This is a genomic window from Aureimonas sp. AU4 (genome assembly GCF_001463765.1).
Lineage (GTDB): Bacteria > Pseudomonadota > Alphaproteobacteria > Rhizobiales > Rhizobiaceae > Aureimonas.
Genome location: NZ_BBWK01000034.1, coordinates 1 through 55595, shown reverse-complemented (window position 1 = coordinate 55595; position 55595 = coordinate 1). Strand labels below are relative to the sequence as shown.

General features: G+C 69.8%; 51 protein-coding genes (1 of these 51 running past the window's edge). 25 read left to right on the top strand and 26 right to left on the bottom strand.

What is annotated here, in order from left to right:
* Positions 1-938: the 5' portion of a glycosyltransferase family 1 protein gene (locus AUL35_RS11280; protein ID WP_062014824.1), read on the bottom strand. Its footprint begins 115 nt before the window's first position; the window shows 938 of its 1053 coding nt (coding positions 1-938); it begins with the start codon at positions 936-938; its stop codon lies beyond the left edge, outside the window.
* Between the two features lie 200 nt (positions 939-1138).
* Here AUL35_RS11280 and AUL35_RS11275 point away from each other — a divergent pair, with 200 nt between their 5' ends.
* Both AUL35_RS11275 and AUL35_RS11270 read left to right on the top strand, forming a co-directional pair.
* A complete protein-coding gene (locus tag AUL35_RS11275; protein WP_062014822.1) occupies positions 1139-2317 on the top strand; it encodes an NAD-dependent epimerase/dehydratase family protein in 1179 nt (392 codons plus the stop codon).
* Positions 2318-2324: 7 nt separating this feature from the next.
* Positions 2325-3170, top strand: a complete 846-nt coding sequence (locus AUL35_RS11270; RefSeq protein ID WP_062014820.1) for an MOSC domain-containing protein — start codon at positions 2325-2327, stop codon at positions 3168-3170.
* Positions 3171-3190: 20 nt separating this feature from the next.
* On the opposite strand, the gene AUL35_RS11265 is transcribed toward AUL35_RS11270, so the two are convergent.
* Positions 3191-4207: an LLM class flavin-dependent oxidoreductase gene (locus tag AUL35_RS11265; RefSeq protein ID WP_062014819.1), complete on the bottom strand. Its 1017-nt coding sequence runs from the start codon at positions 4205-4207 to the stop codon at positions 3191-3193.
* A gap of 100 nt (positions 4208-4307) precedes the next feature.
* Here AUL35_RS11265 and AUL35_RS11260 point away from each other — a divergent pair, with 100 nt between their 5' ends.
* Complete coding sequence (locus tag AUL35_RS11260) at positions 4308-4748, top strand: helix-turn-helix domain-containing protein (RefSeq protein ID WP_062014817.1); 441 nt, start codon at positions 4308-4310, stop codon at positions 4746-4748.
* Between the two features lie 4 nt (positions 4749-4752).
* On the opposite strand, the gene AUL35_RS11255 is transcribed toward AUL35_RS11260, so the two are convergent.
* Positions 4753-5082, bottom strand: coding sequence for an antibiotic biosynthesis monooxygenase (locus tag AUL35_RS11255; protein ID WP_062014858.1), 330 nt, complete (start codon positions 5080-5082; stop codon positions 4753-4755).
* 281 nt (positions 5083-5363) lie between these two features.
* Between AUL35_RS11255 and AUL35_RS11250 the strand changes: the two genes are divergently transcribed.
* The 6 genes from AUL35_RS11250 to AUL35_RS11225 all read left to right on the top strand — a co-directional run bounded on the left by AUL35_RS11250 (position 5364) and on the right by AUL35_RS11225 (position 12196).
* Positions 5364-6176 (top strand): lytic transglycosylase domain-containing protein, encoded by an 813-nt coding sequence (locus AUL35_RS11250; RefSeq protein ID WP_062014815.1) that lies wholly within the window; start codon positions 5364-5366, stop codon positions 6174-6176.
* Positions 6177-6442: 266 nt separating this feature from the next.
* Positions 6443-8029 carry a peptide ABC transporter substrate-binding protein gene (locus tag AUL35_RS11245; RefSeq protein ID WP_062014813.1) on the top strand — a complete coding sequence of 529 codons (1587 nt, stop codon included), beginning with the start codon at positions 6443-6445 and terminating at the stop codon, positions 8027-8029.
* Between the two features lie 248 nt (positions 8030-8277).
* Positions 8278-9201 (top strand): ABC transporter permease subunit, encoded by a 924-nt coding sequence (locus tag AUL35_RS11240; RefSeq protein ID WP_062014812.1) that lies wholly within the window; start codon positions 8278-8280, stop codon positions 9199-9201.
* A complete protein-coding gene (locus tag AUL35_RS11235; protein ID WP_062014810.1) occupies positions 9198-10118 on the top strand; it encodes an ABC transporter permease in 921 nt (306 codons plus the stop codon). Before AUL35_RS11240 ends, AUL35_RS11235 begins: the two co-directional genes overlap by 4 nt.
* Positions 10119-10122: 4 nt before the next feature.
* Entirely contained in the window at positions 10123-11157 is a 1035-nt protein-coding gene (locus AUL35_RS11230; protein WP_062014808.1) for an ABC transporter ATP-binding protein, read from the top strand.
* Entirely contained in the window at positions 11150-12196 is a 1047-nt protein-coding gene (locus AUL35_RS11225; RefSeq protein WP_062014806.1) for an ABC transporter ATP-binding protein, read from the top strand. The genes AUL35_RS11230 and AUL35_RS11225 overlap by 8 nt, the downstream gene beginning before the upstream one ends.
* Before the next feature lie 54 nt (positions 12197-12250).
* Here the strand turns inward: AUL35_RS11225 and AUL35_RS11220 are convergent, their stop codons facing one another.
* The 3 genes from AUL35_RS11220 to AUL35_RS11210 all read right to left on the bottom strand — a co-directional run bounded on the left by AUL35_RS11220 (position 12251) and on the right by AUL35_RS11210 (position 15369).
* Positions 12251-13042 (bottom strand): ATP-binding cassette domain-containing protein, encoded by a 792-nt coding sequence (locus tag AUL35_RS11220; RefSeq protein WP_062014804.1) that lies wholly within the window; start codon positions 13040-13042, stop codon positions 12251-12253.
* Positions 13042-14115, bottom strand: coding sequence for an ABC transporter permease (locus AUL35_RS11215; protein WP_062014802.1), 1074 nt, complete (start codon positions 14113-14115; stop codon positions 13042-13044). The genes AUL35_RS11220 and AUL35_RS11215 overlap by 1 nt, the downstream gene beginning before the upstream one ends.
* Before the next feature lie 222 nt (positions 14116-14337).
* A complete protein-coding gene (locus AUL35_RS11210; protein ID WP_082666269.1) occupies positions 14338-15369 on the bottom strand; it encodes a sugar ABC transporter substrate-binding protein in 1032 nt (343 codons plus the stop codon).
* 222 nt (positions 15370-15591) lie between these two features.
* On the opposite strand from AUL35_RS11210, the gene AUL35_RS11205 reads away from it, so the two are divergent.
* Entirely contained in the window at positions 15592-16836 is a 1245-nt protein-coding gene (locus AUL35_RS11205; RefSeq protein ID WP_244493744.1) for an ROK family transcriptional regulator, read from the top strand.
* A 65-nt stretch (positions 16837-16901) separates the two neighbouring features.
* Here the strand turns inward: AUL35_RS11205 and AUL35_RS11200 are convergent, their stop codons facing one another.
* The 3 genes from AUL35_RS11200 to AUL35_RS11190 form a co-directional block, all read right to left on the bottom strand.
* On the bottom strand, positions 16902-17363 hold the full coding sequence (locus AUL35_RS11200; protein ID WP_062014799.1) for an NfeD family protein: 462 nt from the start codon (positions 17361-17363) through the stop codon (positions 16902-16904).
* Between the two features lie 6 nt (positions 17364-17369).
* Complete coding sequence (locus AUL35_RS11195) at positions 17370-18389, bottom strand: SPFH domain-containing protein (protein WP_062014797.1); 1020 nt, start codon at positions 18387-18389, stop codon at positions 17370-17372.
* A 115-nt stretch (positions 18390-18504) separates the two neighbouring features.
* Positions 18505-20109, bottom strand: coding sequence for a bifunctional UDP-sugar hydrolase/5'-nucleotidase (locus AUL35_RS11190; protein WP_062014795.1), 1605 nt, complete (start codon positions 20107-20109; stop codon positions 18505-18507).
* Positions 20110-20305: 196 nt separating this feature from the next.
* Here AUL35_RS11190 and AUL35_RS11185 point away from each other — a divergent pair, with 196 nt between their 5' ends.
* Positions 20306-22486 carry a malate synthase G gene (locus tag AUL35_RS11185; RefSeq protein WP_062014793.1) on the top strand — a complete coding sequence of 727 codons (2181 nt, stop codon included), beginning with the start codon at positions 20306-20308 and terminating at the stop codon, positions 22484-22486.
* Positions 22487-22525: 39 nt separating this feature from the next.
* Complete coding sequence (locus AUL35_RS11180) at positions 22526-22975, top strand: YqaA family protein (RefSeq protein WP_062014791.1); 450 nt, start codon at positions 22526-22528, stop codon at positions 22973-22975.
* Between the two features lie 90 nt (positions 22976-23065).
* On the opposite strand, the gene AUL35_RS11175 is transcribed toward AUL35_RS11180, so the two are convergent.
* Positions 23066-23857 (bottom strand): L,D-transpeptidase, encoded by a 792-nt coding sequence (locus tag AUL35_RS11175; RefSeq protein ID WP_082666268.1) that lies wholly within the window; start codon positions 23855-23857, stop codon positions 23066-23068.
* 241 nt (positions 23858-24098) lie between these two features.
* Here AUL35_RS11175 and AUL35_RS11170 point away from each other — a divergent pair, with 241 nt between their 5' ends.
* On the top strand, positions 24099-24506 hold the full coding sequence (locus AUL35_RS11170; protein WP_062014789.1) for a MerR family transcriptional regulator: 408 nt from the start codon (positions 24099-24101) through the stop codon (positions 24504-24506).
* 80 nt (positions 24507-24586) lie between these two features.
* Entirely contained in the window at positions 24587-25093 is a 507-nt protein-coding gene (locus tag AUL35_RS11165) for an MmcB family DNA repair protein (RefSeq protein ID WP_062014787.1), read from the top strand.
* 210 nt (positions 25094-25303) lie between these two features.
* Here AUL35_RS11165 and AUL35_RS11160 read toward each other — a convergent pair whose 3' ends face one another.
* The 5 genes from AUL35_RS11160 to AUL35_RS11140 all read right to left on the bottom strand — a co-directional run bounded on the left by AUL35_RS11160 (position 25304) and on the right by AUL35_RS11140 (position 31804).
* A complete protein-coding gene (locus AUL35_RS11160) occupies positions 25304-25843 on the bottom strand; it encodes an ActR/PrrA/RegA family redox response regulator transcription factor (RefSeq protein WP_156417944.1) in 540 nt (179 codons plus the stop codon).
* 99 nt (positions 25844-25942) lie between these two features.
* Positions 25943-27328 carry an ActS/PrrB/RegB family redox-sensitive histidine kinase gene (locus AUL35_RS11155; protein ID WP_156417943.1) on the bottom strand — a complete coding sequence of 462 codons (1386 nt, stop codon included), beginning with the start codon at positions 27326-27328 and terminating at the stop codon, positions 25943-25945.
* A 71-nt stretch (positions 27329-27399) separates the two neighbouring features.
* A complete protein-coding gene (hrpB, locus tag AUL35_RS11150) occupies positions 27400-29901 on the bottom strand; it encodes an ATP-dependent helicase HrpB (RefSeq protein WP_062014783.1) in 2502 nt (833 codons plus the stop codon).
* A gap of 43 nt (positions 29902-29944) precedes the next feature.
* Complete coding sequence (locus tag AUL35_RS11145; RefSeq protein ID WP_062014781.1) at positions 29945-30610, bottom strand: DUF1345 domain-containing protein; 666 nt, start codon at positions 30608-30610, stop codon at positions 29945-29947.
* 3 nt (positions 30611-30613) lie between these two features.
* Complete coding sequence (locus AUL35_RS11140) at positions 30614-31804, bottom strand: ABC transporter substrate-binding protein (protein WP_062014779.1); 1191 nt, start codon at positions 31802-31804, stop codon at positions 30614-30616.
* A gap of 154 nt (positions 31805-31958) precedes the next feature.
* On the opposite strand from AUL35_RS11140, the gene AUL35_RS11135 reads away from it, so the two are divergent.
* Positions 31959-32723, top strand: a complete 765-nt coding sequence (locus tag AUL35_RS11135) for an SDR family NAD(P)-dependent oxidoreductase (protein ID WP_062014777.1) — start codon at positions 31959-31961, stop codon at positions 32721-32723.
* 3 nt (positions 32724-32726) lie between these two features.
* Here AUL35_RS11135 and AUL35_RS11130 read toward each other — a convergent pair whose 3' ends face one another.
* The 6 genes from AUL35_RS11130 to dnaK form a co-directional block, all read right to left on the bottom strand.
* Positions 32727-33350, bottom strand: coding sequence for a DUF308 domain-containing protein (locus AUL35_RS11130; protein ID WP_244493743.1), 624 nt, complete (start codon positions 33348-33350; stop codon positions 32727-32729).
* 63 nt (positions 33351-33413) lie between these two features.
* Positions 33414-33956, bottom strand: a complete 543-nt coding sequence (locus AUL35_RS11125) for an NADPH-dependent FMN reductase (protein WP_062014776.1) — start codon at positions 33954-33956, stop codon at positions 33414-33416.
* Positions 33953-34579: a class I SAM-dependent methyltransferase gene (locus AUL35_RS11120; RefSeq protein WP_062014774.1), complete on the bottom strand. Its 627-nt coding sequence runs from the start codon at positions 34577-34579 to the stop codon at positions 33953-33955. The genes AUL35_RS11125 and AUL35_RS11120 overlap by 4 nt, the downstream gene beginning before the upstream one ends.
* A gap of 85 nt (positions 34580-34664) precedes the next feature.
* The gene (dnaJ, locus tag AUL35_RS11115) at positions 34665-35813 is read right to left on the bottom strand and encodes a molecular chaperone DnaJ (RefSeq protein WP_062014851.1); all 1149 of its coding nucleotides are present in this window, start codon (positions 35811-35813) and stop codon (positions 34665-34667) included.
* 187 nt (positions 35814-36000) lie between these two features.
* On the bottom strand, positions 36001-37104 hold the full coding sequence (locus AUL35_RS11110; protein ID WP_244493742.1) for an acyltransferase: 1104 nt from the start codon (positions 37102-37104) through the stop codon (positions 36001-36003).
* 224 nt (positions 37105-37328) lie between these two features.
* On the bottom strand, positions 37329-39257 hold the full coding sequence (gene dnaK / locus AUL35_RS11105) for a molecular chaperone DnaK (RefSeq protein WP_062014772.1): 1929 nt from the start codon (positions 39255-39257) through the stop codon (positions 37329-37331).
* Between the two features lie 219 nt (positions 39258-39476).
* Here dnaK and AUL35_RS11100 point away from each other — a divergent pair, with 219 nt between their 5' ends.
* The 4 genes from AUL35_RS11100 to AUL35_RS11085 are packed head-to-tail and all read left to right on the top strand — an operon-like array spanning position 39477 to position 41969.
* Positions 39477-39659 (top strand): hypothetical protein, encoded by a 183-nt coding sequence (locus AUL35_RS11100; protein ID WP_062014770.1) that lies wholly within the window; start codon positions 39477-39479, stop codon positions 39657-39659.
* Positions 39660-39679: 20 nt separating this feature from the next.
* Entirely contained in the window at positions 39680-40564 is an 885-nt protein-coding gene (locus tag AUL35_RS11095) for a hypothetical protein (protein ID WP_062014769.1), read from the top strand.
* Complete coding sequence (locus AUL35_RS11090; protein ID WP_062014767.1) at positions 40561-40953, top strand: phage holin family protein; 393 nt, start codon at positions 40561-40563, stop codon at positions 40951-40953. The genes AUL35_RS11095 and AUL35_RS11090 overlap by 4 nt, the downstream gene beginning before the upstream one ends.
* A complete protein-coding gene (locus tag AUL35_RS11085; protein ID WP_062014765.1) occupies positions 40950-41969 on the top strand; it encodes a DUF3618 domain-containing protein in 1020 nt (339 codons plus the stop codon). Before AUL35_RS11090 ends, AUL35_RS11085 begins: the two co-directional genes overlap by 4 nt.
* Before the next feature lie 69 nt (positions 41970-42038).
* On the opposite strand, the gene AUL35_RS11080 is transcribed toward AUL35_RS11085, so the two are convergent.
* Entirely contained in the window at positions 42039-44696 is a 2658-nt protein-coding gene (locus AUL35_RS11080) for a transglycosylase domain-containing protein (RefSeq protein WP_062014763.1), read from the bottom strand.
* A gap of 257 nt (positions 44697-44953) precedes the next feature.
* Entirely contained in the window at positions 44954-45835 is an 882-nt protein-coding gene (locus AUL35_RS11075; protein ID WP_244493741.1) for a MipA/OmpV family protein, read from the bottom strand.
* Between the two features lie 190 nt (positions 45836-46025).
* Here AUL35_RS11075 and AUL35_RS11070 point away from each other — a divergent pair, with 190 nt between their 5' ends.
* The gene (locus AUL35_RS11070; RefSeq protein ID WP_062014761.1) at positions 46026-47000 is read left to right on the top strand and encodes a tripartite tricarboxylate transporter substrate binding protein; all 975 of its coding nucleotides are present in this window, start codon (positions 46026-46028) and stop codon (positions 46998-47000) included.
* Positions 47001-47004: 4 nt separating this feature from the next.
* On the opposite strand, the gene AUL35_RS11065 is transcribed toward AUL35_RS11070, so the two are convergent.
* Genes AUL35_RS11065 through AUL35_RS11060 form a run of 3 tightly spaced genes read right to left on the bottom strand, consistent with a single transcriptional unit; the run spans position 47005 to position 49022 of the window.
* A complete protein-coding gene (locus AUL35_RS11065) occupies positions 47005-47454 on the bottom strand; it encodes a hypothetical protein (RefSeq protein ID WP_062014759.1) in 450 nt (149 codons plus the stop codon).
* Positions 47455-47460: 6 nt separating this feature from the next.
* Complete coding sequence (locus AUL35_RS22100; RefSeq protein WP_156417940.1) at positions 47461-47628, bottom strand: hypothetical protein; 168 nt, start codon at positions 47626-47628, stop codon at positions 47461-47463.
* Positions 47625-49022 (bottom strand): dipeptidase, encoded by a 1398-nt coding sequence (locus AUL35_RS11060; protein WP_062014757.1) that lies wholly within the window; start codon positions 49020-49022, stop codon positions 47625-47627. Before AUL35_RS11060 ends, AUL35_RS22100 begins: the two co-directional genes overlap by 4 nt.
* 529 nt (positions 49023-49551) lie before the next feature.
* On the opposite strand from AUL35_RS11060, the gene polA reads away from it, so the two are divergent.
* The 5 genes from polA to AUL35_RS11035 form a co-directional block, all read left to right on the top strand.
* The gene (gene polA, locus AUL35_RS11055) at positions 49552-52476 is read left to right on the top strand and encodes a DNA polymerase I (protein WP_062014756.1); all 2925 of its coding nucleotides are present in this window, start codon (positions 49552-49554) and stop codon (positions 52474-52476) included.
* A gap of 153 nt (positions 52477-52629) precedes the next feature.
* Positions 52630-53328 (top strand): orotidine-5'-phosphate decarboxylase, encoded by a 699-nt coding sequence (pyrF, locus tag AUL35_RS11050; RefSeq protein ID WP_062014754.1) that lies wholly within the window; start codon positions 52630-52632, stop codon positions 53326-53328.
* A gap of 43 nt (positions 53329-53371) precedes the next feature.
* Positions 53372-53668, top strand: a complete 297-nt coding sequence (locus AUL35_RS11045) for a DUF1330 domain-containing protein (protein WP_062014752.1) — start codon at positions 53372-53374, stop codon at positions 53666-53668.
* A complete protein-coding gene (locus tag AUL35_RS11040) occupies positions 53665-54246 on the top strand; it encodes a GNAT family N-acetyltransferase (RefSeq protein WP_062014750.1) in 582 nt (193 codons plus the stop codon). The genes AUL35_RS11045 and AUL35_RS11040 overlap by 4 nt, the downstream gene beginning before the upstream one ends.
* 91 nt (positions 54247-54337) lie before the next feature.
* On the top strand, positions 54338-55595 hold a 1258-nt coding region (locus AUL35_RS11035; RefSeq protein WP_062014846.1), incomplete at its 3' end, for a polyhydroxyalkanoate depolymerase.

Genomic DNA, 55595 nt, shown 5'->3' with positions numbered 1-55595 from the left:
CGGTCGATCGCGAGCGCCTCCAGCGCCGCCGCGCGCAGGTCCTCCGACAGGCGCGCGACGGTCGGCGCGGGGCCGAGAATGTCGAGCGGCCCCGGCACGGGCAGGGCCGCCACCGGCGTGCCGCAGCTCAAGGACTCCAGGACCACGAGCCCGAACGTCTCGAAGCGCGAGGGGAACACGAAGACGTCGGCGGCCGAGAAGTGCCGGGCGAGGTCGTGGCCCGTCCGGTAGCCGAGGAAGTGGGCCGCGGGAAAGCGCGCCCGCAGGGCCGGGAGCGCCGGCCCGTCGCCCACCACGACCTTGGAGCCCGGCAGGTCGAGAGCGAGGAAGTCGGCGAGGTTCTTTTCCGGGCTGACGCGGCCGAGATACAGGAAGATCGGGCGCGGCAGGTTGAGAAAGTCGGCATCGAAGCCCGGCTCGCCGCGCAGCGGGCGAAAGCCCTGCGTGTCCACCGCCCGGCCCCAGCGGCGCACGGGGCCGAAGCCGCTCGCCGTCAGTTCGCGCTCCAGCGTGTCGGTCTGCACCATGATGGCGCGCCCGCCCCGGTGGAACCAGCGCTGCGCGGCCAGCGCGAAGCGTCCGCCGCCGCCGATGCGCTTCTCGAAATAGTCCGCAAAGCGCGTGTGGAACGATGTCGTGAACGGAATACGGCGGCGCCGGCAGTAGCGCCGGGCGGCAAGCCCGATCGGCCCCTCGACGGGTACGTGGATCGCGTCCGGCCGGAAGTCCTCGATGAGGCGACGCAGGCGCCGTCCGGGCGCCACCGCCAGCCGGACCTCCGGATATCCGGGGGCCGGCAGCGTCAGGGGGAAGCGGTCTGGCCCGACCACCTCGACCTCGTGGCCGAAGCCGCGCAGGTGCCCGGCCGTCACCTGGAAGACGCGCACGACGCCGTTGATCTGTGGCGTCCAGGCGTCGGTCGCGATCAGGATGCGCATGGAAGGGTGGGGAACCGTCGCTTGGGGAACGCCGGGCGCTTGCGCTCGGCGGACGGCTGAGGCATCAGCCGTCGAGAAGGGGGCTTCAACAGCCAAGCGGCCGGGATTTCAAGAGCTTGTCGTCTCTGGCATGCTCGAAGGTCCCGCCGATGCGCCTGCCGGCGCGGTCGCCGGAGCCCCGGGCCGGAGAAGGTGTGCGCATGAAGGTCATAGTGCTGGGCGGCGACGGCTTCTGCGGCTGGGCGACCTCGCTTCACCTCTCGGCCGAGGGCCATGAGGTGACGATCGTCGACAACCTCGTGCGACGTCGCACCGACGAGGAACTCGGCGTCCAGAGCCTGACCCCGATCCGCCCGATCGGCGAGCGCCTGCAGGCCTGGCGCGAAACGCGCAACACGCCGATCGACTTCGTCGAGCTCGACGTCGCCAGGGACTACGACCGGCTGGAGCAGCTCTTCCGCGACGTGCGGCCCGACGCCATCGTCCACTTCGCCGAGCAGCGCGCCGCGCCCTATTCGATGAAGTCGCCCTGGCACAAGCGCTACACCGTGGACAACAACGTCAACGCCACCAGCGCGGTGCTCTGCGCCATGGTCGAGGCCTGCCCCGACGCCCATCTCGTGCATCTCGGCACGATGGGCGTCTACGGCTACGGCAAGACCAAGGGCATGACGATTCCGGAGGGCTATATCGAGGCGACGCTGCGCTCGGCGGGCGCCGAGGCCGACGTCGAGATCCTGTATCCCGCCGACCCCGGCTCGATCTACCACATGACGAAGACGCTGGATCAGCTGCTCTTCCTCTACTACGCCAAGAACGACGCGCTCTCGATCACGGACCTTCACCAGGGCATCGTCTGGGGCACCTCGACGCCGGAGACCGACCTCGACGAGCGCCTCGTCAACCGCTTCGACTACGACGGCGACTACGGCACGGTGCTCAACCGCTTCCTGTGCCAGGCCGCGCTCGGCCACCCGCTGACCGTTCACGGCACCGGCGGCCAGACGCGGGCCTTCATCCACATCCGCGACACGGTGCGCTGCATCGCGCTGGCCATCCAGTCGCCGCCTGCGCGCGGCGAGCGGGTGCGCATCATGAACCAGATGACCGAGACGCACCGCGTGCGCGACCTCGCCCAGATGGTCTCCGAGATGACCGGCGTTCCGGTCGCGCTGCAGGACAACCCCCGCAAGGAGATGGCCGAGAACGACCTCGTGGTCGCCAACGATACGCTGATCGGCCTCGGCCTTGAGCCGACGCGCCTGTCGGACGGATTGATGGACGAGGTGGTGAGCGTCGCGCGCCGCTATGCCGGGCGCTGCGACACGAGCCGCATTCCCTCGCGTTCGCTCTGGGTGAAGCCTCTGGCGGCGGAGTAGCCGAGCCATGCCCCGCGTCGCCTCGCTCCACATCCATCCGGTCAAGGGCGCGCGCGGCATCGCGCTCGACCGGACAACGCTCGACCTGGAAGGGCTGGCCGGCGACCGGCGCTGGATGCTGGTGGACGAGGCGGGCCGCTTCGTCTCCCAGCGCGAGATGCCGGAGCTTGCCCTTCTCGACGCGCAGCCCGACCCGGACGGGCTTCATCTCTCCCTGCCGGAGGGCGGCGAGCGCTTCGTCGCCACGCCCGACGGCGGAGCGCGTCTCACCGTGCGGGTGTGGGGCGACGAGGTCGAGGCGGCCGCGGCGTCGCCCGAGGACGATGCGGCCGTGTCGCGCTGGTTCGGCCGGTCCCTGCGCCTCGTCCACTTCGACGCCGGCTCGCGCCGCCTCGTGTCGCGCGACTGGCTGGAGCGCGACGCGCCGGTCGGCTTCGCGGACGGGTTTCCGCTTCTGATCGCCACGCAGGAATCGCTGCGGGGGCTGAACCGCGAGATCGTCGCGGCCGGCGGCGAGGCCGTCCCGATGAGCCGCTTCCGGCCGAACCTCGTCCTGTCGGGCGCCGAGCCCTTCGCCGACGACGGCTGGGCGACGATCCGCGTCGGCGACGTCCTGTTCGACCTCGTGAAGCCCTGCGCCCGCTGCATCGTGACGACCACCGATCAGGACACGGGCGCGCGCGACGGGCCCGAACCGCTGGCGACGCTCGCCCGCCTGCGCCGCTCGGCGGACGGCCGCGCGCCGGGCGCCCTGTTCGGCTGGAACGCCGTGCCGCGCTCGGGCGGGCGGCTCGCCGTCGGGGACGCCGTCGAGGTCGTCACGGAGCGCCCGGGCGGCTGGCCGCTGCGCTAGCCACCCGGGGAAAAGGGGCGTCAGCGCCAGCCGAGGAGCGGCGCGACGTGGCGGACGACACCCTCGATCACATGCGCGTTGTACTCGACGCCGAGCTGGTTGGGCACGGTGAGGAGCAGCGTGTCGGCCTCCGCGATCGCCTCGTCTCGCCGCAGCTCGTCGGCCAGCCGCTCCGGCTCGTCGGCATAGGAGCGGCCGAAAACGGCGCGCATGTTGTCGATCACGCCCACCTGGTCCGAGTCCTTGCCGCGCCCGAAATAGGCGCGGTCGCGGTCGTCGAGGATCGGGAAAATCGAGCGCGAGACCGAGACGCGCGGCTCGCGCGCATGTCCCGCCGCCTTCCAGGCCTCGCGATAGGCGCGGATCTGCCGGGCCTGCTGCACGTGGAAGGGCTCGCCCGTCTCGTCGGCCTTGAGCGTCGAACTCTGGAGATTCATGCCCATGCGAGCCGCCCAGACGGCGGTCGAGTTCGACGCCGAGCCCCACCAGATGCGCTCACGCAGCCCTTCGGAATGCGGCTCGATGCGAAGGAGGCCCGGCGGGTTCGGAAACATCGGTCGCGGGCTCGGCTCGGCGAAGCCTTCGCCCTTCAGAACCTCCAGGAACACCTCGGCGTGGCGGCGGCCCATGTCGGCGTCGCTCTCGCCGGGCTGCGGCGCATAGCCGAAGTGGCGCCAGCCCTCGACGACCTGTTCGGGGCTGCCGCGGCTGATGCCGAGCTGCAGCCGGCCGCCCGAGATGAGGTCGGCCGCGCCCGCGTCCTCCGCCATATAGAGCGGGTTCTCGTAGCGCATGTCGATGACGCCGGTGCCGATCTCGATGCGCTTCGTGCGCGCGCCGACGGCCGCCAGAAGCGGAAAGGGCGAGGCCAGCTGGCGCGCGAAATGGTGGACACGGAAATAGGCGCCGTCCGCTCCCAGCGCCTCGGCGGCCTCCGCCAGCTCGATGGACTGGAGAAGCACATCGGCCGCCGAGCGCGTGCCCGACTGGGGGGAGGGGGTCCAGTGTCCGAAGGACAGGAAGCCGATCGACTTCATGGCGTGATCCTTTCGCGGCGGCGGCGCACCCGGCGCCGCTCCGCTTTTCAACCTTGACGCGGTATGGTTTTGTTACCGAGTCCCATTAGGTGAGCCCCGCATGGACACGCAAGAAGGCACAGACGTGATACCGGCTGACGGTCTGTCGCGGCAGGAACTGGCCGCGCCCGCGCGCTGCCGCGTCGTCAGCGGTGTCCTGTCGCGCGTCGGTGACAAATGGTCGGTTCTGGTGGTGATGCTGCTCAGCCACGGCCCCAAGCGCTTCTCGGAACTCAAGCGCGGGGTCGGCAGCATCTCGCAGCGCATGCTCACGCTGACGCTGCGGGGGCTGGAGCGCGACGGGCTCGTCACGCGCACCGTGACGCCCACCATCCCGCCGCGCGTCGACTACGCGCTGACGCCGCTCGGCCATTCGCTTCGCGAGCCGGTGGAGGCGCTGGGCGACTGGGCGCTGCGCCACCATGGTTCGATCGAGGCCTCGCGGCAGGACTACGACCGGCGGGCCGGGCGCGACGACGAGCCTTCCGCAGCCGGGACCTGACGCCTCAGGACGCGCGCCCCTCCCGGTCCACCGTCTGGATCACCTCGAAGCCCTCGAACTCGGGATGGCCGAGATAGAGCGGACGCGTGCCGCCCGCGCCCCGGTGCGAGGCGCGGAAGGCCTCCGAGCGCGTCCAGTCCTCGAACGCCTCGCGCGAGGCCCAGACCGTGTGCGAGGAATAAAGCTGGTGGTCCTCGCGTTCGGGTCCCTTCAGGAGATGAAATTCCTGAAAGCCCGGCACCGTATGGAGGTTCGACTGGCGGTTCCGCCAGAGCGTCTCGAACTCCTCCAGCCCGTCCTTGACGACCTTGAAGCGGTTCATGGCGATGAACATGCGCATGCGTCTCCCGATGTGTCTGCGCGCATCATAGTCGCCCGCACCGGTGGCGGAAGGGCGCCCGACGCGCCGGTTCTCGCGCAAGAGTGAACGCGGCCCGCGGTCCGATCGCGGCAAGCGTTTCGCCGCCTCGCGCCACACAAACGCTTTCTTTGCCATTATGGCCGAAACATCGCCCGGAACCCGGTCCGACCGGTCCGCCCTCTTCGGCCCGCCCTCATCGCGAAGCCTCCCGCCGCCAGGGCCGGTCCGCCCCACGCAAACCAAGGAACGATGCCATGCGTCCCTCCGCCCTCCGTCTCGTCGCCGCCGGCGTCCTCGCCCTCATGGCCGGGCCCGCGCTCGCCCAGAGCTGCGGCAACAACGCCGCCGGCTTCGCGCCCTGGCTCGCTTCCTTCAAGCGCCAGGCCGCCGCGCAGGGCATCTCGCAGAACACGATCGAGTCCGCCCTCGGCGACGTGACCTACGATTCCAAGGTCATCGGCCTCGACCGCAACCAGAAGAGCTTCAAGCTCTCGCTCGACGCCTTCATGGAGCGCCGTGCGCCCGCCTCGTTCGTCAAGAAGGGCAAGAGCGTCATCGCGCAGAACCGCGACCTCCTGAACCGCATCGAGCAGCGCTTCGGCGTCCAGAAGGAGATCCTCGTCGCGATCTGGGGCATGGAAACGGGCTTCGGCGCCAATTCCGGCAACATGAACATCTTCCGCTCGCTGGCGACGCTCTCCTACGACTGCCGCCGCTCGGACTTCTTCACGGAAGAGCTGATCGCGGCCCTCGAGATCGTCGACCGTGGCGACAAGCGCGCCAGCGACATGCGCGGCGCCTGGGCCGGCGAGATCGGCCAGACGCAGTTCCTCGCCAAGAACTATCTGCGTTACGCCGTGGACTTCGACGGCGACGGCCGGCGCGACCTGATCCGCTCCAAGGCCGACGTCCTGGCCTCGACGGCCAACTTCCTGAAGCAGCACGGCTGGGTTGCGGACGCCGGCTACAATCCGGGCCAGCCGAACTTCGCGCGCCTCCAGGACTGGAACCGGGCGAGCGTGTACCAGCAGGGCCTGGCGCTCTTCGCCTCGCGCCTCGCCAACTGAGGCGGGCAGATATCGGTCGATCGGGAAGGGGGCTTCGGCCCCCTTTTTTTTTGCGCGTTGCGGTGGTGATCGGTCGCCGCGCAGGTTTTGTCGCGCGAATGGTTTTGAGGCGGTGAGATAGGTCAGGAATGCTGCCTTAAATTGCGGCTGCTTCTTGGGCTGCCTTCGAATGCGGCGGTTTGTAGCTGGACAAACCATCCCCTGCAATGGTTCATGACCGCTTCCGGCCGCCCTAAGGCGGCCTTCGCAATTTCGGAGGAACACGCTTGTACCATTCCGTCCGTTCGCTCTTCGGCGCCGTCTCGATCGCCGGCCTGCTTCTTGCGGGCACGGCCTCGGCCGCCCAGCTCAACCTTCACAACGGCGGCGACGTCACCTCGCTCGATCCCCAGCGCCTGTCGGGCGACTGGGAGAACCGCGTGGCGGGCGACATCTTCGAAGGTCTGGTTGCCGAAGACGCCAAGGCCCAGCCGATCCCCGGCATGGCCGAGAGCTGGACCATCTCCGACGACGGCCTGACCTATACGTTCAAGCTGCGCGACGGGATCAAGTGGTCCGACGGCGAGCCGGTCAAGGCGTCGGACTTCGTGTTCGCCTTCCGCCGCCTGATGGATCCCAAGCAGGCCGCGCAATACGCCTACCTCCAGTATCCCGTGAAGAACGCCGAGGCGATCAACACGGGCAAGATCACCGACATGGAGCAGCTCGGGGTCAAGGCGCCCGACGACAAGACCGTCGTGATCACGCTGGAGAACCCGACCCCCTTCTATCTCGGCGCGCTCACCCACTACACCGCCTATCCGCTGCCCGAGCATGTCGTGAAGGCCAAGGGCGATGCCTGGGTCCAGATCGGCAACATCGTCACCAACGGCCCCTACAAGCCCGTGGAATGGGTGCCGGGCAGCCACGTCCTGACCGCCAAGAACCCGAACTGGTACGACACCAGCTCGCTGAAGATCGATGGCACGAAGTTCTTCACGCTGGAGGACATCCCGGCGGCGTTGCGCCGCTACCGCGCCGGCGAGTTCGACATCCTGACGCAGTTCCCGGCCGACCAGTACAAGTGGCTCCAGGAGAACGCGCCCGGCCAGGCCCACGTGACCCCGTTCGCCGGCCTCTACTACTACGTCCTCAATTCCACCAAGCCCCCGCTCGACAACGCCAACGTGCGCAAGGCGCTCTCCATGGCGGTGGTGCGCGAGGCGATCGGCCCGCAGATCCTCGGCACCAACGAGCTGCCGGCCTATTCGTGGGTTCCGCCGGGCATCAGCAACTACGAGGGCGGCCCCGCCTATGTCGACTGGAAGGACATGCCCCAGGGGCAGAAGATCGCCGAGGCCAAGAAGCTGCTGGAGGCCGAGGGCTACAACGCCTCGAACCCCCTGAAGCTGCAGCTGCGCTACAACACCGACGAGAACCACAAGCGCGTGGCGGTCGCCATCGCCTCCATGTGGAAGCCGCTCGGCGTCGAGGTCGAGCTGACGAACTCCGAGGTCAAGGTCCATTACGCCGACCTGCGCGCCGGCGAGTTCCAGGTCGGCCGCGCCGGCTGGCTCGCCGACTACGACGACCCGACCAACTTCCTCGACCTCCTCAAGGGCGGCATCGAGATGAACTATGGCAAGTGGTCGAACACCGAGTACGACAAGCTCCTCGCCCAGGCGGCGACGACGCTGGACCTCAAGGCCCGCGCCGGCATCCTGAAGCAGGCCGAGACGCTGGCGCTGAACGACACGGCGGCGATCCCGATCTACTACTACGTCACCAAGAACGTCGTTTCGCCGAAGATCACGGGCTTCGAGGACAACGTGAAGGACATCCACCGCACGCGCTGGCTCGCCAAGAGCGAGTAAGGCGGCGCACCGTCCGCTGATCGGGACAGGGGCGGCACGCCGCCCCTGTCCGAGTTCGTGAAGGCGGCGCGCCGCCCTTCCGCGTCGCGCTCCCGCCCGCCCGCCCAGGCCGGCGCTCCACCGATCGTGCATCTCCTTTCAGGCTCCGTTGCCCCTGACGGCCCGCGAGCCCCCGTTTTCGATGCGTCGCTGCTTGGGTCCTATCCCCGGCGATCCCGCGCACGACGCCCAATGGAACAATCACAGCGATGCTGTCCTTCGCCCTTCGCCGTCTCCTGACGGCGATCCCGGTGGTGCTGATTGCGATCACCGCCTGCTTCTTCATCCTCCGGCTGGCGCCGGGCGGCCCCTTCGACGCCGAGCGGGCACTGCCCCCCGAGATCCTGGCCAACCTGCGCGCCCACTACAATCTCGACCTGCCGCTCGTGCAGCAGTACCTCCTGTATCTCGGGCGGCTCCTGCAGGGCGATCTCGGGCCGTCCTTCGTGACCAAGGACTTCTCGGTCGGACAGCAGATCGCGATCGGCCTGCCCTACACACTGATCCTCGGCGGCTCCGCCTTCGTGGTCGCGGTGGTCGTCGGCCTTGCCGCCGGCATCTACGGCGCGCTCTACCAGAACCGGGGCGCCGACTACCTGATCGCCGCCGTGATCATGATCGGCGTCGTGGTGCCCAACTTCCTGGTCGCGCCGATCCTGCAGCTGATCTTCGGCGTGCGCCTCGGCTGGCTTCCGGTGGGCGGCTGGGGCGACGGATCGCCCATCCACCTCGTCCTGCCGGTCTTCGTCCTGGCCTTTCCCCATGCGGGGCGCATCTCGCGCCTGATGCGCGGCTCGATGATCGAGGTCCTGAACTCCAACTACATCCGCACGGCGCGGGCCAAGGGCGTGGGGCCGCGCATCACCATCCTGCGTCACGCGCTGAAGCCCGCGCTCACCCCGGTCATCTCCTATCTCGGCCCGGCCGCGGGCTATCTCCTCACCGGCTCGATCGTGATCGAGCAGATCTTCGGCATTCCCGGCATCGGGCGCTACTTCATCCAGGCCGCCCTCAACCGCGACTACGGCATGGTGCTCGGAACGGTGGTCTTCTACATGCTGCTGATCGTCGTCCTGAACCTTCTCGTCGACCTCGCCTATGCCTGGCTCGACCCCCGGGTGCGCGCGCGATGACCCTTTACGTCGACAAGCGCGAGGCGCTCGAACCCTTCATCAATCACGAGGCGGAGGCGATCCACGGCAAGCCGCGCTCGCTGACGCGCGACGCCATCCGACGCTTTCGCGGCAACAAGGCCGCGATGCTCTCGCTGGCGGTCTTCCTTCTGATCGTGGTCGCCGCGATCGTCGGTCCGTGGTTCGTGCCCTTCGACTACGAGACGCCGGACTGGGCGGCCTTCCGCGCCCCGCCCTCCGTCGAGACCGGCCACTATTTCGGCACCGACCAGAACGGGCGTGACCTTCTCGCCCGCACGCTCTACGGCACGCGAATCTCGCTGCTGGTCGCCCTCATCGCCACCACCGTCTCCGTGCTCGTCGGCATCCTCTACGGCGCGGTGTCGGGCTTCGTGGGCGGGCGCGTCGATGCGGCCATGATGCGCTTCGTCGATGTGATGTACGCGCTGCCCTACATCCTGTTCGTGATCCTCCTGATGGTGATCTTCGGGCGCAACGTCTACCTCCTCTTCGCCGCGATCGGCCTTCTGGAATGGCTGACCATGGCGCGCATCGTGCGCGGCCAGACGCTGAGCCTCAAGGAGCGCGAGTTCATCGAAGCCGCGCGGGCATCCGGCGTCTCGACCTTCGCGATCATCCGCCGCCACATCGTGCCGAACCTCGTCGGGCCCGTCGTGATCTTCGCATCGCTGACGATCCCCGAGATCATCGCCACGGAAAGCTTCCTCTCCTATCTCGGCTTCGGCGTTCAGGAGCCGCTCACCTCGCTCGGCACCTTGATCTCGGAAGGGGCCGACACGCTCGAGATCATGCCCTGGCTCCTCCTGTTCCCCGGCGGCGTCCTCGTCTCGCTTCTCCTGTCGCTCGCCTTCATCGGCGACGGCCTGCGCGACGCCTTCGACCCGAAGGACCGTTGATTCCATGACCCAAACGACCGATAGGCCGGTTCTCGAACTGGCGAACTACTCCGTGCGCTTCTCCACGCCCGACGGCGAGGTGAAGGCCGTCAGCGACGTCGATCTCGCGGTCCATGCCGGCGAGACGCTGGCGATCGTGGGCGAGTCGGGCTCCGGCAAGTCGCAGACCTTCAACGGCGTCTTCGGCCTTCTGGCGCGAAACGGGCGCACGGAAGGAGAGGCGCGCCTCGAGGGCCGGGACCTTCTCGCGCTGAAGTCCCATGAGCTCGACCGCTATCGCGGTCGCGACATGGCCATGGTGTTCCAGGACCCGATGACGGCGCTCAACCCCGTCATGAAGATCCGCCGCCAGCTCGCCGAGACGCTGGAGGTGCACAAGGGCGTGCCCCGCCGCGAGGCGGAGGGCCAGGCCCTCGCCATGCTGAAGCGCGTCGGCATCCCCGATGCCGAACGGCGCATCGAGCAGTACCCGCACGAGCTCTCGGGCGGTATGCGGCAGCGCGTCGTGATCGCCATGGCGCTTCTCTGCGCGCCCAAGGTCATCGTCGCCGACGAGCCGACCACGGCCCTCGACGTCACGATCCAGGCGCAGATCCTCGAGCTCTTCGCCGAACAGACCGCAGGCTCGCGCACGGCGCTCGTCCTCATCACGCACGATCTCGGCGTGGTGGCGGGCGTCGCGACCCGCATCGCGGTTATGTATGCGGGGCGCGTCGTGGAGGAGGGGACGGTGGACGACGTCTTCCAGGCGCCCGCGCACCCTTATACGGCCGCGCTTCTCGCCTCGATCCCGCGCGTCGACCGCGACGCCGGAACCGTGGAGCCCATTCCGGGCCGTCCGCCCAATCTCATCCATCCGCCGAAGGGCTGCGCCTTCCATCCGCGCTGCCGGGCCGCCGTCGAGCGCTGCGTCGCCGAGCGCCCGCCGCTGGAGCGCGTCGCGCGCGAGGGCACGGGGCCGCGCCGCGCTGCCTGCTGGCGCCCCTTCGCGCTGGCCGACCGGGGAACCGCATCGCAGGAGACGCCCGCCCATGTCTGAGACCGGAACGCCCATCCTCGACGTGCGGAACCTGTCGACCCGCTTCACGCTGCGCGGCAAGGGCCTTTTCTCCAAGACCCAGACCCTCAAGGCGGTGAACGACGTCTCCTTCTCGGTGCGCGAGGGCGAGACGCTCGGCGTCGTCGGCGAGTCGGGTTGCGGCAAGTCCACGCTCGGCCGCTCGATCCTGCGCCTCGTCGAACCGACGGAAGGCAAGGTCGTCTGGCAGGGCCGCGAGCTGACCGAGCTCTCGGCCGCCGACATGCGCCGGGCGCGGCGAGACCTGTCGATCATCTTCCAGGACCCGATCGCCTCGCTCGACCCGCGCATGACGGTGGGCGACATCATCGCCGAGCCCCTGCGCGTCGCCGAGCCGAACCTCAGCCGCACCGAGCGTCGCGCCCGCGTCGAGAAGGTCATGGCCGAGGTCGGCCTCGTGCGCGAGATGATCAACCGCTACCCGCACGAGTTCTCGGGCGGCCAGGCGCAGCGCATCGGCATCGCGCGCGCCATCGTCACCGAGCCCAAGCTCATCGTCTGCGACGAGCCGGTCTCGGCGCTCGACGTCTCGATCCAGGCGCAGATCGTGAACCTCCTTCGCGATCTGCGTGAGCGGCGCGGCCTGACGCTGATCTTCATCAGCCACGACCTGTCGGTGGTACGCCTCGTCTCCGACCGCATCCTCGTCCTGTATCTCGGGCGCGTGGTGGAGACGGGGCCGCGTGCCGCCGTGTTCGAGCGGCCGGCCCATCCCTATAGCCGTGCGCTCTTGTCGGCGGCGCCCATTCCCGACCCCGCCATCGCGCGCACCCGCAAGCGAACCGTCCTCCAGGGCGATCCGCCCTCGCCGGTGAACCCGCCGTCCGGCTGCGCCTTCCGCACGCGCTGCCCGATCGCGGAAGAGATCTGCGCCACGGACCCGCCGCAGCTACGCGCGGTGGAGGCCGCCCACGAGGCCGCCTGCCACTTCGCGGGCGAAGAGGCGGCGCGGCGCATGAAGGCCAAGGAGGCTCCGGCGCTGGAAGCGCTGGCGGGCTGAACGAAGAAGGGCCGGTCCCTGGACCGGCCCTTTTCGCATTTCGGCCCTGTCGTCTCAGGCCGCCATCATCTCGGCCTCGGGCGTCTTGGCGCCGGTCATCAGCGCGACCGCGTCCGACATGGAGATGCTTTTCGGGTCCACCACGCAGAGCCGCTTCGACAGGCGGTGGATGTGGATGCGATCGGCGATCTCGAAGACGTGCGGCATGTTGTGCGAGATGAGCACGATCGGCAGGCCGCGCGAGCGTACCTCGAGGATGAGGTCGAGAACTTTGCGCGACTCCTTCACGCCGAGCGCGGCCGTCGGCTCGTCGAGGATCAGCACCTTGGAGCCGAAGGCGGCGGCTCGCGCCACCGCCACGCCCTGCCGCTGGCCGCCCGACAGCGTTTCCACCGGCTGGTCGATGTTCTGGATGGTCATGAGGCCGAGCTCGTTCAGCTTCTCGCGCGCGATGCGGCGCATGGAGGGCTTGTCGAGCATGCGCAGGTAGGTGCCGAGCGGCCCCGAGCGCCGCATCTCGCGGCCGAGGAACATGTTGTCGGCGATCGAGAGAGCCGGCGAGAGCGCGAGCTGCTGGTACACCGTCTCGATGCCGGCGTCGCGCGCGGCCTGCGGGTTTGCGAAGTTCGCGACCTGCCCGTCGAGCTTGATCTCGCCCGCGTCCGGCGTGACGGCGCCCGACAGGGCCTTGATCAAGGTCGACTTGCCCGCGCCGTTGTCGCCGATCACGGCGAGGATTTCGCCGGGATAGAGGTCGAAGTCGGCGTTGTCGATCGCGACCACGCGGCCGTAGCGCTTCGAAAGACCCCGTGCCTGCAGCACGGGCTGATTGCCGAGATGTGCCATTACGCCGAGACCTTCCGGATCCACTGGTCGGCCGCGACCGCCAGGATGATGAGGGCGCCGACCGCGAGGCGCGTCCACTGCGGGTCGGTCCCGTAGATGCGCAGGCCCATGGCGAAGACGCCGACGATGAGCGCGCCGACCATCGTGCCGAGCACCGAGCCACGCCCGCCGAAGAGCGAGGTGCCGCCGATCACCACGGCCGTGATGGCCTGGATGTTCGCCTCCGTGCCCGAGGTCGGCGACACCGAGCCGATGCGCCCGATCAGGGCCCAGCCGGCGAAGGCGCAGATGAGGCCCGAGACCGCGTAGACCGACGTCAGGACGCGGGTGGAGCGGATGCCCGACAGGCGCGCGGCGTCTTCGTCGTCGCCGATCGCGTACACATGCCGTCCCCAGGCCGTGTAGTTCAGGATGTAGTAGAAGACCGCGACGAGCCCGAGCGCCGCCACCACCGCGTAGGTGAACACCGCGCCGCCGATCTGGAAGCTCTTACCCAGGAACTGCAGCATGGGCGCGGCCGCCTCGACGTCCTGCGCGCGGATCGTGGCGTTCTGCGTGTAGATGAAGTTGACGGCCTCGAAGATGAACCAGGTGCCCAGCGTCACGATGAAGGGCGGCAGGCGCACGCGCGCCACGAGGAAGCCGTTGATGGCGCCGCAGAGCGTGCCGACTGCGAGGCCGATCGTGAGGGCCAGCGGCGCCGGCACGCCGTTCACCACGGCCAGGTTGCCCATGATCACCGAGCTCAAGACCATGATGGCGCCGACCGAGAGATCGATGCCGGCCGTGAGAATGATCAGGGTCTGCGCGACGCCGACGATGCCCACGATCGCCACCTGCTGAAGGATCAGCGTCATCGTGAAGGCGTTGAAGAACCGGCCGCCGATCAGGAGGCCGAACACCAGAATGCCGAAGAGCAGCACGATCACCGGCACCATGGTCGGGTTGCCGTGCAGGAAGTGCTGGAGATGCTGGAGCGGCGTGCGCCCGCGCGCGGAGAAGTCCGCAACCCGCGTGTCGCTGTTCGCCAGCCCCTGCTCGAAGTCGCTCCCCTTGCGGGTCGTCTCACTCATGGCGTGAAGCCTCCCTGGTGCTCGGGGCTCCGGCGGGGCTATCGCCCCGGACCCCATCCGGGAAGGACTTCCCGGACCCTTCTTTTCTTTTGATGGGTCTCTTCGATCCGGGCGGGAGTCGTCGGCCCCCGCCCGGATCGAACACTCTTCAAGAGAAGAGGGGTCCAGGGGACATCATGTTCCCTGGTCGGAGTGCAGGGGTGAAACCCCTGCGGACATCCTTCAACCCCAGCAGGCCTTGGCGGCCGCCGCCGAGTCCATGGACTTCACGCCCTGGGCGGGCTGGTCGGTCACGAGGTCGACGCCGGTGTTGGTGATCTGGAGGCCCTCGGACGCCTTCGGCTTCTCGCCCGACTCGGCGAAGCGCTTCACCGCCTCGACGCCCTGCGAGGCCATCTTCAGCGGATACTGCATCGAGGTCGCGCCGATCACGCCGTCCTTGACGTTGGCGATGCCCGGGCAGCCGCCGTCCACCGAGACGATCGTCACCTTGCCGCCGAGGCCGAGACCCTTCAGCGCCTCGTAGGCGCCGGCCGCGGCCGGCTCGTTGATCGTGTAGACGAGGTTGATGCCGGGGTCCTTCTGGAGAAGGTTCTCCATGGCCTGGCGGCCGCCTTCCTCGTTGCCGTTGGTGATGTCGTGCCCGACGATGCGCTTGTCGTCCTCGTCGCCCACCACGTCCTTGTTCTTCACGTCGATGCCGAAGCCCTCCATGAAGCCCTGGTCGCGCAGGACCGCGACGGAGGGCTGCTGGGGGGTGAGGTCGAGGAAGGCGATCTTCGCGTTGGCCGCCTCGGCGCCCATCTTGGCCTTGGCCCACTGGCCGATCAGGACTCCCGCCTCGTAGTTGTCGGTCGCGAACGTGGCGTCGGCCGAGGTGAGGGGCTCCAGCGGCGTGTCGAGCGCGATCACGATGAGGCCGGCGTCGCGCGCCTTCTGCACGGTCGGAACGATGCCCTTGGTGTCGGAGGCCGCGATCAGGATGCCCTTGGCGCCGCCCGCGATGCAGCTCTCGATCGCCTGCACCTGGCTGTCGGAATCGCCGTCGACCCGGCCGGCATAGCTCTGCAGCTTGATGCCGAGCTCCTTGGCCTTCGCCTCGGCGCCTTCCTTCATCTTCACGAAGAATGGGTTGGTGTCGGTCTTGGTGATCAGGCAGACCGTGATCGGCGACTGGGCCGCGGCCGGCGCGACCAGGGCGGCGAGACCCAGCGCGCCCAGCGCGGCGGAAGCGAGAAGCTGACGAAGCTGCACGATGGAACATCCTCCCGGAAGACAGCCGAGCGGGGCCCGCGGCAAGCGAAGGACACCCGGTGCGGCTGGATGCGAACCTCCTCGCCCGCACCCTTCGACGCGATCTGACAAACTGGGATAGCCCTTGTCAATCGATAACTCACGAGGATTTATTTATTGACAGTTCATGCCGGAGGGTCGAACCCTTGCCCCACGACGTCCGCAAGAGACGGGGAGGACCACGTGGCGGAGGACGCCTTGCGCGCCTTGGAGATAGAGCTGCCGCGCCCTTTGGAAGGGGCGGACGGCACCCTGCGCGGCTCGAATCAGGCCAGCCTTCGCGCGCACAACGAACGGGCGGTCCTGTCGCTGATTCGACGGCACGGGGCTCTGGCCAAGAGCGAGATCGCCCGCCTTTCGGGCCTCTCGCCGCAGACCGCGTCCGTGATCATGCGCCAGCTCGAGCGCGACGGGCTCGTACTGCCCGGCGAGCCGCGGCGCGGGCGCGTCGGCCAGCCCTCGGTTCCCATGCGCCTCGACCCGGACGGCGCCTTCTCGCTCGGCCTGAAGCTCGGGCGGCGCACCAGCGAGATGGTGCTCATGGACTTCGTGGGCAGCGTGCGCGAGAGCCGGGCGATCCTCTACCGCTACCCGCGGCGCGACGACATCCTGCGCTTCGTGGCGGAGGCGGCGGGCGAGTTGCGCGCGACGCTGCCCGCAAAGCTGCGCCCGCGCATCGCGGGCCTCGGCGTCGGCCTGCCGTTCGAGCTCTGGTCCTGGGTCGAAGCGAACGGCGCGCCGGTCGAGGAGCTGGACGCGTGGCGCGACCTCGACACGGCGGCCGAGATCGCGGCGCTGACGGGCGAGACCGTCTTCCTCGCCAACGACGTGACCGCCGCCTGCGGCGCCGAGCAGGCCTTCGGCCGGCAGCCCTCGGCCGACTACGTCTATTTCTTCGTCGGGGCGTTCGTCGGCGGAGGCATCGTGATCGACGGCAGCCTCGTGGCGGGGCGGCTCGGCAATGCCGGGGCGCTCGGCTCCATGCCGGTTGCGGGCCCGGGCGGGCAGGGCCGCGTCCAGCTCATCCACGCCGCCTCGATCCATGTCCTGGAGCGCATGGTGGAGGACGAGGGCGGCGAGGGCGTCGACCTCTGGCGGCGCGACGCGGACTGGTCAGGCCTCGGGCCCGCGCTCGACGGCTGGATCGCCACCGCCGCGCAAGGGCTCGCCGAGGCCGTCACCTCCGCCACCGCCGTCTACGACTTCGAGCACGCCGTGATCGACGGCTCGTTTCCCGCGAACGTGCGGGCCCGGCTCGTCGAGGCGGTCGCGCAAGCGCTGGAGGGAATGGAGCGGCGCGGCCTGTCGCCGGTCGGCGTGCGGGAGGGCACGATCGGGCGCTCGGCGCGCGAGGTCGGCTCGGCGAGCCTGCCCTTCTTCGCCAAGTTCCTGCTCGACCATCGCGTGCTCCTGACCGAGCGCGGGTAACGCGACAAAGCAAGAAGCTGGAGCCGGTCCGGTGAACCGGGGTTCAGCGGACGGGCTCCGGGCGTTCAGCCGTCGCCGGCGCCCGGCTCCGGGGCGACGCGCAGGACCGACCCTTCCGCACCGGTCACGCGCACGGCGGTGCCGGCCGGCAGGTCCGGCCCTTCCGCGATCCACCAGCCGTCCTCGATCGCGACCCGGCCGCGCCCGCCGCGGATCGCCTCGCTGACCACGGCGTGGCGTCCGACAAGGCGTGCCGCGCCCCGGTTCGGCTCCGGCGAGGCGCCCTCGCGCGCCGGGCGGCGCTGTCCGTACCAGCGGTGGCCGACCAGCGTGACGGCGGCCGAGACCACGGCGAAGCCGATCACCTGGCTCTGCCAGGACAGGTCCGGCACGATCAGCGCGTTGAGGCCGATCACCAAGGCGGCGATGCCGAAGAACAGGAGATAGACGCCCGGCGCGAAGACCTCGGCGCCGAGCAGCAGGAGCCCGGCGATCCACCAGCCCGTGCTCGTCATGAACTCGGCCATGGCGGCTCAGTCTCCCTGCGGCGGCACCGCGAAATTCGGCATGCGCGGGACCGGCGAGGCCGCCGGCCGCGGGCTGACAGGAGCCGAGGTGCGCTCCGGCGCCTCGGGGAAGGTCGCCCGCGCGATCTCGGCGATGCCGCCGATCGCGCCGATCACGGAGGAGGCCTCCAGCGGCATCAGGACGACGCGCTGGTTGGGCGCCGACGCGATCTTCGCGAGCGCGTCGGTGTAGCGCTGGGCGACGAAGTAGTTGATGGCCTGGACGTCGCCGCTCGCGATCGCCTCCGAGACGAGCCGCGTCGCCTTGGCCTCGGCCTCGGCGAGCCGCTCGCGCGCCTCGGCCTCGCGGAAGGCCGCCTCGCGCTTGCCCTCGGCCTCGAGGATCTGCGCCTGCTTCTGACCTTCCGCCTTCAGGATCTGGGCGTTGCGCTTGCCCTCCGCCTCGAGGATCTCGGCGCGCTTCTCGCGCTCCGCCATCATCTGGCGCGCCATGGAGTCCACGAGGTTCTTCGGGGGATTGATGTCCTTGATCTCGATGCGCGTGATCTTGATGCCCCAGCCGTGCGCGGCCTGATCGACCACGCGCAGGATGCGCTCCGAGATCGTGTCGCGGTTCGACAGGAGGTCGTCGAGGTCCATCGAGCCCATGACCGAGCGAAGGTTCGTCATCACGAGGTTGAGGACGGCGTATTTGAGGTTCGACACCTCGTAGGCGGCGCTGGACGCGTCGAGGATCTGGTAGAAGGCGACGCCGTCGGCGGCGACGGAAGCGTTGTCGCGTGTGATGACCTCCTGGGTCGGCACGTCGAGCACCTGCTCCATCATGTTCATCTTGTGCCCGATCCGCTCCACGAAGGGCGTGATCAGGTTGAGGCCGGGCGTCAGCGTTCGCACGTAGCGCCCGAAGTTCTCGACCGTGTAGTTGTAGCCCTGCGGCACGATCTTGACCGTCGAGGCGACTACCACGACCGCCACGAACAGGAGAACGACGACGAGAATGCCGCCAAGGCCGATGGTCTCCAGCATGTCGTCCCGTTTCCTTCCGCTCGTTCCGATCAGGGGGCTTCTATCCCATCGCTGCGGGAAATGCGCCCCGGGAACACGCAAGGCGCGTGGCCGCCGGGGCGCATTGGGCGGTGGTTCAGTCGACCTCGCGGATGCGGCCATCCGTGTGCGGTGCGTAGGCGCCGCCCTGCGCCTGCAGGTAGCCCACCACCACGTCCTCCATGTTCGGGCCGTAGTCGTAGGCATTCTCAGCCTTCTCGGCGAAGACCTTGTAGCCGTCGCCGCCCTGGCGCAGGAAGTTGTTGGACACGACCGTATAGGTCGCGGCCGGGTCGATCGGCACCCACTCGCCGGCGTCGTTCCGCACCCGCACCGCCTTGATCCGGCTGACGCCCGCCTGGCCCTTGCGCGACCAGTCGAACTGGAGGCCGGCGACCTGCGGGAAGCGGCCGGCCGTTTCCTCGACCTGGCTGACGCCGTTCTCGAGCGCCGCCCGGATATCGGCGCCCGTCAGCTGGAAGGTCGCGATCGTGTTCTGGAAGGGCAGGACGGTCAGGATCTCGCCCATGGTGACGGGGCCGGCATCGATCGAGGCGCGGATGTTGCCGCCGTTGCCCATGGCGATCGTCACGCCCTGGTCCTTGGTGCGCTCGAGGATCGCGTCGGCGACGAGGTTGCCGCCTTCGCATTCCGCGACGCGGCAGCGCTCTCGCGCGCCGTCGATGGGCTTCGCGGCCTCGGCCACGACCTTGGAGCGGATCTCTTCCAGCGGCTTGGCGAGCTCGGCGACCCGCGCCTTGATGCTCTCGTCCTCGGCGACCGACGCATCGAGAAGGACCGGCGCCCCTTCCGCCTTCGTCACGCGGCCCTCGTCGTCGAAGGAGACGCGCAGCTCGCCGAGATACTTGGAATAAGCGTAGGCCTGGACGATCGGGACGTCCCGGCCGCTCGCGCCCTTCACCATCGTCGGATAGGGGCCGGCGGCCTTCGGGTCCGTGGAGGACAGAAGCGTGTGCGAGTGGCCGCCCACGATCACGTCGATCTCCGGCACCTCGGCGGCGAGGCGCTTGTCGACCTCGTAGCCGGAATGGCTGACGAGGATGATCTTGTTGACCCCTTGCGCCGTGAGGCTGGCCGCTTCGCGCTTGGCCGCCTCGACCGGATCGCCGAAGTCGATCGACTTGCCGGCTGCCGTCAGCTCCTGGTTGTCGCGCGGCGTCAGGCCGATGAGGCCGATCCGCTCGCCGCCCTTCTCGATGATCGTGGAGGGCTTCACCAGCGCGGCCAGCGCCGGCTCGCGCGCCATGTCGGCATTGGCCATCAGCATGGGAAACTTGGCGGCGCTGGCAAACGCCTGGATCACGGGCACGCCGTCGTCGAACTCGTGGTTGCCCACCGCCATCGCCTCGAAGCCGAGGCGGTTCATCATCTCGGCCGAGTCCTTGTCCCGGTAGTAGGTGTAGAACAGCGAGCCCTGGCTCTGGTCGCCGGCATCGAGAAGGAGCGTCGGCTTGTTGCCCGCGCGGGCTTTCGCCGCCTCGATCGCGGTCGCGATACGCGCGATGCCACCGAAGCAGCTCTTCTCGTCCGCCGCCTTCTGCGAGCAGGGGCCGTCGTACTTGTCGATCGGCTCCATGCGCGAGTGGAAGTCGTTGATGTGAAGGATCGTCAGGTCGAAGGCGTGGGCCGGCAGGCTCGCACCGGTCAGAAGGGCGGCAAGGCCGAGGATCGCGGGCTTCATCGTAGGTCGTGTCCTCTCGTGAATGCGGGGGCAGTGTGGTCGGCGCGCCGCTGGTTTGGCAACCGCGAAGCGCAGCCTACCTTACCGCCGGCCGGTAAAGTCCGTTTGACACCGCACCCGGCGATGCGGGACACCCGGCACGACAAGCGACGCGCCGCATGCGGTCGGCGCATTCGGAAAACGGGAGAGGGGCCCCATGACAGAGTACAGCGAGATCCATTCTCTGCGCGTCGCAGAGGAGCTGCGCCGCTTCGCCGAAGACGAGGCGCTGCCCGGGACCGGCATCGAGGCCGACCGCTTCTGGCGATCGCTGTCGGAACTCCTTCACGACCTTGGACCGCGCAATCGCGAGCTGCTCGCGACGCGCGACGAGCTGCAGGCGCGGATCGACGCATGGTGCCGCGAGCGCCAGGGCGGCGCCGTGGACGGCGAGGCCGCCGAGAGCTTCCTGCGGGAGATCGGCTACATCGTGCCGGAAGGGCAGCCCTTCGCGGTCGAGACCGAGAATGTCGATCCCGAGATCGCGAGCCTCGCCGGCCCCCAGCTCGTCGTGCCGGTGCTCAACGCGCGCTTCGCCCTGAACGCGGCGAATGCCCGCTGGGGCTCGCTCTACGATGCGCTCTACGGCACGGACGCCCTGTCCGAGGAGGGCGGCGCCGAACGAGGCGGACGCGCCTACAACCCCCGGCGCGGCGAGCGCGTCGTGGCATGGGCGCGCCGCTTCCTCGACCGCTCCGCGCCGCTGAACGGCGCCTCGTGGAGCGACGCGCGCTCCTTCCATGTCGAGAAGAACCGTCTTCTGGCGACGCTGGAGGACGCGCGGCAGGTTCCGCTCGCCGACCCCGAGCAGTTCGCCGGCTATCGCGGCGAGGCCGCGGCGCCGACGGTGCTTCTCCTGGCCACCCACGGCCTCCATGCCGAGGTCGTGATCGACCGCTCTTCGCCGATCGGCTCGAGCGACCCGGCGGGCATCGCGGACGTCGTCCTGGAGTCGGCCGTCACCACGATCCAGGACTGCGAGGACTCGGTCGCCGCCGTCGACGCCGAGGACAAGGTCGCCGTCTATCGCAACTGGCTGGGCCTGATGCGCGGTGATCTTGCCGACACGTTCCAGAAGGGCGGCGAGACCGTGACGCGCCGGCTCAATCCCGACCGCGACTACGCCGCGCCCGACGGCTCGAAGCTCACGCTGCCCGGCCGCTCGCTGATGCTGGTTCGCAACGTCGGCCACCTCATGACCAACCCGGCCGTTCTGATGGGAGACGGGCAGGAAGCGCCCGAGGGGCTTCTCGACGCCATGTTCACGGTGCTCTGCGCCCTGCATGACCTGCGCAAGACGGACGGCCCGCGCAACTCGCGCGCCGGCTCGATCTACGTCGTGAAGCCCAAGATGCACGGGCCCGACGAGGTGGAGTTCGCCGACGAGACCTTCGCGCGCGTGGAGGCGGCGCTCGGCCTCGAGCCCTACACGGTGAAGATGGGCATCATGGACGAGGAGCGCCGCACGACGGTGAACCTTGCCGAATGCATCCGCCGGGCACGCCACCGCGTCGTGTTCATCAACACCGGCTTCCTCGACCGGACCGGCGACGAGATCCACACCTCGATGGAGCTCGGACCCATGATCCGCAAGGGCGACATGCGCGCCGCCACCTGGATCAAGGCCTACGAGGACCGCAACGTCGACACGGGCCTCGCCTGCGGCCTCAAGGGGCACGCCCAGATCGGCAAGGGCATGTGGGCCATGCCCGACAAGATGGCCGCCATGCTGGAGCAGAAGGTGGGCCATCCCAAGAGCGGCGCCAACACGGCCTGGGTGCCGAGCCCGACCGCCGCGACGCTCCACGCCACGCACTATCACGAGGTCGACGTCGCGGCGGTCCAGTCCAGGCTCGAGGGTGAGGCGCGCACCAAGCTCTCCGAGATCCTGACCATCCCGATCGCGGTCCGCCCGAACTGGAGCCCGGAGGACATCCAGGCCGAGCTCGACAACAACGCGCAAGGCATCCTCGGCTATGTCGTGCGCTGGATCGACCAGGGCATCGGCTGCTCCAAGGTGCCCGACATCAACGATGTCGGCCTGATGGAGGACCGCGCGACGCTGCGCATCTCCTCGCAGCACATCGCCAACTGGCTGCGCCACGGCGTCGTCACCGAGGCCCAGGTGCTCGAGACCATGAAGCGCATGGCAGGCGTCGTCGACCGGCAGAATGCTGGCGATGCCCTGTACCAACCGATGGCGCAGGACTTCGACCGCTCGGTCGCCTTCCAGGCCGCGCTCGACCTCGTGCTCAAGGGCCGCGAGCAGCCGAACGGCTACACCGAGCCGGTGCTTCACCGCCGCCGCCAGGAGCGCAAGGCGCAGTTTGGCGCCTGACCTCGACGCGGCGAGGCTTGGCGCCTCGCCGCACCCCGCATGATCGCGGATCTGCCCGCCTACGGGGCGCTCTTCGCCAGCGCCTTCGTGGCGGCGACCCTGTTTCCCGCCTCCTCGGAGGCCCTCCTCGTCGGGCTTCTCGTCGCCGGAACGGGGGAGCCCTGGTGGCTGGTGGCCGTGGCCACCCTTGGCAACACGCTCGGCGGCGTCTTCAACTGGGTCTGCGGCCGCTTCCTGGCGGCGCAGAGCGACCGGCGCTGGTTTCCGGTGTCGCCCGGCCAGATCGAGCGCGCCGGACGCTGGTTCGCGCGGTTCGGCCAGGTCTCGCTTCTGTTCACCTGGCTACCGGTCGTGGGAGATGCCCTGACGGTCGCGGCCGGCGCGCTCCAGGTTCCGCTCGGCCGCTTCGTGCTTCTCGTCGGCATCGGCAAGGGGTTGCGCTACGTCGCGCTCGCCTCCGCGACGCTGGCAGGCCTCGGCGCACGCTGAGAAGTCGAGCGTTCAGCTAAAGAAAAAGGCCGGACGTCTCCCCCGAGACGCCCGGCCATCAGCGGGTCCCCCGCTTCGAAACTTGGAGCCTTACGAGGCGGTCTTGATCGTCCCTTGGGCGATGCGGCGACCGCCACGATAATCGTCGAGCCTGTCGTCGCCCTGGAGCACGATCACGCGCGCGTTCATCGGAACGCGGTCGTAGAGGTCGATGATGTCCTGGTTGATCAGGCGAATGCAGCCCGACGACATGCTCTTGCCGATCGACCACCATTCCGGCGTGCCGTGCAGGCGATAGAGCGTGTCCTTCTTGCCCTGGTAGAGGTAGAGGGCGCGGGCGCCGAGCGGGTTCTTCAGGCCCGGTCCCATGCCGACCTCGTTGCCGTAGGGCTTGAGCTCGGGACGGCGCGCGATCATCTCGACCGGCGGAAACCACTTCGGCCAGTGCTGCTTGTCCTTGATCTCGGCCTCGCCGGCCCAGGCGAAGCCCGCCTTGCCGACGCCGATGCCGTAGCGCATCGCCGTGCCGCGCGGCTCGATCACATACAGGTGGTGGGCGCGCGTATCGACCACGACGGTGCCCGGCTCGAAGCCTTCGCCGTTGTAGACGACGCGCTGGCGCAGGAACTGCGGATCGACCTTGTTGGTCGGGATCGCGGGCAGCGTGAACTCGCCGTCGCTCAGCGCAGCATAGGCCGTCGGCTCCACGGGGCCAAGCGGGCCGCCCCAGTTCATCTGCTCGGCGGGCGAGGGCGAAACGAAGGCCTGCGCCATGGGCGGCGTGGTGGGCGCCAGCGCGGCACGCTGCGTGGTCGAGCAGGCGCCGAGCGCCATCAGCGAAAGAAGCGAGACGCCAAGAAGAGGCAGGCGGGAGGAGGTCATGAGCGGGCGTCCGGAACGGCTTGTTGGGTCGAGCGGCCGGGCGGTCGTAGCTTCGGACCAGAGCGCCCGCGGCGGGACCACAACCCTGGTACGCCGCCGTGAATCGCGAGGCAACGGCACGGAGTAGACCGGGTCATGCTTAAGGAAATCTTGTTGCCCGCCCGACACAGTTGATTTGGCCGCCGCCTGCGGCATTTCTACAATGGACGGGCCAAAAGGGCTGCTGTTCCGGGGGCTTGGCATGAACATCGGTGAGGCGGCCCGGCGCTCCGGACTGCCACCCAAGACCATCCGCTACTACGAGGAGGTCGGGCTGCTGGCGCCGGCCCGGGCCGCCAACGGATATCGCGACTACGCCGAGCGCGACGTCCATATCCTGCGCTTCCTCCAGCGCCTGCGCTCGCTCGGCTTCACCACCGACGAGGCGCGCCGCCTTCTCGCACTCTACGGTTCCTCGTCCTGCGGCTCGGAGGCCAACCGGCACGTCCATCGCCGCTTGGCGGAGATCGACGGCAAGATCGAGCAGCTCCACTCGCTGAAGCGCACGCTCGCGGCCCTGGCGGAGCGGGAGGGGAACGAGCCGGCCCCCGACTGCCCCGTGCTGGAGGACATGCCCGAACACGCCGTCCGGATCGCGCGCCCGGCCTGAGTGTGCGGGTAAGGGGCGGGCCGGATGGTCGCAGGCGGCGGTCTTGAAGGAGATGGGAGATCGGCGTTAACGATTGCGCCATGCCTCTCGTGTCCCTCCGCGCCCGCGATCCCCTGATCGACGGGCGCCAATCCGAGCGCGCGCTTCTCGTGCGGCGCGGCGTGCAGCGCCTTCTCATGCAGATGCGCGTCTCGGTGCTGCCCGAGATTCCGCTGAGCGGAGGGCGGCGCGCCGACCTCATCGGTCTCGGGGAAAAGGGCGACGTCCTGATCGTCGAGATCAAATCCTCGATCGAGGACTTCCGCGCCGACCGCAAATGGCCGGAATACCGCCTCCACTGCGATCGCCTTTATTTCGCGACCCATCCCGGCGTGCCGCTCGACATCTTCCCGGAAGAGTGCGGGCTCCTGCTTTCCGACGGCTACGGCGCGGAGATGATCCGCGAGGCGCCCGAGCACCGGCTCGGCGCGCCCGCCCGCAAGGCCCTGACGCTGCGCCTCGCCCGCCTCTCGGCCGATCGCCTCCTGCGCGCCGAATGGATCGCCAACGGCGCCGCGCTCAGCGGTCTGCCGGACGCGGACGAGTAGGCACAGGAGCTCAGGACGAGGCTGCACCCTCGATCTGGCAGCGGAATGACTCCCCTGCATCCCCTTTCGTTGAAGAGGTTTTCCCGACCGGGGAGGGCCGCTGGCCCTTTCCGGTCCGGGACATGTCGCCAATCAAAGAGAAGGGCCCGGGAATTCTCTCCCGGACAGGGCTCGGGGCGGTAGCCCCACCACGGCCCCGCGCGCTACCCGTCAGCGCGGCGCGCGCTTGGCGAGGATGCGCTGGAGGGTGCGGCGGTGCATGGAAAGGCGGCGGGCCGTCTCGGAGACATTGCGGTCGCACAACTCGTAGACGCGCTGGATGTGCTCCCAGCGGATCCGGTCCGCCGACATGGGGTTCTCGGGCGGCTCGGCCTTGGTGTCGGGATCGCGCATCAGGGCGCCGATCACCTCATCGGCATCCGCAGGCTTGGCGAGATAGTCGATCGCGCCGAGCTTCACGGCGGTGACGGCCGTCGCGATGTTGCCGTAGCCGGTGAGAACCACGACGCGGGCGTCGGGCCGCGCGCGGCGCAGCGCCTCGATCACGTCGAGGCCGTTGCCAGCGCCGAGCCGCATGTCGACGACGGCATAGGCCGGCGCACTGGCGCGGAGCGCCGCGACGCCCTCGTTGACGCTTTCGGCGGTGCGCACCTCGAAGCCGCGCTGCTCGAAGGCGCGGGCGAGGCGGGTGACGAACGGGCGGTCGTCGTCCACCAGAAGAATCGAGCGGTCGCCCTCGGGAAGCCGCATCGGAGCGGGTATCGCGCCTTGGTGTTCGATCAGCATCACATCACTCCCTTCGGTGCCGAAGATGGGCACGGTGACACGTTTTTTCAACGTTTCGGCGGGTTACCGCGAGGGTGCGACGAAGGCATCCTCCGGCATGACCGAGGCTCCCGCGTCGCGGCGAGGCACGTCGATACCCGCCCGCAGCCAGGATACGGAGACGCTCGCGCCGGGACCGTCGCTTTCCGACCTGTTGGCGAAATGAATGCGGGCGCCCGAACGTTCCAGAAGCGTCTTGGCGATGAAGAGCCCGAGTCCGAGACCGCCGCCGGAATTGCGCGGTCCCGCCTCGCGTGTCGCCATGTAGGGGTCGCCGATGCGGCCGAGCACTTCGGGCGGGAAGCCGGGGCCGTCGTCGCGCACGGTGATCTCGACGCGCTCCATCGTCCAGCTGAGGTCGATCACGACCTCGCCCGCCGCGAAGTCCACCGCGTTCTCGACGATGTTGCCGAGGCCGTAGAGAATGCCGGCGTTGCGCCGCATGACCGGCTCCGATCCCTCGCGTCGGCCGTTCTCGACGCGGATCGTCACGCCGAAATGGCGATGGGGCGAGGCGATCTCTTCCACCAGCGAGGGAAGCGGCAGGCGCGCCATGTGCTCCTCCGACGAGGAGGAAAGGGTGGACAGACGCTTCAGGATCTCGCGGCAGCGCTCGGTCTGCGTGATCAGGAGGTCGACGTCCTCGCGCATGGGGTCGCCCGCCTTCGTCGCGCGTCCCATTTCCTTGGCGACGAGGGCGATCGTGGCGAGCGGGGTGCCGAGCTCGTGCGCGGCGGCCGCCGCCAGCCCGTCGAGAGCCGAAAGGTGCTGCTCCCGCTGAAGCACGAGTTCGGTCGCGGCGAGCGCATCGGACAGCATCCGCGCCTCGGCTGCGACGCGGTAGACGTAGAAGGCCGAGAAGAGCAGCATTGTCACCAGGGCGAGCCAGAGCCCGCCGAGATAGGGAAGCGGCAGGTTGAAGGGCGTGTCGCGCGGCCAGGGCACCGGCAGATGCGCGAAGGACAGAACGGTAGCGGCCAGGAGCGCGAGAAGGCCGAGCGCGAAGGTGAGCCGGGCGGGCTGGGTCGCCGCGGCGATCACGACCGGCACGATCAGGAAGATCGCGAACGGGTTCTGCACGCCGCCCGTCAGCATCAGAAGCGCCGCGGGCTGGACGACGTCGTAGGTGAGAAGAACGGCGGCGAGACGGGGCGTCAGGCGGTGGCTGCGCGGGAAGCGCAGCGTCAGGCCGATGTTGAGCGCGACCGACAGCCCGATCAGCGCGAGACAGCTGAAGACCGGATAGGGATACCAGAGCCCCCAGGCGACGAAGACGCAGGACGCCGTCTGTCCGCCGACCGACAACCATCGCAGGCGCGTCAGCGTGGCGAGCCGCAGCCGCTCGGCGGCTGCGCGGCCCGGCCATTCGGGCGGACCCGGTTCGAACTCGGCGGTCGTGGAGCGGTTCATCATGACCCTTCCGGAGATAGCACGAGGCGATCCGTCGGAAAGATGCGGCGCATCAACGCTTTGCCGCCGGCTCAGCCTCGCGGCTTGGCGCGTGCCGTCGGCACGGCTCCGGCGGGATCCTCGGGCCACGGGTGGCGGGGGTATCGCCCGCGCAGGTCGGCGCGCACGTCGCGCCAGGAGCCGGCCCAGAAGGCCGGCAGGTCGCGCGTGATCTGGATTGGCCGCGAGGCCGGCGACAGGAGCTCCAGCGTCAGCGGCAGGCGACCGCCCGCGATCGCGGGATGCACCCGCAGCCCGAACAGTTCCTGGACGCGGATCGCGAGCACCGGCCCGTCCTCCTCGTAGCGGATCGGGTGCGTGTTGCCGGTGGGGGCGGTGAAGTGGGAAGGGGCGAGCGCGTCGAGCCTCGCGCCGGGCGGAACGAGGCTCTGGAGGGCCGTCCTCACCTGGCCGGGCGTGATCGCACCGAGCGAGGCGATGCCCGGCACGAAGGGCAGGAGCCAACCCTCAAGGCCAGCGAGCAGCGCCTCGTCGTCGAGCGCCGGCCAGTCGGGCTCCGCGGAGGCCGCGAACCGCATCCGGCGCAGAAGGCGCTCGGTCTCGTTGTCGAAGGGCAGGGCGCGCAGGCCGAGGCTCCGCGCCCCTTCCATCAGCGCTCGCCCCACCGCCTCGCCGGGGGAAAGGGCGATCGGCTGCTCCGTCAGGACGGCACGGCCGACGCGGCGGCGGCGGCGTCCGCGCACGGAGCGCGAGGCGGCGTCGAACACCACCGCGTCCTCTTCCACGGCGCGGGCGCGCAGAATCGTCTCCAGCGCCTCGCGGTCGAGCACGGCGGCCGCGCGGATCGTTCCGACGCGGGCCGGCGCGTTCTCGCTCTCGCCGAGATCGGCCACCACCAGCGCGGGCACGCGGGCCAGCGCGTCGCGTTCGTCGATCCTCGCGCCCCGGCCATTGGACAGGATGAACTGCCCCGGCGCGCCGCGCGGGATCGCGATGCGGTCGGGATAGGCGAGCGCAAGGAGCACCGCCGGATCGGCCTCGCTCTCCTGCGAGCCGACCTCGCCTTCCGGCACCGAGGCCGCGATGCGCCGGGCAAGGGCCGCGGCGTCGCGCGCACGCGCGCCGTCCTCGGCCCGCCAGCGGCGCAGGCGCTCCGCAAGGTCGGGCGAGGGGCCGCCGAGCCCCGGCTCCGACAGGAGTACGGCCAGCCGCGAGGCGAGGTTTCGCGCCTCGCCGGGTTTGGCTCCCGCCACCATGCGCGCTAGGCGTGGGGCGAGCGGCAGGAGGCGCATCGCCTCGCCCATCGCGGTCAGGCGGCCCGCCTCGTCGAGCGCGCCGAGATCGCGCAGGAGCGCGACGGCCTCGGCCAGGGCGGCGGCCGGCGGCGGGTCGAGAAAGGGCAGGTCGGCCGGCGAGCGCGCGCCCCAGCTGACGGCGTCGAGCGTCAGGCCCGACAGGTCGGCGCTCAGGATCTCGGGCCGGTCGAAGGGCTGGAGCGCGCCGCTCTGCTCGGCGCGCCAGAGCCGGATGGCGGTTCCCGGTGCCGTGCGGCCGGCGCGGCCCGCGCGCTGCTCGGCCGAGGCTAGCGACACGCGCACGGTCTCAAGGCGCTGCAGGCCGGTCGAGGGTTCGAAGCGCGGCTGCCGCTTGAGGCCGGAATCCACCACCGTCGTCACGCCGTCGATGGTGATCGAGGTCTCGGCGATCGTCGTGGCCAGGACGACCTTGCGCCGTCCGGTGGGCGCCGGGCGGATGGCCTCGTCCTGCGCGGCGGGCGGCAAAGCGGCGTAGAGCGGACACAGCATCGCGTCGCCCGGCAGGCGGGGGCGCAGTGCTGTGGCCGTGCGTTCGATCTCGAAGGCGCCCGGCAGGAAGGCGAGGATCGAGCCCGAACCCGCCTCGAGTTCGTCGAGGATGGTGCGCGTGACCTCGTCCTCGATCCGCGCGCCGGGCTCGGGCGCGCGGTGCCGGATCTCGACCGGAAACGCGCGTCCCTCGCTCCGGATCACGGGCGCGTCGCCGAGAAGGCCCGCCACGCGCGCGCCGTCCAGCGTCGCCGACATGACGAGGATCCGCAGGTCCGGCCGCAGCGCGCCGGCCGTCTCCAGCGCCAGCGCCAGCCCCAGATCGGCGTCGAGCGAGCGCTCGTGGAACTCGTCGAAGAGGATCGCCGACACGCCGGACAGCTCGGGGTCGGCGAGAAGCAGGCGCGTCAAAACGCCCTCCGTCACGACCTCGATGCGCGTCGCGGCCGAAACGCGCGTGTCGAGCCGCATGCGCCAGCCGACCGTCCGCCCCGGCGCCTCGCCGAGGAGCTCGGCCATGCGCGAGGCGGCGGCGCGGGTCGCGACGCGTCGCGGCTCGGCCAGGAGAATGCGCCCCTCGGGCAGCGAGCCGAGGAGATGGAGCGGCACGAGGGTCGTCTTGCCGGCGCCGGGCGGGGCGACGAGAACGGCCCGGTGCGGCGCTTGCGCGAGGGCCCGCTCGACGTCCGGTAGGACGGCCGAGACCGGCAGCTCGTGCAGCGCGATGCCGGCGCCCGCTTCCCGGTTCTGTTGGCGCGTCTGGTTCATGGGCGGCGTTGTGGGGGCGAGGTCGGCGCTTGTCCAGCCGCCCTCAGACGAGGCTCGCGCCCACGTTGACGGCCAGCGCCAGGATCGTCGTGTTGAACAGGAAAGCGAGCACGGTGTGCACGAGCACGAGCTTGCGCATGGGCCGCGAGGTCACCGAGACGTCGGAGGTCTGGCAGGCCGCGCCCATGGTGAAGGCGAAGTAGAGGAAGTCGACATAGTCCGGGTCGCGGTCGTCGCCGGGGAAGTCGAGGCCCCCTTCCGCCTTCGCGTCGCCGTAGTAGCGGCCGGCATAGTGCAGGGCCATGGTGACCTGCGTGACGGTCCAGGATAGGAGGATCGTGATGCCGGCGAGCGCAAGGCTGCGGGGCGAGGGCGAGGGGTCGCCGCCGGCCCCGGCCGCCTGTCCGCCCCCGCCATGGAGTTCGGCGGCGATCGCGACGAAGGAGAATGCGATGGCGAGCGTCGTCAGGAAGAGGATCGCGGCCGCCCCCTCGTCCTGCGCCCGCGCCTGCCGCCGGATCAACCCGGCATCGGCCCTGGCCATCATGCGCGCGACGAGAACCAGATAGACCGCGACCGCACTGTCCCAGGCCACCAGCGAGACGGTTGACCAGCGCAGCGAGCCGGGCAGGACCAGGGTGACCAGAAGCGCGACGCCGAGCGCGGCCAGAAGGCGGGGACGCGAGCGGAGGCCGGCGGCTAGACGCATCGCTCAGCCCCCGTAGCGCCGCCGCCACTCGTCGCGCAAAGGGGCGGCCCAGCTCGGATGGAGCGGTTGGATCACGAGGTTGACACCCGGCCCGGCCGGCTGGCCCGGCGCCTTCGCGAAGGCGGCGAGCCTTGCGCGCAGCGCCGGGGCGAGGCGGTCCGGCGCGAGGATCGTCGGCTCGCCCCAGATCGCGGGATCGGCCTTGCGCAGCTGCGCCTCGGGCGACAGGAGGAAGTTCGCGACCACCATCGCGCCCTCCTTGGCGTCGCTTGCGGCGGGAATGGCGAGGTAGGCGGCGCCGCCGATCGTGCCGCCTTCCAGCGCGAAGGCGGCACGATCGGCCGGCAGGTCGCCCCGCGCGACGGCACCCGCCGCCGCGCCCGCATCCGCCGCGACCGCGACGTCGATCGCGCCCTCGCGCAACAGCCCAAGCTGCGCCACCGCGTCCGGCTGTTCGGCGCCCTCGCGCCAGCTCGCCGCGCGCAGCGTGTCGAGCCAGGCCCAGAGCGGCGCGGTTACCGCCGCCACGTCGCTCTCGGCTGCGGGACGCCACAGGACCGAGGGTTCCTCCGCCGTCATGAAGAGAACCTGCTCGATCAGCATCAGTCCGGCCGGATCCTCCGGGGAAGGGAAGGGGATGCGCCCGGGATGGACCTGCGCATGGAGGCGCAGCGCTTCCAGCGACGAGGGCAGGGCGTCGCCGGGCGTGGCCTCGCGGGAGGTGTCGGCCAGGAAGACGAGCCGCGTCGCGCCGGTCGGCACCTCGCGCCCGCCGGTCGGGCGCGTCGCGTCCATCAGCGCGGCCGGCTGGTTCGCCGTGTCGACGAGGCGCCAGTTCGGCAGCCGCCGCGCGAAGGGCTCGGACAGGCGCTTCGCCTCGTCGAGGCGGCGGAAGCTTTCGCCGCCGGTCGCCACGAGGTCGGGCACAGCCGCGCCATCCGCCTCGACGCCGCGCGCGGCCTCCGCGAGCGACGCGGCGGCCCGTGGAACGAGCGTCACGCCGTAGAGGCGCTCCACCTCGCCGGCGGCCCAGGCCAGATGCGCTTGCGCGGCCTCGCCGCCGACGAAGGTCATCTCGACGCGCTGCCCGCGCGCGGCGCTCTCGACCGCCGCCCAGTCGTCGGCGCGTGCCGCAGCGCCGCCCGGCGCCAGGAGAAGGGCGAGGACGACCGGCGCGGCGCGAAGAAGGGTCATGACGATTGTCGGGTCCGGAACTCAAGTTACGCGGCGAGGGGGATGCCGCTGCCGGCGACCTTCGGTTAAAGAGGAGCGCAGACGCGGAAAATCAACGGCGCCGGGCTTCACCGATCGGACGCCCGCCGTCGTCGCCGCCAGCAGGGAAGCTCCGATGTCCGCCGACGCCGCCAATTCCTCCGAGGGTCGCCGGATCCTGGTCCTGACCGGTGCCTCGCGCGGCATCGGCCACGCCACCGTGAAGCGGTTCTCGCGCGAAGGGTGGCGCGTCATCACCTGCTCGCGCCAGGACTTCTCGATCGACTGCCCGTGGCCGGCCGGGCCTGAAGACCATATCCGCGTCGACCTGTCGGACCCCGAGGACGTGGGCTTCGCCGTGTCGGAAATCCGCCAACGCGTCGCGGCCGAGGGCGGGCGGCTCCATGCCCTCGTCAACAATGCCGCGATCAGCCCGAAGGCCGAGAAGGGCGCGCGGATGGATTCGATCCGCACGCCGATGCATGTCTGGCGCGATGTCTTCCAGGTGAACTTCTTCGCGCCGATCATGCTGGCGCGCGGCCTTCATGCCGAGCTCGCGGCGGCCAACGGGGCAATCGTCAACGTCACCTCGATCGTCGGCAGCCGTGTCCATCCCTTCGCGGGCACGGCCTACGCCACGTCCAAGGCGGCGCTCGCCTCGCTGACGCGCGAGATGGCGGCCGATTTTGGGCCGGACGGCATTCGCGTCAACGCCATCGCGCCGGGCGAGATCGACACCGCGATCCTGTCACCGGGCACCGAGAAGATCGTGGAAGGCATTCCGATGCGGCGACTCGGCAAGACGTCCGAGGTCGCCGACATCATCTTCTTCCTGTGCTCGGGCCAGGCTTCCTACGTGAACGGCGCCGAGATCCACATCAACGGCGGCCAGCACGTCTGAGGCTCAGGCGCGACGCGCGCCCCGGGCGTCGAGGGCTGCGAAGAGGAGCCCCAGGCCGGACGACAGGAGCGAGATGCCGAGGAAGACGCCGCTCGCCCAGAGCGCGGTGCCCGGCAGGCCGAGAACGAGCAGCACCGCCAGCGCGATGTTGAGGACGCCCGCCAGCGCCGGCAGCCAGAAGCGTGCGGTGGATGGACGGAAGGCGTTGGCGAGTGAGAGCATGCTCAGGCCCGACAGGAGGAAGTAGATCGACAGAAGCGTCGTCAGCGTCACCGCGCCCGCAAACGGGTCGAACAGGATCATGACGCCCAGCACCAGCGCCAGAACCGAGACGAGAAGGCCCGACCAGAAGCCGCTGGAGCCTCGCATGCGCAGGCTCGACACGATGCCGACGACGCCGAGAACGAGCAGCAGCCAGCCGAAGAAGATCGCGGAGGCCAGCGTCGCGACGAGCGGCGCCAGAAGCGCGAGGACGCCGGCCAGCGCCATCAGGCCGCCCTGGAAGGCATAGCTCTTCCAATGGTCGCCGAGGTGGCGGCGGATCTTCTGTTCGACCATCGAGGCCGTCGGGGGCGCCGGGTCGGTGGGCGTCGGCAGAGGGGTCGGCACGTTGGTCACTCCAGACACGAGAAACGGCTCTTCGCTCCCGCGAAATGAGGCGGACCGCAGCGGGTTCCCGGCTCCCTCCTTTTAGCCGTGGCGACCAAGGGCCCGGGCGTGATCGAGAAACGCATCAAGCCAGCCGTCGAGTGCCCCGTCCGCCTCGCGGTCGAGCGTCGTGTCCTCGGCTGCGACGGGAAAGGTCGGCGTGACGACGCTCGCGCCCAGACGCGCAAGGCGCGTGCGGAGCTCCTGCGCGCATAGGGCGGCGTCCCCCGGATCTCCGACCACCGCCAGCGCCACCACGAGCCGCCGGAAGGCCGCCTCGCCGCCGCTTGCCGCGATCCATTCCAGCTGGTTGACGAGAAGGGCCGGCGCGCCCGCGCAGCGCGCAGGCGTGACGAGAACCAGGCCATCCTGCAGCGTGAGGCGTCCGGCGAGGAGCCGTGCGTTCTGCGGTGCCGCCTCGTCGCCTTCCAGCCCGTCGAAGACGGGCAGGGGATAGTCGGCGGCGTGGACCTGCGCGAGCACGGCGTCGGTGACCGCAAGGCGCCGCATCGCCTCGCCCGCAAGCTGCGTCTCGGGCGACCCGGAGCGTGCCGAGGCCGCCATGATCAGGATGCGGGGGCTCAATGGGGACGCACGGGGGTCTTGCGGTAGATCCAGACCCGGGCCGGCGGGATGTTGTCCCAGACGATGGGTGTCGAGGAGACCTCGAAGACGCCCTCGACCGGCTTCACCGGAGGCGTCACGAGATAGGAGAGCTGCGTGATGTTGCCGCCGGGGGCGAGCCGGTCGAGATAGCGGCGGAAGAGCGCCTGCCTTTCGGCCTGGGGCTTCGAGACGACGGGGATCGCCATCAGGATCGCGGCGAAGCGTGTCGCGCCGCCGTCGCCGAGCGTGGCGTCGAGATCGAAGCCGTCGCCCTGGACGACGTCCACGCGGGGGAAGCGCTCGCGGAGCGTCCGGGCGAAGTCCGCGTCGTACTCGATCGCGGTGATCCGGCCGGGATCGACGCCCTTGGCCAGAAGCGCGCGGGTCACGACGCCCAGACCCGGTCCGAGTTCCAGGATGGGTCCGTCGAGATGGGTGGAGGCGGCGGCCGCCATGGTCGCGCAGTAGGTCGCCGACGAGGGCGCGACCGCGCCGAGCGAGAGCGGCTTGCGGATCCAGGTGCCGAAGAAGCGGGCGAGGTCGGCGCGGCGCGCACGCCGCTCCTCGCGTCCGGCCGGGGTGTCGGGGCGAAGGTTGGACATCGGCGCTGCTCCATCTGGGGTTGCCGCAGCGCATCATGGCACGTGTCTCGGAGCGACAAAAGGCGTCGCTCCGAGAACATTTTCGCTACTCGCTCAAGCCCTCGAAGAACTCCTTCATGCGCGAGAAGAAGCCGGTCGACTGCGGCGAGTTCTCGGAGGACGAGATTTCCTCGAACTCCTCCAGAAGCTCGCGCTGCCGGCGCGACAGGTTCTGCGGCGTCTCGATCGAGATCTGGATGAAGAGGTCGCCCGTCTGGTTGGAGCGGAGCACCGGCATGCCGCGTCCCTTGACGCGGAACTGCTTGCCGGACTGCGTGCCCTCGGGGACCTTGACGCGCGACTTGGCGCCATCGAGCGTCGTCACCTCGAAGGTGCCACCGAGCGCCGCCGTGGTCATCGAAACCGGCACCTTGCAGAAGAGATCGGCGCCGTCGCGCTGGAAGAACTCGTGCGGGCGCACCGAGAGGAAGATATAGAGGTCGCCCGCCGGCCCGCCGCGCAGGCCCGCCTCGCCCTCGCCGGCGAGGCGAATGCGCGTGCCGTCCTCGATGCCGGCCGGAATGTTGACCGAGAGGTTGCGCTCCTCGGGCAGCCGGCCGTCGCCGCCGCACTTGCCGCAGGGGTCGGCGATGATCTCGCCGCGCCCTTGGCAGGTCGGGCAGGTGCGCTCGATCGAGAAGAAGCCCTGTGCCGCGCGCACGCGCCCGATGCCGCCGCAGGTCGGGCAGGCCTTGGGCGCCGTGCCGGCCTTGGCGCCGGTGCCGTGGCAGATGTCGCACTGGATGGTGGTGGGAACCGAGATCTCGGCGGTCTTGCCCGCGAAGGCCTCATCGAGGCCGATCTCCATGTTGTAGCGAAGGTCGGAGCCGCGCTCGCGCCCGCTCTGCTGGCCGCCGGCGCCGCGCCGGCCCTGGCCGCCGCGCCCGCCCATCATCTCGCCGAAGATGTCGTCGAAGATGTCGGCCATGGACGAGGAGAAGTCGCCCCGGAACCCGCCCGCGCCCCCGCCGTTCTGGAAGGCGGCATGGCCGAAGCGGTCGTAGGCCGCGCGCTTCTGCGGATCCTTGAGCACCTCGTAGGCCTCGCCGATCTCCTTGAAGCGGTGCTCGGCGGCGGAGTCGCCGGGGTTCTTGTCCGGGTGGAACTGCATGGCGAGCTTGCGAAACGCCGCCTTGAGGGTCTTGTCGTCGCACGTCTTCGCGACGCCGAGCGTCTCGTAGTAATCGACCTTCACGGACACTGCTTCACCGTTCTCGCATCTGGAACAAGGGCGCGACCGAGAGAACGGCCGCGTGGCCTCGTGCCGCCCCCGGAGGGCGGCCGTCGGCGCGCTTTTCGCGCATGTAAGGGCTGCGCGCGGCCGTTACCATAGGCGGGCACCCGGGGAAAGGGCGGGATGGCGGGCCGGGGAGGCTCCGAGGTCAGGCTCCCGCCAGTCTCAGGTCGGGCGAGGCGGGCTTGCGGCCGCCCGACAGAAGCCGGCCGAGACGCCCCTCGACGAAGCGATGGGACAGGAGCGCCAGGCCGATCGTCGCCAGCATTGGAACAAGAAGCCACGTGTAGAAGCCGACCGAGCCCGCCGGCTCCAGAACGCGCCGCCAGCCGAACGAAAGGAACACGATCTCCGGGATCGAATGCAGGATGTAGATGCCGAAGGACACACGCGTCAGAACCATTAGCGGGGCGAGGACGGCGGTGGACCGGGGGCGGGCGGTCTCGGACAGTCCGACCAGCAGGATCGCGAGAAAGAGGAGGGCGAGGATCGGATAGACTGGCCCTTGCGCGATCATCATCGCGAGCGCGAGGGCCAGCGACAGAAGGCCGGGCAGGTGGGAGCGCACGGGGAAGGCCCGCCGCGCCACGAGGCAGGCGGCGACGGCTCCCGCCGTGAAATCGGCAAAGGCGCGATAGGCGCCGAGCGTGTCAGCATTCGTCCAGTGGCCGCTCGGAAAGACGCCCGCCCGCGACAGGACTTCCAGAAGCGCGACCCAGGCGAGCAAAAGAGCGATGAGTGCGCGCGTCCCGCCGAGCCGGGCGACCACGACCACGACCGGGAAGAGCAGGTAGCAGAAGATCTCGGCGCTGACCGACCAGGACGGGTAGTTGAAGGACAGGTGGTCGGTCGTGCCCCAAGCGTGGATCGCCAGAAGATGGAGCGGCACGTCGCGGAAGGTCCAGCGCTGCGGGTCGTGCAGGGACAGGATGCCGCCCGCGCCGGCCGCCGCGACGGCCGCGAAGAACAGGAGCGTCAGGACGTGAAGCGGATAAAGGCGCGCCAGCCGCCGGCGCAGGAAGCGGCCGTAGTCGCCGACCGTGTTCATCCGGCCGGCATAGAGCGTCATGATCAGGAAGCCCGAGATCATGAAGAACATGTCGAGGAGCGGCAGGAGGCGGTGCAGGAAGTCCGTCGCCGCCGGGGCGTCCGTGCCGGGCGCGAAGAACAGGTAGTGATAGGCCATCACGAGCAGCGCCGCGGCGAAGCGCCAGCAGTCGAAGATCCGGTAGTGGATGGGCTGTTCCGGCATGCGCGCAATGACTCCCGCGATCGACGGTGACGGCGCGCAAGTCACCCCGGAGCGGCGTGATGGAATAGCCGGGAACGAGTGTGCCGTTGCAGCCTATAACCCGCATCCGGCCGGCCGATCGATCGGACGAAGCCTTTATCGTTCGTTAACCTGAACGCGGCCTCGAACGAAAAAAGCCCCGGCGATGCCGGGGCTCTTCTCATGCTTCATCGGTGACGAGCTGATCAGGCCGACTTCTTGCGGTCGTCCTGGACCTCTTCGAAGTCCGCGTCCACCACGTCGTCCTGGCCACCCCGGGCCTGGGTGCCGGGCTGGCTCTCGGCGCCTTCCGCACCCTCGGACTGCGAGGCCTCGTACATGGCCTGACCGAGCTTCATCGAGGCCTCGGCGAGCTTGTCCGACTTGGCCTTGATCGCGTCGGCGTCCGCCTCGGACTTGTCGAGCTCGGCGCGCAGGTCGGCGATGGCGTCCTCGATGGCCTTGCGGTCCGTCTCGGAGACCTTGTCGCCGTAGTCCTTGAGGGACTTCTCGGCCGAGTGCAGGAGCGACTCGCCCTGGTTCTTGGCCTCGACCGCGGCGCGGCGCTTCTTGTCGGCGTCGGCGTTGGCCTCGGCTTCCTTGACCATCTTGTCGATGTCGGCGTCCGACAGGCCGCCCGACGCCTGGATGGTGATGCGCTGCTCCTTGTTGGTGCCCTTGTCCTTGGCCGACACGTTGACGATGCCGTTCGCGTCGATGTCGAAGGTCACCTCGATCTGCGGCACGCCGCGGGGTGCGGGCGGAATGCCCTCGAGGTTGAAGCGGCCGAGCGACTTGTTGTCGGCGGCCATCTCACGCTCGCCCTGGTAGACCTGGATGGTCACGGCGTTCTGCGAATCCTCGGCGGTCGAGAAGACCTGGCTCTTCTTGGTCGGGATCGTCGTGTTGCGGTCGATGAGGCGCGTGAACACGCCGCCCAGCGTCTCGATGCCGAGCGAGAGCGGGGTCACGTCGAGAAGGAGAACGTCCTTCACGTCGCCCTGCAGCACGCCGGCCTGAATCGCGGCGCCCATGGCCACCACCTCGTCCGGGTTGACGCCCTTGTGGGGCTCCTTCCCGAAGAAGCTCTTCACGGTCTCCTGGACCTTGGGCATGCGCGTCATGCCGCCGACCAGCACCACCTCGTCGATATCGGCCTGGGTCAGGCCGGCATCCTTGAGGGCGGCCTTCATCGGGCCGACGGTGCGCTGCACGAGATCATCCACCAGCGCCTCGAACTTCGAGCGCGTGAGCTTCATGGTCAGGTGCTTGGGGCCCGAGGCGTCCGCCGTGATGAAGGGCAGGTTGATCTCGGTCTGCGAGGCCGACGAGAGCTCGATCTTGGCCTTCTCGGCCGCCTCCTTGAGGCGCTGAAGGGCGAGCTTGTCGTTCTTCAGGTCGATGCCCTGATCCTTCTTGAACTCGGTCGCCAGGTAGTCGACGAGCCGCATGTCGAAGTCTTCGCCGCCCAGGAACGTGTCGCCGTTCGTGGACTTCACCTCGAACACGCCGTCACCGATCTCCAGCACCGACACGTCGAACGTGCCGCCGCCGAGGTCGTAGACCGCGATGGTCTTGCCGTCGTTCTTCTCCAGGCCGTAGGCCAGCGCCGCCGCCGTCGGCTCGTTGATGATGCGCAGGACGTCGAGGCCCGCGATCTTGCCGGCGTCCTTGGTCGCCTGACGCTGGGCGTCGTTGAAGTAGGCGGGAACCGTGATCACCGCCTTCTCGACGCGCTCGCCGAGATAGGCCTCGGCGGTCTCCTTCATCTTCTGAAGGATCATGGCCGAGATCTGCGAGGGCGAGTATTTCTCGCCGTGCGCCTCGACCCAGGCATCGCCGTTCGAGGCGTTGACGATCTTGTAGGGGACGAGATTCTTGTCCTTGGCGACCACCGTGTCGTCGAACCGGCGGCCGATCAGGCGCTTGACCGCGAACAGGGTGTTCTCCGGATTGGTCACGGCCTGACGCTTGGCGGGCTGGCCGACGAGGCGCTCGCCGTCGTCGGAGAAGGCCACCATGGAGGGCGTCGTGCGTGCGCCTTCCGCATTCTCGATCACCTTGGCGGTCTTTCCGTCCATGACGGCGACGCAGCTGTTGGTGGTGCCGAGATCGATGCCGATCACCTTCGCCATACGAAAACTCTCCTTTTCGAGCGTGCCGCCCGGACCCTCTGCTGAGGCGTTCCGCGAGGCGGCACCTTGGGATGAATGGGGGCCGGAAACCCGGCTCGAAAGGCCGGACCACCGGGGCTGCGGGCTATATATGAACGGCGTTTCGGCCGTGCAAGACGCCCGCCGACCGCCCTTTTTCGACGGACCCGGCCGACGCCTCGCCCGCCGCGACCCGCTCCGGTGGTGGAACCCTCTCGCCCGTGGCCGGTTAGCAGGCGACACGGCAACGGCGTCGTCCTGTCGCGGCGTCGGAACCAAACCCACCGGACGAGCAAGGCGAGACGCCCCATGCACAACATCATCTACCTCATCGGCCTGATCGTGGTGGTTCTCGCCATCCTGTCCTTCCTCGGCCTGCGCTGAACCGACCCGGAGTCTTCACCATGTCTTCCACCTTCGATACGGGCAGCGGCGGCACGCCCGGCCGTGACGCAAGCAACGCCCTCAACCGCGAGGCGCAATCGGCCCGCGACGAACTCGGCTCGGCCGGCGCCAAGCTGCGCGACGGCGCGCAGTCGGCCCTGTCGGAGGCCAAGGACCGCGCGAGCGCCACGGCCGAGGACGGAAAGTCCGCTGCCGCGAGCAGCCTCGAGGACTTCGCCGCCGCGATCCGACGCGCCTCGGACGAACTCGGCGACCGCGACCAGTCGCTGGGCGCCGGCCTCGTGCGCCAGGTGGCGGGCGGCCTGGAGCAGGCCTCCGATGCCCTGAAGGGCCGCAGCATTCCCGAGATCGCGGGGTCGGTCGCCGACTTCGCGCGCCGCCAGCCCGCCGCCTTCCTGATCGGCGCGACGCTGGCGGGCGTCGCGCTCGGCCGCTTCGCTCGCGCCTCGTCAGACCACGGGCGCGGACAATCGGCCGCCGGGTCCCATGGTGCGGACCGCTACGGGCGCGGCTTCGACGGACGCGACCGCAGCGATGCGATGCGCGGCAATGCCTACACGAGCGGATCGTCCGCCTCGCACGGCTCCTTCGAGGAGCGCGATCGCCGCGCCGGAACGGCGGCGGGCTTCGGCTCGGGCCCTTCGGGCGGCTCGTCGTCTTCCGGCAGCGCCTCCTCCTTCGGCACGTCCCAGGCGGGCGCGTCGTCCACGTACTCCGCCAGCTTCTCGAGCCCCAGCGGATCGAGCAGCGGCGCGCAGTCCGCGGGCACGGTGACGGGCGGCGCCTACCAGACGGGTGCCAGCGACTCCCAGCTCAACCGCTCCGGCGCTTCGGGCTCCACCGACACCACCAAGCTTCCCGGTCACGAGGAGAACGCCCGATGAGCCTCGACCGCGAACAACGTTCGGTTCCTGATCTCCTGAGCGATCTCCTGCGCGAGACCACCGAGCTCTTCCGCACGGAAGGCCGGCTGATCCGTGCCGAGATCTCCGACAAGGTCTCGCAGCTCCAGGTCGGCGGCGGATCGCTGGCGGCCGGCGGCATCTGCCTCCTCGTCGCGCTGATCGTGCTCTCGCAGGCGCTCGTCATCGCTCTCGCCCATGTCGTCGGCGCAGGGTGGTCGGCGTTGATCGTCGGCATCGTGCTGGCCGTGATCGGCGCGATGCTGCTCGCCAAGGGCAAGAAGGATCTCGAAACCCTCAGCATCACCCCGGACCGGACCCTGGACCAGCTCGGCAAGGACGGGCGCCTCGTGAAGGAGAAGACGCTATGAGCTCGGAAACCGAACGTCTGGCCCGCGAGGCCGAAGAGCGGCGCGGCCAGCTCGACTCGACGCTGGAATCGCTGAAGAACCGCTTCACCCCCGGCCAGATCGTGGACGAGGTCGCGTCCTACGTCCGCAACGGGCAGGGCGCGGAGATGGTGAACAACCTCAACCGGCAGGTCCGCGACAACCCGCTGGCGCTCGGCCTCGTGGGCGCCGGCATCGCCTGGCTGCTGCTCGGACAGGGCGTACGCGACACCGGCTCGCGGGCCCTTTCCGTCGCCGACCGCAACCGGCGGGGCGACTGGAGCACGGATCGCGACTGGGGCACCGACCACTGGCGCGAGGACGACCGGGACAACCGTTTTGAGGGAGCCGAGCGCTCCTCGGGCCCCGGCATCGGCGCGCGCCTGTCATCGGCCGGATCGAGCGTCGGCGACAGCTTGTCGAGCGCAGGCTCCAGCGTGGCCGACACCCTTTCCCATGCCGGCTCGTCGATCAGCGATGCGGCTCATGCGGCGGGGGATCGTCTCTCCTCGGCGGCCGGCCACGTGTCGGACAGCGCGAGCCGCCTCGGCCACGACGTGCGCGACGCCGCCTACGACGCCGGCCGCGCGGGCTATCGCACCGCGGCCCATGCCGGAGAGCGGGTCGGCGACCTCGGCCGTCGCGCCCAGCGCACCATCGTCGACACGCTGCATGACGAGCCGCTGATCCTCGGCGCCATCGCGGTGGCCGTCGGCGCGGCGATCGGCGCGGCCCTGCCGTCTACCCGCACGGAAGACGAGTGGCTGGGCGAGACGCGCGACCGTCTGCGCGACGAGGCGATCGGCAAGGGCCGCGAGACGCTCGACAAGGCGACCCACGTCGCCGAGCGCGCCTTCGATGCCGGCAACGCGGAGGCCGACAAGCACGGGCTCAAGCCGACCGGCGAGGGCGAGACGCTCGCGCAGAAGGTATCGGCCGTGGCGAGCGCCGCCGTGGGCACGGCCAAGGACGAGGCGCGCAAGGAAGGTCTCGCCTGAGGCCAAGACGCTTCGTCGGCAGGACAAAGCCCCGGCGCCGAAAGGCGCCGGGGCTTCTCCACGTCGAGACTAGTTGAACAAGCCGCGGAACAGGGAGCGGTCGCTCTCGCGTCCGCCGACCGGACCTTCCAGGACGGCGTCCGGCGGCAGTTGGTCCGGCGACACGCGGCGTGCCGGCCCCTCCAGCACCGCGTCCGGCGGCAGGTCGCCGCGCCGCACCACGCGCGCCGGCCCGACGTTTTCGGGCGGGCGCATGCGGGCCGGCTCGCCGTAGTCGGCCGGGGCATCGTAGACCGGCGGCGCGCCGCCGTAGCGATCGTCGCCATAGGGATCGGCCGGCGCGACGGCGTAGTCGTCCTGCGGAACCGCGCGACGGTTGTCCGGGATGCGCCGGACCGGGGGCGCCTCGCCGCGGGCCACGGGAACCTGCTCCTGGTCGTAGAAGCCAGCGCCGGGCTCCGCGCGCGGCATCTGGCCGGCCGGTGGCAGCGGCGCCCCGGTCGAGGCGCCCGGCGCGTCGTAGAAGCCGTCGTCGGCCGGTGCCCCGCCCGGAAGCTCGGTGTTCTCGTAGACCGGGTTGCCGGCGGCGTCGTAGCCGATGATGCGGTCCTGCGCGTTGTTGGCGACCGGGATGTTGGCAGGGTCGCCGATCCGGTAGTTGCCGGGCAGGGGCATGGGCGGCAGGCCCTCGTGCGCGGCGGTCATGAAGCTCTTCCAGGCGTCGGCCGGCAGCGAGCCGCCGGTCACCTGCTTCATCGGCGCGCCGTTGTCGTTGCCGAGCCAGACGCCGGTGGTGAGGTTCGCGGTGTAGCCCACGAACCAAGCGTCCTTGAAGTCCTGCGTCGTGCCGCTCTTGCCCGCGACCTGCCAGCCCTTCAGCGCGGCGCGGCGCCCCGTGCCGGACGAGACGACACGCTCCAGCATGGCGTTCATCATGGCGACGATGTCGGAGGTCACGATCACCGGCGGCACGGCGTCGTCGCGCTCGAACAGCACCTTGCCCGACGCGGTGGTGACGCGGTTCACGAGGTGCGGCGTGGCCTGGTAGCCGCCGTTGGCGAACGGCGCGTAGGCGCCGGTCAGCTCGAGCAGCGAGACCTCGGACGTGCCGAGCGCCAGCGAGGCGTTGTTCACGAGCGGCGAGTTGATGCCCATGCGCTTGGCCGTGTCGATCAAGGCTTGCGGCCCGACATCGGCGGTCAGCTTGGCGGCGATGGTATTGAGGGACTTCGCCACCGCGTCGGCGACGCTGACCTCGCCGCGGAAGCGGTTGTCGTAGTTGGAGGGCGACCAGTTGCCGATGCGGATCGGCGCGTCGTTCACCACCGTCTCGGGCCGCACGCCGAACTCCAGCGCGGTCTCGTAGACGAAGGGCTTGAACGAGGAGCCGGGCTGGCGCTTGGCGTCCGCCGCGCGGTTGAACTGCGACTCGGCGTAGTCGCGCCCGCCGACGATCGCGCGGATCGCGCCCGTGCCGTCGATCGAGACAAGGGCGCCCTGGCTGACGTTCTGCTTGGCGCCGTCGATCGTCTTGCGGATCGCAGCCTCGGCCTTCTTCTCCAGGCCGAGGTCGATCGTGGTCTCGACCACCACGTCCTCGTGGATCTCGCCGACCAGGAGCGGCAGGTCCCGCATCACCATGTCGGCGGCGTAGTGCTCGGCGCCGGTCCAGAAGGAGCGGGCCTTGGTCGGCTTGGCGGCCTTGGCCGCCTCGAACTCGGCCTGCGTGATGGCGTGCTCGTCGAGCATGGCCTGCAGCACGACGGCGGCGCGGGCGGCGGCGGCCTCCGGGTCGCGCGCCGGGGACAGGCGCGAGGGCGCCTTGAGGAGGCCGGCGATGGTGGCGGCCTCGGGCAGGGTCAGGTCGGCGGCGTTCTTGTCGAAGTAGCGCCGGGCGGCGGCCTGGATGCCCGTCGCGCCCGATCCGAAATACACCCGGTTCAGGTACATTTCGAGGATCTGGTCCTTGGTGAACTTGTGCTCGAGCCAGAGCGCGAGGATCGCCTCCTGGACCTTGCGCTGCAGGGTCTGGTCGGCGGTCAGGAAGATGTTCTTGGCAAGCTGCTGGGTCAGGGTCGATCCGCCTTGCACGGTCTCGCCCGCCGCCATGTTCTCGGAGAAGGCACGGATGATGCCGAGCGGATCGACGCCCCAGTGCGAGTAGAAGCGCCGGTCCTCGATGGCGAGCACGGCCTTGGGCACGTAGGGGCTGATCTGGTCGAGCGCGACCGCCTCGCCGCCGGTCGTGCCGCGATCGGCCAGGAGATCGCCCGAGACCGACACGATCTTGACGTTGGGCGGGCGGGCCGGGATCGCCCAGGCTTCCTGCGGCAGCTTGGCCGCGAAGTAGCCGAGCACCGCCAAGCCCGCGAGGCCGCCCCAGATCGCCAGCATGAGGCAGAGGCGCACGATATGGCCGAAGAAGGAGCGGCGCGGCCGCTTGCGACCGCCGCCGAAGAAGCCGCCGAGACCACGCCCGCCGCCACCGCCGCCGTTGCCGCTCCCCGAGCCGTTGCCGCTGCGCCGGCCGGAGCCGAGGTCGCGGGAAGGGGAGACAGGGGGCTCGCGGCGCGCGGTTCCCTCGATCACGGGGCGCTTGCGGGAAGAGGCGGCAGCCATGGGCATCACGGCGCGATCGTCCGCCGACACGCGCACGACGCTGTCGTCGTCCGCCGACGATGCGCCGAAGGTCGGCTCGATCCTGCCCTTGTTGCGGCTGAACGCCATGCGCCGTTTTCCCCTTGAAGCTCACCGCCCGGCGCGCCGATCTCCCCTTAGGAGCGCAGGACGGCGGGACCCTCGATCCTCCGGCTCCGCCAAGGAGCTCGTCGGAGGCGGTCCGCTGCGCCGCGCCTGAACGGATACGGCAGCCTGACCGGGTGAAGCTTAAATGCGGCGAATTAACGGGGCGTTAAGGAAGCCTGCCGAGGCGTGAACGGCGGACGCGGGACCGGCCAGGCCCCGCGCGGTCCGCTCGGAAAGGGCTAGAAGAGGTCGAAGCTGAAGCGGCGCGACAGGCCGAGGCCCGCGAAGAACTGGTCCTTCGACCCGACCTGCGCGATCGGCGAATCGGCCGCATCGCCCACCAGGCGGTCCCAGGCGGCGTTCGCGTTCAGGAACCAGTCGGGACGGAACTCGTAGCGCGCGGAGGCCGCGACGCCCACCGACTTGAAGCCGCCCGACGTGTCGTAGGCGCGCAAGCCCCCGAACGAGCCGAGCGCCTCGATCGGCTTCACGGCGAAGTAGGTGTCCATGTAGTCGGAATCGGCGAAGCTCGTGCGGGGTCCCAGCTTGAATTCCAGGTCCGGCCGCGGACGCGAGATCAGGTCGAAGCCCGCGTCGCCCACGAAGCCCTCGCCCTCGTTGAAGGCGTAGCGCGCCGCGCCGTAGACCTCGACGTTCAGCGTCTCGTAGACCGGGAACTCGTAGCCCGCGCGCAGGCCGATCTGGTAGCTGTCGTCGAGCGGCAGCGTGCCGAGAAGCTCGGGGTAGTCGGCCGCGTTGCGCTTGTCGACGAACCGGAACGAAGGCCCGATGCGCAGGCCGCCCTGGCGCTCGTCCGGCGAGCCGATGTTGAAGAGGCCGGGGATGCTGAGATACTGCAGGGCGACGATCGGGAAGCCCGAGACGATGTAGTCGTTCGCGCCCTCGTAGGCGGGCTGGGTCGAGATGCCGGCGCCGAGCTCGATGATGAGGTCGGCATTGTTGACGACGGCGACCTCGGTCGTATCCGGTGTGTAGACGTCGGCCGCCGAGGCGGCGGAGATCGCGAGCGTCGAGGCGGCGAGGGCAAGGGCGAGTGCGCGGATCGACACGGGCGGGAACTCCGAAAACAGGGGCAGGCCGGCGAGGCGCCGCGTTGCCACACCATGTCTCGCGCAGCCCCATCGTTTCAACGGCCGCCCGGTGCCCGTGTGCTGTTCCTGCAACGAGGCGTGGCCGATAGGTCACAAGCAGTTGCGCGTCCCCGCGCTTGTCGCACCCGCCCGCCCGCGTCACACTAGCAGACTGAAAAGGGCTTGCGCGACGCGACAGAGGCCCGAGGGAGGAAACGGGATGAAACGACTCCAACTGCTTGCAGCCGCGCTCGCCACCGCGCTGGCGGGCGCCTTGTCGCCGGCGGTCGCGCAGGGCTATCCGGAGCGGCCCGTCACGCTGGTCGTGCCCTTCGCGGCCGGCGGCTCCACGGACCTCGTGGCGCGCACGATCGCGCAGAAGATGTCGACGATCCTCGGTCAGCAGGTTCTTGTGGACAACAAGGGCGGTGCGGGCGGGAATCTCGGCGCCAGCTTCGTCGCCAAGGCCCCGGCCGACGGCTACACGATCCTGATGGGAACGATCGCGACCCATGCGCTGGTCGCCTCGCTCTATGCCAAGCCGCCCTTCGACCCGGTCAAGGACTTCGCGCCCGTCGCCTGGCTCGTGACCGTGCCCAACGTCCTGACCGTCAACAAGGACTATCCGGCCAGGGACGTGCGCGAGCTGATCGCGCGGCTCAAGGAACGGCCGGGCGAGGAGGTCTATTCCTCCAGCGGCAACGGCACGCCGCTCCACCTGTCGGGCGAGCTTTTCAAGTCGATGACCGGCACGGACATGGTGCACGTGCCCTACCAGGGCTCAGGCCCGGCGCTGGTGGACGCCGTGTCGGGCGCGGTGCCGATCAACTTCGACAACCTGCCGTCCTCGACCGAGTTCATCCGCTCGGGCGCGCTGCGGGCGCTGGCCGTGACGACGAAGACGCGCGCCGCCAACTTCCCCGACATTCCCACCATGGAGGAGGCGGGCGTGCCGGGCTACGAGACCAACACCTGGAACGCCTTCTTCGCGCCGGCCGGCACGTCGCCCGAGATCGTGGCGAAGCTCAACCGGGCGGCCAACGAGGCGATCGCCGACCCGGCCGTCAAGTCGCGCCTCGCCGAGGTCGGCGCGACGACGGTGGGCGGCACGCCCGAGGAACTCGCCGCCCATGTCCAGTCCGAGATCGCGCGCTGGCGCCCGGTGATCGAGCAGTCCGGCGCGCGCATCGAGTAGCGCGTCAGAACTCGCCTGCGTCGTCGCCCATCGCCGCTGGCAGCCGGTGGCCATGGGCGACGATGGCGTCCTCGACGAGTTCGGGGCGCTCGCCGCGCAGGATGCCGGCCAGTTCGAACGCGGTCAGCTCGCCCGCCTCGAGGGCGAGCCAGGTCGCGGCGAGCTCCTCGTCGGAGAGCGGCAGGAGATCCAGCCCGTTCAGCACCAGGAAGGTCTCGCAGGCGACCAGCGAAACGGCGCGGTTGCCGCTCGCGAACGGCCGGTCGCGCAGGATCGCCTCGGCGAGCGCCGCGGCAAGGTCGGTCAGCTCGACCTCCTCGTCGCCCTGCAGGAGGCCCGCCAGACGACGCAGGAGAAGGGCGAGGGCGGGCGCGGCGTCGCCCTCCGGCCGGCCCGCAAGCTCGGCATGGATGCGCTCGATGTCGAGACGGTCGAGCCAGGTGATCTCGAACATCGCGCCCTAATCCTTCAGCGCCGCGAGCGCGGCGCGCCGCCGCCGCGCGACGGCGCGCGCGACCTGCATCTTGGCCTCGCGCAACGGGTCGGAGAGCGGGGGCAGCGCCGGTGCCCCGGCTCCCTCCGCGTCCTCGCGCTCCTCGTCCTCGTATCCGGGCGGCAGACGGCTCACGCGGTCCCCCGCTCGCCCAGCGCCGCCAGGATGCGCGCCCAGGAGCGCTGGCCCTTGGCGAAGGAGCGCATCTCGTACTTTTCGTTGGGCGAGTGGATGCGGTCGTCTGCCAGGCCGAAGCCGACCAGCAATGATGGCATGCCGAGCCGGCGCTTGAACTCGCCCACCACCGGGATCGAGCCGCCCATGCCGATCATCACCGCCTTGTTCGGCCACTCGGCCGACAGCGCCTCGCGGGCCGTCTCCAGCACCGGCGAATCGAAGGGCAGCTGGATCGCCGGCGAGCCGCCGTGCTCGTGGAACTCGGCGCGGCAGTCGGCCGGCAGGCGCTCGCGCACGAACTGGCGGAAGCTCTCGCGGATCGCCGTCGGGTCCTGGTCGAAGACGAGGCGGAAGGAGATCTTGGCATGGGCCTCGGCCGCGATCACGGTCTTGAAGCCCTTGCCCGTGTAGCCGCCCTCGATGCCATTGACCTCGGCGGTCGGGCGCGACCAGGTCTGCTCGAGGACCGAGCGGTTCTTCTCGCCGAAGGGCACGGAAAGGCCGACCTGTCCGAGAAAGGCGTCCTGCGAGAAGGGCAGCTCGTCCCAGACCCGGCGCACGTCGTCCGGCAGCTCCGGCACGCCGTCGTAGAAGCCGGGCAGGGTCACGCGGCCCTCTGCGTCGTGCAGATCACCGATGATGCGCGCCAGAACCGTGATCGGGTTGGCGGCCGCCCCGCCGAAATAGCCGGAATGAAGGTCCATCGAGGCGGCGCGGATCGTCACCTCCTCGCCGACGAGGCCGCGCAGCCCCGTCGAGATGGCGGGCGTGTCCTTGTCCCACATGCTCGTGTCGCAGATCAGCGCGACGTCGGCCCGCAGAGCCTCGCGGTGCGCGTCGAGGAAGGGCAGGAGCGAGGGCGAGCCGGACTCCTCCTCGCCCTCCAGGAAGATCGTCACCGAACAGGGCAGGCCGCCGGTCTCGGCGATGAAGGCGCGGCACGCCTCGATGAAGGTCATCAGCTGGCCCTTGTCGTCGGCCGAGCCGCGTCCCGTGATGCGGCGCGAGCCGTCGGGCCCGTCGACGACGCGCGGATCGAACGGGTCGGCATCCCACAGCTCCAGCGGGTCCACCGGCTGCACGTCGTAGTGGCCGTAGAAGAGGACGTTGGGCGAGCCGGCCGGTCCCTCGCGCCGCGCCACCACCATGGGATGGCCCTTCGTGTCGTGGACGCGCGCCTCGAAACCGATCGCCTCGAGGTCGCCGCGCAGCCACTCGGCGGCGCGCCGGCAGTCGGCCGCATAGGCCGGGTCGGTCGAGATCGAGGGGATGCGCAGGAGGGCCTGCAGACGCTCCACCGAGCGGTCGAGGTTCAGGTCGAGGGAGGAAAGGACGCTGTCGAGGTCGGCCATGGGATCATCCGGGCTGCGGGACGGCCCGCCGCGAAGGGCGGGCTTCGACCATGGCCATAGCCCTTCCGGCTCGCGCAGGTCCACCCGCGCGATGCGTGGCGCACAAACAACAGGTCATGTGGAAAACGGGGAGAAGCCGAGGCAGGAAAACAGAAAAGAGCCGTCGCGGACTGGAGGGGGGTTGTCGCGACGGCTCCTTCTGATAGAGCGGATGTCCCGAGAGGGGGGATGGGATCTTTCCGCTCAGCGTTCGGCACGAAAGCGGGGGACAAGCTTTAGGCCGAAGGCGACGCCTCTTTGCGTGCGTCGTTGGGCAGAAAATGCGCCTGCCCCCGAATAAGTTCAAGGCGATCTGATCACAGCTTCGTGATCTGAACCTTAAACCTCTGTAATGTCGGCGATCCGGCGTCGCTTCTCTCCCCTTGACGACCGTTTTCGCTGCCCAGTCGCCGCCTGCCATCCCGGTGCTGCTCCGGCTTCGGCGGGTTGCCGTGGACAGGTTCCGCGCCCCGCGATACCAACCTTTCCCATGCAAAAAGGCGATCATCTCTTCCTGGTCGATGGCTCGGCCTACATCTTCCGCGCCTATCACGCGCTGCCGCCGCTGACCCGCAAGAGCGACGGTCTGCCGGTCGGCGCGGTGGCGGGCTTCTGCAACATGCTGTGGAAGCTCGTCGAGGAGGCGCGCGAGACGCAGGTCGGCGTCGCGCCCACCCACTTCGCGGTGATCTTCGATCACTCCTCGACGACGTTCCGCAACGAACTCTACGGCGACTACAAGGCCAATCGCGCCGCGCCCCCGGAGGACCTGCGCCCGCAGTTCTCGCTGATCCGCGACGCCGTGCGCGCCTTCGACCTGCCCTGCGTCGAGCGCCAGGGCTTCGAGGCCGACGACCTGATCGCGACCTATACGCGCCTCGCCGTGGAAGCGGGCGGCGACGTCACGATCGTCTCCTCCGACAAGGACCTGATGCAGCTCGTGGGGCCCGGCGTCACGCTCTACGACCAGATGAAGGACAAGCGCCTGGGCGCCCAGGAGGTCTTCGAGAAGTTCGGCGTCTATCCCGACAAGATGATCGACCTGCAGGCGCTGGTCGGCGACAGTTCCGACAACGTGCCGGGCGTGCCCGGCATCGGGCCCAAGACCGCCGCCGGCCTCCTCGAGCAGTTCGGCACGCTGGAGGCGCTGCTGGAGCGCACGAGCGAGATCAAGCAGCAGAAGCGCCGAGAGGTGATCGAGGCCAACGCGGAACAGGCGCGGCTCTCCAAGCGCCTCGTGACGCTCGATCAGAACGTCCCGATGGTGGACGGCGAGGAGCTCGACGACCTCTTCATCCACGAGCCCGACGGCGAGAAGCTCGTCGCCTTCCTGAAGGCGATGGAGTTCACGACGCTGACGCGTCGCGTCTCGGCCAAGCTCGGCACCGACATCGCCGAGGTGCCCGCCGCCAAGGTCGAGGTGGAGGCCGCTCCGCGGGGCCCCGACCTCGACGCGGGCCCGGCCGCCGCTACGGGTGCTCGCGCGGGCAATCTCGAACTCTCCCCCGCCGCCCATGCGCAGGCGCGCCTCGCCGAAGCCGCCGCGCAGGAGGTGGACCGCTCGCGCTACGAGACCGTGCGCGACGAGGCGCGCCTCGCCTACTGGATCCGCCGGGCGACCGAGGAGGGCGTCGTCGCCTTCGACACCGAGACCACCGCGCTCGACGCCATGCGCGCCGAGATCGTCGGTCTGAGCCTGGCGGTGGCCCCCAACGAGGCCGCCTACGTGCCGATCGCGCATGTCGGCGAGGGGCACGGCGACCTTCTCGGCGAGCGGGAGGGCGAAGGGGTCGGCCCGCAGATCCCGCTCGGGCGCGTGCTCGACCTCCTGAAGCCGCTCCTGGAGGACCCCGCGATCCTCAAGGTCGCGCAGAACGCCAAGTACGACTACCTCGTGATGCGCCGGCACGGCGTCGAGATCGCGCCGCTCGACGACACGATGCTGATCTCCTACGTGCTCGACGCCTCGTCCTCGCTGGACGGCCACGGCATGGACGAGCTGTCCGAGCGCTTCCTCGGCCACAAGCCCATCTCCTACAAGGAGCTCTGCGGCTCGGGCCGCGCGATGAAGCCGATCGCCAGCGTTCCCATCGAGCGCGTAACGGAATACGCCGCCGAGGATGCCGACGTGACGCTGCGCCTGTGGCGCGCCCTCAAGCCCCGCCTCGTCGCCGAGAGCCTGCTCCATGTCTACGAGCGCCTCGAGCGCCCGCTCGTGCCGGTGCTGGCGCGCATGGAGGAGCGCGGCATCCGCGTCGACCGGCAGATCCTGTCGCGCCTTTCGGGGCGCTTCGCGCAGAAGGCGGCGGGCCTCGAGGCCGACATCCACATCCTGGCCGGCGAGCCCTTCAACATCGGCAGCCCCAAGCAGCTCGGCGACGTCCTCTTCGGCAAGCTCGGCCTGCCGGGCGGAAAGAAGACCCGCACCGGCCAGTGGGCCACCGACGCCAAGCTCCTGGAAGACCTCGCCTCGCAGGGGCACGAGCTGCCACGACGGATCGTCGACTGGCGCCAGATCACGCGCCTCAAGAACAACTACGCCGACGCGCTGCCGACCTTCATGGACGAGCAGGATCGCATCCACACGTCCTATTCCATGGCCTCGACCACGACCGGGCGCCTTTCCTCCTCCGACCCGAACCTCCAGAACATCCCGATCCGCACGGAGGAGGGCCGCGAGATCCGCACCGCCTTCGTGGCGGCCTCCGGCTACCAGCTGGTCTCGGCCGACTACTCGCAGATCGAACTGCGTCTTCTCGCCCACATGTCGCAGATCCCCTCGCTGATACAGGCCTTCCGCGAGGGGCAGGACATCCACGCCGCGACCGCGGCCGAGATGTTCGGCGTGCCAGTGGACAAGATGCCCGCCGACATCCGGCGACGCGCCAAGACCATCAACTTCGGCATCATCTACGGCATCTCTGCCTTCGGCCTCGCCGCCCAGCTCACCATCCCGCAAAGCGAGGCCGGCGCCTACATCAAGCGCTACTTCGAGCGTTTCCCCGGCATCCGCGACTACATGGACCGCGTGAAGCAGGGCGCGAAGGAGCGCGGCTACGTCGAGACGCTGTTCGGGCGCCGCGCGCACTATCCCGACATCAAGGCGTCGAACCCGCAGGTGCGCGCCTTCAACGAGCGCGCCGCCGTCAACGCGCCGATCCAGGGCACCGCCGCCGACATCATCCGCCGCGCCATGGTCCGCATGGAGGGGGCGCTCGCCAAGGAGCGCCTCGGCGCCCGCATGCTCCTGCAGGTCCACGACGAGCTCGTCTTCGAGGTGCCGGACGAGGAGGTGGAGGCCACCATCCCGCTGATCCGCCACGTCATGGAGACCGCCGCCGAACCCGTCCTAGACCTCTCCGTGCCCCTCGTCGTCGAGGCGCGCGCGGCGCATAACTGGGACGAGGCGCACTGAGGCATCGGTGAAGGCAAGGCAGGGGACGCCGTCCCCTGCACCCCAACCAGGGGAAAAGACGGCTCAAACGAAAAGAAGGGTCCGGGAACTCTTCCCGGACGGGGCACGGGGCGGTAGCCCCGCTACGATCCCAACGCCTCAGGAGCCATGCCCATGCCCACGTCCGCACGCGACCGGTTGATCGTCGGCCTCGACCTGCCTGACGTGGCGAGCGCGGGCGCCGTGGTGGAGCGGCTCGGGGAGGCGGTCGGCTTCTACAAGGTCGGCTATCAGCTCGCCTATGCGCCGGGCGGGCTCGACTTCGCGCGCGATCTGGCCGCCTCGGGCCGCCGGGTGTTCCTCGATCTCAAGCTGCACGACATCGGCAACACGGTGGAGAAGGGCGTGGAAGCCGCCGCCCGGCTCGGCGTCGCGATGCTGACGGTCCATGCCTATCCGCAGGTGATGCGGGCGGCGGTGCGGGCGGCAGCTGGCTCGGATCTCACGATCCTCGCCGTCACGGTGCTGACCTCGCTGGAGGATGCGGATCTCAACGAGATGGGCTGGGATGGCGGCGTCGAGGCGCTGGTGGAGCGGCGCGTGCGACAGGCCGTGGAGGCGGGCGTCGGCGGCATCGTCGCGTCGGCGGCGGAGGCGGGGCGCGTGCGGGCGCTGGCCGGGCCGGGCCCGGCGATCGTGACGCCCGGCATCCGCCCGACGGGCGCTTCGGCGGGAGACCAGAAGCGCGTCGTCGCGCCCGCGGACGCGCTTCGAAACGGGGCGACCCATCTGGTGGTCGCGCGCCCGGTCGTCGAGGCGGCCGATCCCCTGGCGGCGGCGCGTGCCATCCTCGCCGAGATGGAAGCGGCGTAAGCCGCCTCTATCTGGCCGGGGACGTGAAGAGGAGACCCCGACCATGCCGAAGGCCTACTGGATCGCCCATGTCGATGTGCACGATCCCGAGCGCTACAAGGACTATGTCACGACGGCCGCGCCCGCGATGCAGCGTCACGGGGCGAAGTTCCTAGCGCGCGGCGGGCCGTTCCGCGATCTGGAAGGCGACGCGCGGGCGCGCAACGTGGTGATCGAGTTCGCGTCGATGGAAGAGGCGCTCGCCTGCTACAACTCGCCCGAATACCAGGAGGCCAAGCGCCTGCGCCAGGAAGTGTCGGACGCCGAGCTCCTGATCGTCGAGGGCGTGGCCGAGGGGTGAAGCGCGGCGGCAAGCCGTTTCGCGGCATGGCGCCCGAGCCCTACCGCATCCGCATGATGGAGCCCGGCGAGGCGATGCGCCTGCGCGAGATCGACCGCCGGGCCGGTCAGCTTCTCGTCGAGGCCGGACACATCGCCGATGCCGAGCCCCTCGCGCCCGGACGCTTCGTCCAGTTCCTGCTCGCCCACGAGGTCTTCGTGGCCGAGCAGGACGGCGAGGCGGTGGGCTTTGCCGCGAGCGTGGACCTTGCCGAGATCCTGGCCGGCGAGCCGGAGGCGGCGGAAGGGGCGGGCTGCACCTGGCTTTCGGCGCTTTCGGTCGATCCCGACCATGGCCGGCGCGGGCTCGGCTCGGCGCTCCTGACGGCCGTCGTGGCGCGGGCCGGCTGGTTCTTCCAGCGCGCGGTCGCCCTGTCCACCGCGCGCGATCTCGCCTTCAACGAAGGCTTCTACGCCCGGCGCGGCTTCCTGGCCGTGCCGCCCGCCGATCGCCCTCCAGCCCTGCGCAAGCGGTTCGATGCGGAATTGCCGCCGGGGGTCGATCCGGCCCGGCGCACCGTGATGGTTCGCTGGCTGTGACGCCGCGAAAATTGGACGCCAGATCCAAAGCGCTTATATTGCAATGCAATAGCCGATGTGCGGCACGTATGCGGCCGGGATGCGGGAGAGCATGTTGTACCAGTTCTACGAATGGAACCATGCCGCGCTCGCGCCCTGGCGCGCGGTCGCCGAGGCGACGCAGGTCTTCTACCGCAACCCGCTGAACCCGGTCGCCGCGACCGAGTTCGGCCGAACCGTCGCCGCGATGGCGGAGGTGTTCGAGCGCACCACCCGCGTCTACGGCAAGCCCGAATGGAACATCCACGACACGTTCGTGGACGGGATGCGCGTGCCCGTGATCGACCGCACGGTCTGGGAGACGCCCTTCGCGCGGCTCCTCCATTTCGAGCGCGCGCTGCCCGAGGAACGCCGCCCCGATCCACGCTTTCTGCTCGTCGCCCCGATGTCGGGACATTATGCCACGCTCCTGCGCGGCACGGTCGAGGCGCTGCTGCCCTACGGCGAGGTCTATATCACCGACTGGACCGACGCGCGCACCGTGCCGGTCGCTGCGGGGCGCTTCGATCTCGACGACTATGTCGACCACGTCACGCAGATGCTCCGCTTCCTGGGCGAGGGCGTGAACGTCGTGGGCGTCTGCCAGCCGGCCGTGCCGGTGATGATGGCGGTCGCTGCCATGTCCATGGACGACGACCCCTGCGTTCCCGCCACGATGACCCTGATGGGCGGACCCATCGACACGCGCGTCAACCCGACCGCCGTGAACCGGCTGGCCGAGGCCAAGGGCATCGACTGGTTCCGCGACAACGTCGTCATGGCCGTGCCCTTTCCCCATGCGGGCTTCGGGCGGCAGGTCTATCCCGGCTTCCTGCAGCTCACCGGCTTCATGTCGATGAACCTCGACCGGCACCTCATCGCCCACAAGGACTTCTTCTTCCATCTCGTGAAGAACGACGGCGACAGCGCCGAGAAGCACCGCGTCTTCTACGACGAGTACAACGCGGTGATGGACCTCACCGCCGAGTTCTATCTGCAGACCGTGGACGAGGTCTTCATCAAGCACTCGCTTCCGCGCGGCGAGATCGCCCATCGCGGTCGCCGCCTCGACATGGGGGCGATCCGCCGGACCGCGCTTCTCACGGTCGAGGGCGAGAACGACGACATTTCGGGCCTCGGCCAGACGCGCGCGGCCCATACGCTCTGCCGCAGTCTGCCGGACGACATGCGCGTCCACTACGTCCAGCCCAAGGTCGGGCATTACGGCGTCTTCAACGGCTCGCGCTTCCGCGCCGAGATCGTGCCGCGCATGGTGGACTTCGCGCTGACGCATCGCCGTGGCGGGGAGGGCGCTCCGCCCGCCGTCCCGC

What these genes read in the sequence shown, in the direction of transcription:
- AUL35_RS11275 (WP_062014822.1), top strand. Translation starts at nt 1,139, where the DNA reads ATGAAGGTCATAGTGCTGGGCGGCGACGGCTTCTGCGGCTGGGCGACC.
- AUL35_RS11270 (WP_062014820.1), top strand. Translation starts at nt 2,325, where the DNA reads ATGCCCCGCGTCGCCTCGCTCCACATCCATCCGGTCAAGGGCGCGCGC.
- AUL35_RS11265 (WP_062014819.1), bottom strand. Translation starts at nt 4,207, where the DNA reads ATGAAGTCGATCGGCTTCCTGTCCTTCGGACACTGGACCCCCTCCCCC.
- AUL35_RS11260 (WP_062014817.1), top strand. Translation starts at nt 4,308, where the DNA reads ATGGACACGCAAGAAGGCACAGACGTGATACCGGCTGACGGTCTGTCG.
- AUL35_RS11255 (WP_062014858.1), bottom strand. Translation starts at nt 5,082, where the DNA reads ATGTTCATCGCCATGAACCGCTTCAAGGTCGTCAAGGACGGGCTGGAG.
- AUL35_RS11250 (WP_062014815.1), top strand. Translation starts at nt 5,364, where the DNA reads ATGCGTCCCTCCGCCCTCCGTCTCGTCGCCGCCGGCGTCCTCGCCCTC.
- AUL35_RS11240 (WP_062014812.1), top strand. Translation starts at nt 8,278, where the DNA reads ATGCTGTCCTTCGCCCTTCGCCGTCTCCTGACGGCGATCCCGGTGGTG.
- AUL35_RS11235 (WP_062014810.1), top strand. Translation starts at nt 9,198, where the DNA reads ATGACCCTTTACGTCGACAAGCGCGAGGCGCTCGAACCCTTCATCAAT.
- AUL35_RS11230 (WP_062014808.1), top strand. Translation starts at nt 10,123, where the DNA reads ATGACCCAAACGACCGATAGGCCGGTTCTCGAACTGGCGAACTACTCC.
- AUL35_RS11225 (WP_062014806.1), top strand. Translation starts at nt 11,150, where the DNA reads ATGTCTGAGACCGGAACGCCCATCCTCGACGTGCGGAACCTGTCGACC.
- AUL35_RS11220 (WP_062014804.1), bottom strand. Translation starts at nt 13,042, where the DNA reads ATGGCACATCTCGGCAATCAGCCCGTGCTGCAGGCACGGGGTCTTTCG.
- AUL35_RS11215 (WP_062014802.1), bottom strand. Translation starts at nt 14,115, where the DNA reads ATGAGTGAGACGACCCGCAAGGGGAGCGACTTCGAGCAGGGGCTGGCG.
- AUL35_RS11200 (WP_062014799.1), bottom strand. Translation starts at nt 17,363, where the DNA reads ATGGCCGAGTTCATGACGAGCACGGGCTGGTGGATCGCCGGGCTCCTG.
- AUL35_RS11195 (WP_062014797.1), bottom strand. Translation starts at nt 18,389, where the DNA reads ATGCTGGAGACCATCGGCCTTGGCGGCATTCTCGTCGTCGTTCTCCTG.
- AUL35_RS11190 (WP_062014795.1), bottom strand. Translation starts at nt 20,109, where the DNA reads ATGAAGCCCGCGATCCTCGGCCTTGCCGCCCTTCTGACCGGTGCGAGC.
- AUL35_RS11185 (WP_062014793.1), top strand. Translation starts at nt 20,306, where the DNA reads ATGACAGAGTACAGCGAGATCCATTCTCTGCGCGTCGCAGAGGAGCTG.
- AUL35_RS11180 (WP_062014791.1), top strand. Translation starts at nt 22,526, where the DNA reads ATGATCGCGGATCTGCCCGCCTACGGGGCGCTCTTCGCCAGCGCCTTC.
- AUL35_RS11175 (WP_082666268.1), bottom strand. Translation starts at nt 23,857, where the DNA reads ATGACCTCCTCCCGCCTGCCTCTTCTTGGCGTCTCGCTTCTTTCGCTG.
- AUL35_RS11170 (WP_062014789.1), top strand. Translation starts at nt 24,099, where the DNA reads ATGAACATCGGTGAGGCGGCCCGGCGCTCCGGACTGCCACCCAAGACC.
- AUL35_RS11165 (WP_062014787.1), top strand. Translation starts at nt 24,587, where the DNA reads ATGCCTCTCGTGTCCCTCCGCGCCCGCGATCCCCTGATCGACGGGCGC.
- AUL35_RS11160 (WP_156417944.1), bottom strand. Translation starts at nt 25,843, where the DNA reads ATGCGGCTTCCCGAGGGCGACCGCTCGATTCTTCTGGTGGACGACGAC.
- AUL35_RS11155 (WP_156417943.1), bottom strand. Translation starts at nt 27,328, where the DNA reads ATGAACCGCTCCACGACCGCCGAGTTCGAACCGGGTCCGCCCGAATGG.
- hrpB (WP_062014783.1), bottom strand. Translation starts at nt 29,901, where the DNA reads ATGAACCAGACGCGCCAACAGAACCGGGAAGCGGGCGCCGGCATCGCG.
- AUL35_RS11145 (WP_062014781.1), bottom strand. Translation starts at nt 30,610, where the DNA reads ATGCGTCTAGCCGCCGGCCTCCGCTCGCGTCCCCGCCTTCTGGCCGCG.
- AUL35_RS11140 (WP_062014779.1), bottom strand. Translation starts at nt 31,804, where the DNA reads ATGACCCTTCTTCGCGCCGCGCCGGTCGTCCTCGCCCTTCTCCTGGCG.
- AUL35_RS11135 (WP_062014777.1), top strand. Translation starts at nt 31,959, where the DNA reads ATGTCCGCCGACGCCGCCAATTCCTCCGAGGGTCGCCGGATCCTGGTC.
- AUL35_RS11120 (WP_062014774.1), bottom strand. Translation starts at nt 34,579, where the DNA reads ATGTCCAACCTTCGCCCCGACACCCCGGCCGGACGCGAGGAGCGGCGT.
- AUL35_RS11110 (WP_244493742.1), bottom strand. Translation starts at nt 37,104, where the DNA reads ATGCCGGAACAGCCCATCCACTACCGGATCTTCGACTGCTGGCGCTTC.
- dnaK (WP_062014772.1), bottom strand. Translation starts at nt 39,257, where the DNA reads ATGGCGAAGGTGATCGGCATCGATCTCGGCACCACCAACAGCTGCGTC.
- AUL35_RS11095 (WP_062014769.1), top strand. Translation starts at nt 39,680, where the DNA reads ATGTCTTCCACCTTCGATACGGGCAGCGGCGGCACGCCCGGCCGTGAC.
- AUL35_RS11090 (WP_062014767.1), top strand. Translation starts at nt 40,561, where the DNA reads ATGAGCCTCGACCGCGAACAACGTTCGGTTCCTGATCTCCTGAGCGAT.
- AUL35_RS11085 (WP_062014765.1), top strand. Translation starts at nt 40,950, where the DNA reads ATGAGCTCGGAAACCGAACGTCTGGCCCGCGAGGCCGAAGAGCGGCGC.
- AUL35_RS11080 (WP_062014763.1), bottom strand. Translation starts at nt 44,696, where the DNA reads ATGGCGTTCAGCCGCAACAAGGGCAGGATCGAGCCGACCTTCGGCGCA.
- AUL35_RS11070 (WP_062014761.1), top strand. Translation starts at nt 46,026, where the DNA reads ATGAAACGACTCCAACTGCTTGCAGCCGCGCTCGCCACCGCGCTGGCG.
- AUL35_RS11065 (WP_062014759.1), bottom strand. Translation starts at nt 47,454, where the DNA reads ATGTTCGAGATCACCTGGCTCGACCGTCTCGACATCGAGCGCATCCAT.
- AUL35_RS11060 (WP_062014757.1), bottom strand. Translation starts at nt 49,022, where the DNA reads ATGGCCGACCTCGACAGCGTCCTTTCCTCCCTCGACCTGAACCTCGAC.
- polA (WP_062014756.1), top strand. Translation starts at nt 49,552, where the DNA reads ATGCAAAAAGGCGATCATCTCTTCCTGGTCGATGGCTCGGCCTACATC.
- pyrF (WP_062014754.1), top strand. Translation starts at nt 52,630, where the DNA reads ATGCCCACGTCCGCACGCGACCGGTTGATCGTCGGCCTCGACCTGCCT.
- AUL35_RS11045 (WP_062014752.1), top strand. Translation starts at nt 53,372, where the DNA reads ATGCCGAAGGCCTACTGGATCGCCCATGTCGATGTGCACGATCCCGAG.